We start from the raw sequence: 57,671 nt of genomic DNA on the forward strand, positions 1-57,671 counted from the left end.
GTCATTGATGATAATTATTTATGGTAACTATCTATAATGATTAAACACTTACTTCTTAGTAGGATTGTCTTTTAACCATAGCTGATTGACAATTTTTAACTCGCGCAGCTCTTCTGCCATAATCGCCTCACTAATGCCAGGGTACTTTATCCTTGCATAGCTATATAACACGATACCTAATGCAGTCCAGCCAAAGAAAATCCACCATTCGGTAGCAGTTAATGCTGAGGGCATACCTGGCATATACAATACCAATAAACCGAAACCTAGTACAATCGTTACCATACCAACAAGCTTACCTGCCGGTATCTTAAAGGGACGTACCATATCAGGCTCGCGATAGCGTAGCACTAAGAAGGAAATAGCAACACAAGTATAGGCAATCACGATACCAAAACCACCGGCATTAACAATCCAAACCAACATTTTTCGACCGAATAATGGCGCTAACGTCGCTAAACCGCCAATAAGTAAAATGGCATTAGAAGGGGTTTTATATTTTGGATGTAACTTACCTAAGAAGGCTGGCAACATATGGGCTCTGGACATTGCATAAAGCAGACGACTACCGCCAATTAAGAAAGCGTTCCAGCTAGATAAGATACCTAGTACCCCACCGATAACCAGTAAAATACCTGCCCATTTACCTTGCCAAGCATTGGTCATAGCATCAGCTGTGGCTAAGGTTGAGCTTTCCGCTTGTATCAGTGGCAACGTCGTTCCAACACTCCACGCGATACCCACATACCACACTACCGCCACGATAATCGAGATAATCAAAAACTTACCGATATTAGGGCGAGTAAGATCAATTTCCTCTGCTGCCTGCGGGATAACGTCAAAGCCGACAAACATAAACGGCACCATAACAATCACTGCCATTATACCGCCGATACCACCAATAAAGGCTGGCGCTTGCACCGCTGTAGAGGTTTCAGGGTTATAAAGCATGGCACCAATAAATAGCAAAGTCCCGACGAATAAAATACCCAAGACAGCAGTCTTTTGGAACCATGCACTGACTTCCATACCGCGAATATTGAGCCACGTGACGATGATTGAACCTAGCATCCCGACACCGACCCAAGTCGCATAAACATCCCAGCCAGCGATGGTCCACAGATAACCTTGGTTATAATTGGGAATAAAGTATTCAACCACGGTAGGCAACGCCACGGCTTCAAAAGCAACTACCGAGAAATAACCAAACAGGATACTCCATGAGCAAATAAATGAGACCGTGACCCCTAGCGCTCGATGCGTATAAGTATGCTCGCCGCCAGTCACTGGCATTGATGCCGCAAGCTCAGCATAATTCACACCAATCAGTATGACGGCCAGTCCACCTATGAGGAACGCGAGCATCGCGCCCCACGTACCAGCGGATAAAATCCAGCCCCCAGCTAAGACTACCCAGCCCCAACCTACCATCGCACCAAATGCTAGGGCGATAACATCTAGCGTCCCTAACGATTTTTTTAATTCAGACATAACTTACTCCTTGTCCGTGTTTCATCCTTGTGACCCTCTTGCTTATTACACTTAGAGTGACACTATTTCGTATTTAACAGGGCATTGCCCCTCATTTTTATCTTTCCATACTTCTCGGTAGAGAAGCTTGATTGTATTTTTATATCTTGATAGCAGAGACAACAACGGCGTCTTGATTTGCAAGGCGCCGCTGTAAAACCATCGCTCAAAGCAGGACTTAAAAACCCTAACCTCAAACATTCATTATCTTAAATCGTCATGCTTTTAAGCGGTTAAAATATCTTTGATGATATCTAAGCCTTCTTGTAGCACTTCATCTTCAACTGTTAAGGGCACCATCACACGAATGGCGTTGCCATACATACCGCAAGACGCTAGTAGCAGACCCTGCTCGAATGCTTTGGCTTTTAAATTAGTAGTCGCTTCAACATCTGGCTTGCCTGCGCTATCGATTAGCTCAAACGCTAGCATGGCGCCTTTGTGACGAATATGACCGATGCTACTTAGCTTTAATTCTCTTAAGAAGGCTTCGATTTTGTCGCCAATCTCAATACTGCGCTCAAGCAGGTTTTCTTCTTCAATGACTTCCATGACTGCTAACGCTGCCACACAAGCCAGTGGGTTACCAGCATAAGTACCACCCAAGCCGCCAACTTGCGGCGCATCCATAATATCCGCGCGACCGATAACGGCAGAGATAGGATAACCGCCTGCCAAGCTCTTGGCACAAGTCATCAGATCCGGCTCAACACCCAATTGCTCAGACGCAAACAAGGTACCAGTACGGGCAAAACCACACTGTACTTCATCAAAAATCAGAACGATGCCATGCTCATCACAGATATCACGTAGAGACTTAGCAAATGACGGGGTAACTTGATGGAAACCGCCCTCGCCTTGTACCGGCTCGATAATCATCGCTGCCACTTCACTTGGATCGATATCCGCTTGGAAAATCATCTCAAGGCTATGCAATGCTTGTTCTTCAGTTACATTTAACTCTTCAGCTGGGAACAAGGCATGGAATACAGGGCCTGGCATCGGACCAAAGTTCTTTTTGTATGGCAATACTTTACCTGTCAGACTCATGCACATCAGTGTACGACCATGCCAACCACCGACGAAAGAAATCACGCCTGGACGACGGGTTTTTGCACGAGCAATCTTGATACAGTTTTCTACCGCTTCTGCACCAGTGGTCAAGAAAAACGCTTTAGTGTCGCCACTGATAGGCGCTTTTTCACAAAGCTTTTCAGCAAGATCGACATAGCATTCATAGTTAATCATTTGCGCGGCAGTATGGGTAAATTTGTCTAGCTGCTCGTGCACACGCTGCGTAATTTTTGGATGGCTGTGACCAGTATTTAGTACTGAGATACCACCGACGAAATCGATATAACGATTGCCTTCAACATCCCATATTTCTGAGTTTTTGGCTTTTTCTGCAAAGATAGGAAACGCTACGCCTAGACCTGTTGGTAGGACGGCTTTACGGCGTGCAAGTAATGATTGATTGGTAGTCATAAGAATATCCTTTTCTTTCTTTTACATAGATGCCAGTGAATTTATGGCAGTTTATAGGGTAAGGTTTAGGGTTATTTGGGATTCGTGCTGTGTGATTCAGTACTATGAATCCCGTTTCATGCTGTGTGACTATTAAAAATGCTATTTATATAAAAATATAAATCAGAACTTAACTAACGTCAGAGCACCAGTACTTGGTCACGACATATTCTTCGATGCCGTATTTGGAACCTTCACGACCAAAGCCAGACTGCTTAACACCGCCAAATGGCGCAACTTCAGTAGAAATCAAACCGGTATTGTGACCGATGATGCCGTACTCAAGCCCTTCGGTGACGCGCCACGAACGCGCATAACTGCCGCTATAGAAGTAAGCCGCCAAGCCATAAATAGTATCATTGGCCTGATGAATAACGTCTGCCTCATCTTTAAAAGTAAAAATGGTAGCGATAGGACCAAAGATTTCTTCAGAAGCAATATCCATATCACTACTGATATCACTGATGATGGTTGGATTATAGGTCAGCTCTGATGCGTCGTTGGTGCTGCCGCCCGTGACAAGCGTTGCACCTTTATCTAAGGCATCTTTTAGCAAGGCTTGCACTTTTTCTAACGCTTTTTTATTAATCAATGGACCAATATCCACGCCTTCATCCATACCATTACCGACCGTTAGCTCAGCGACTTTTTGCACAAATATCTCTAGAAACTTGTCTTTAATACTGTCTTGCACGTAGACACGATTAGCACAAACACAGGTTTGACCAGCATTACGATATTTAGAAGCGATTAAGCCTTCAGCAGCTTTTTCTAGATCAGCATCATCAAAGACGATAAATGGCGCATTACCGCCAAGCTCTAATGACAGTTTTTTGATGGTTGGCGCACACTGCGCCATCAAGGTACGACCGACTTCAGTAGAGCCTGTAAATGACAGTTTATGAATGCGAGCATCGCCCGTTAGGATATCACCGATGGTTGAGGACTTACCCGTCACTACTTGAATCACGCCTGCTGGAATACCCGCTTGCTCAGCCAATACCACAAGTGCCAATGCAGAAAACGGTGTTTCAGTCGCAGGTTTAATAATTATGGTACAGCCTGCTGCTAGTGCGGGTGCGGCTTTACGCGTAATCATCGCTGCTGGGAAATTCCAAGGCGTAATAGCTGCACAGACACCGACAGGCTGTTTTAGGATTACATGGCGTAGCTGTGCTTGATTAGCAGAGATGACATCACCGTAAATACGCTTGCCTTCTTCGGCAAACCAGCGGATAAAGCTATTGGCATAACCAACTTCACCGCGTGATTCGTTTAAAGGCTTGCCTTGCTCAGCGGTCATGATGATCGCCAAATCTTCTTTATTGGCATCAATCAAGTCTGCCCACTTTTGTAGCAGCTCAGCACGCTCTTTTGGGGTTTTGGCGGCCCAAATGATTTGCGCTTCATGGGAAGCGGCAACCGCATCATTGACATCGTCGGTTGTTAAACTTGGCACCGTACCAATAATATCTCCGCTAAAAGGATTACTCACATCAATCGTCGCTTCATCACTAGCGGCATGCCAACCGTCTTTGATAAAGCATTGCTGTTTCAGTAGCTCTGGGTTTGCTAGCGGTAGCGTATGTGGCAGTTGTGACATGTTGACACTCCTTGTCAGTGTTATTATTAAAATAGGGGTTGCAGATTTATAGCGACAAATAAAAGATAATGACTTAAATAATTATTGATAACTTATTATTTGTTCAATATACTGAACATATATTCTATATACGAGACATCATTATAAGAATGATGAACTCGTATTTGCAACCCCTATTATCAATTTTGTGATGATTTATCGCTTAGTTTTGATTATTTTTCAATCTTACCGACTTTTATAGGTTCCTTATGAGCACCACTGCCGTTCCTGCCTTGGACAAAACCTTTCAGATTTTGGATTTGATTACCGATAGCGCGCAACCTTTAACAGCGGCTCATATTGCAAAAGAGCTCGACCTGCCGCGTAGCTCAACCCACAATATTTTGCAGAGTCTTTTAGCTAAGCATGTCATCTATAAAGATACTGACAACCGCTTTTATTTAGGCTCGTATTTGATGTACTGGGCGGGCAAATACGAACAGCAGCAAGGCGTTATCCAGTTATTTAAAGACCTTATCGTCCAGTATCCGATTCTTCTTCAACATACGGTAACTTTGTCTAAACTTGACTTAGGAGAAGTAGTATTTTTAGCCTGTCATGAAGCGCCTGCTCCGCTTGGCTTTACCTTCCGCGCTGGCGTACGTGTACCAGCGGTATTCTCTGCTACTGGCAAAGCCATGCTCTCAACTTTATCTATGGACAGCATAAAATCCATTTATGCCAGTGGTTTCCCTACGCCAATTACTCAGTACGGTGTCGATAACTTTCCCGATTTATCCACCGAGCTGACCGCTATTCAAAAAAACCGTATTTCACTGGACGATGGACAGCTGCGTGAAGGTATGTATTGCTTAGGTACTTATATACGCAATGCTTCAGGCATTGCAGTTGCAGGTATGGCAGTGAGTTTTTTGCAAGCAGAATATGAATCAAAATACGCTGAAGTTAGTGCCGTACTTATTGAACTGGCTGAACAAATTGAACAGCGTTTAGGCTTTAAGGCATAGCATTGAGTGTAATGTTGATATTATTCAATACTCGCTACTCATTACCTTTGGCTAAAAAACAGACTTAAACAATCCCATCCGCTTTAAGCTTAGCTATCATCTCGCTGTCATAGCCTAAATCAGCAAGTGTGCTATTAGTATGTTCGCTGAGTCGCGGTGGCGGTGACCGGTAAGTAACTGGTGATGCAGACAACTTAATCGGACTACCAAGTGCTCTTACTGGACTGCCTTGTTCGGTAAAATCAACCACCATCTCACGTGCTAGCGCTTGCGGCATGGCCAATGCCTCAGCGATGTTATTAATCGCCCCGCTCGGAATACCTGCTTGATCCAAAACCTCCAACCAATAAGCGCGTGGTTGCTCGGCAAATTTTTTGCTGAGTTCGCCGCATAGTAGCTCACGATGAGCAACGCGTGCTGGATTGGTCATAAATCGACTGTCAGTATGCCAATCAACATTCAACACATGACATAGCTTGGCGAACTGACTGTCATTACCACAGGCTAAAATAAAGTGCGCGTCACCCTGCCCTGCAAACACTTGATAAGGGACTATATTAGGATGCTGATTGCCCAGTCTTGGCGGCACTTCGCCTGATGCCAGATGGTTCATACCAACATTAGCGAGCATCGCCAGCGCACTATCAAGCAGTGCCACATCAACATGCTGCCCAAGCCCCGTATTTTGACGCGCTAATAATGCCGCTTGAATACCAATGGTCAGCTGCAAACCTGCAAACAAATCAACCACTGCCACGCCAACCTTATACGGTTCGCCATCGCTCGGACCCGTAATACTCATCAAGCCTGATAGACCTTGAATAATATAATCATAACCGGGGCGCTTGGCATCGGGTCCCGTCTGACCAAAACCCGTTAGAGAGGCATAAATCAGGCGCGGATTACTCTGTTTTAGACTGTCGTAATCTAAGCCGTACTTTTTAAGACCACCAACCTTGAAGTTCTCAACGACGATATCGCTATCAGCGATAAGTTGCTTGATAATGGTCTGCCCTGCTGGTGTGGTGATATCGACGGTGAGAGATTTTTTATTGCGGTTAATGGTGGCGTAATAAGCAGAGGTGTCATCACTGAATACTGGCGGAGCCCAATGGCGTGTTTCATCACCAATATGCGGACGCTCTACTTTGATGACTTCTGCGCCAAGATCGGCAAGCACTTGGGTACAAGAAGGGCCAGCCAATACTCGTGATAAATCGAGTACTTTGATACCGTGCAATGCGCCTTTGGCTATATCAGTCATAATCTTCCCTTATTATGTAACCTATTCTTTGATAAAAAATTGCTATACATCATTTATCTTTTAATGCATGTAATACCTTTAATGCCTTTAATGCTTTAAATGGTAGGTACTGATAAATAAATGATGGATAACAACCATGCATAAAAACGATGTATGAAAATCAGAAACGCACGCTACTGGCTATAACAGCTTATTAAAAAGCCAAACAGTAACGTACGTTTATGGTCTAAAACTCGCTAATACTTATCGGTTAGCACTATTAGCTAGCACTTATTACCTAACAACTAATAAAACGCTTGAATCCCTGTCTGCGCACGACCTAAGATAAGCGCATGAATATCGTGCGTGCCTTCATAAGTATTGACCGCTTCTAAATTCATCACATGACGAATGATATGGAACTCATCAGAGATACCATTACCGCCATGCATATCACGAGAAACACGCGCGATATCTAGCGCCTTACCGCAGTTATTACGCTTAATCAGAGAAATCATCTCAGGAGCCGCATTGTCCTCATCCATCAGACGACCAACACGTAGCGCTGCTTGCAGACTCAAAGCAATTTCTGTTTGCATATTGGCAAGTTTCAACTGCACGAGCTGCGTCGCGGCTAGTGGACGACCAAACTGCTTACGGTCTAGCGTGTACTGACGAGCCGCTTTCCAGCAGAATTCAGCCGCGCCCATCGCGCCCCATGCGATACCATAACGGGCTTTGTTTAAGCAGCCAAATGGTCCTTTTAGACCACGGATATCTGGAAAAGCATTGGCCTCAGGGACAAACACTTTGTCCATCACAATCTCACCCGTGACTGAAGCACGTAATGAAAATTTACCTTCAATTTTCGGCGCTGATAACCCTTTCATGCCTTTATCTAAGATAAAACCACGAATTTCACCAGCATCATCTTTTGCCCAAACCACAAATACATCAGCGATAGGGCTGTTGGTAATCCACATCTTATTACCCGTCAGCTCATAACCGCCATCAACCGCACGCGCACGTGTCGACATTGAGGCAGGATCTGACCCTGAATCTGGCTCCGTCAAACCAAAGCAGCCGACGTACTCACCTGTAGCAAGCTTAGGCAGATATCTCTCTCTTTGCTCTTCAGTACCGTATTCATGGATAGGATGCATCACCAAGCTCGATTGCACACTCATCGCTGAACGATATCCTGAATCAACAGCTTCTACTTCTTTAGCAATCAAACCATAAGCAACACTAGACAAACCAGCGCAGCCATAACCTTCAATCGTGACGCCAAGTAAACCCATCTCACCCATTTGACGCATAATATTACGGTCAAAATTCTCATGTCGATTGGCTTCAACAATGCCAGGCATCAGCTCGTTTTGAAAAAACTGACGGGCGCTGTCCGTTACCATGCGCTCTTCGTCAGTAAGCTGATCGCGCAATAAAAAAGGATCTTCCCAGTCAAAACTTGGGCGAGTAGATGTTGCCATGTGGATCTCCTTGATATCAGTCATCCTGACCGACGAGTAGTAATTAATGAGTAAATTGACTTAATAGGTTATTGACTTACTAATTCCGCTATGCGAAACTTAGTTTCATAATTTAAATCCATTAAAACAAAGTTTCAGGTCGCTGTAAACCTTTATCAAAAAAAATGAGCATAAAATGACAAAAAATATATCAGCAGCTCTACCATTACTGACTCGAATGAATACCATCCTTGAGCAAAGCAAAGAAGATAATGACAGACAATTTGTGACTGCATTGGGGCGTGGACTAAGTTTGCTGGCAGCATTTGAGCAGCATGAGCAGCTGAGTCATCAACAGTTATGTCAGATGACCACACTGCCAAAAGCGACCATCACTCGTCTGATTCATACCTTGATGACGCTTGGATTTTTGCGCATTACGGAACACGGACAGTATCAGTTGGGCAGTAGTGCGGTGCGATTAAGTGCCATTGCATGGAGTCGTCACGATATGGTCGCGGCAGCTGAGCCGTTACTGCGACAGTTTGCGAGTAATAATCAGGTATCAGTAAACTTGGCAACCGAGGTCGAAGGAGAAATGCGCTATCACGCTTGTTGTCGTAGCCCTGCTCGTCTATCGGTCAATTTGCAAGTTGGCTCAGCAGTGCCCGTCGCTCGCACCGCTATTGGACGCGCTTTTTATGCAGCCAGCTCACCAGCGAGACAGGCGGTGATTCGTAGTAATTTACAAGAGCATTTATCTACAGAGGATTATAACCACGCGCAATCTGCTCTCTCTAACGCCGCAGAGCATTATAAGGTGCATGGCTATACAGTATCGGATGGTGAGTTTTCTACTGATATATTGGCTGTGGCCGTCGGTGTCTTTGATATTGCGACTGGGCAATACGCTTATTCACTTAATGCCAGTGTACCGAGCGCTAATTGGCAAATTAACGACTATGCGGCGATGATTGTGCCAAAACTGCAAGCGTTGGCTGAACGGATTGGTAGTGGGGTTTAGAGAAGATAAAGATTATTTCGATGAAGTTATAGCAGCGCGTAAAATATAGATGATGTGATGCAAATATAAGATGATTTGGTATGAGTGGTGTATAAGCTATGCTATATGATTTGTATTGAAAGATAACAAGCGTTAAGCTTTAACGTAAATATCAATAATAATAAAAATATTGGAGCAAATAATGAAACTCGCAGAAGCCCTACTCATCCGTAGCGATATGCAAAAAAAGCTCGCCCAAATCAAAGCGCGCATTCGTAGTAACGTTAAAGTCCAAGAAGGCGATACGCCAAACGAAGACCCAAACGCCCTGATGATTGATGCGAGCCAAATCATTACTGAGCTGTCTACTCTGATTGAACGTATTCACCGTACCAATGCGATTGCAGTGACCGATAAAGGTCAGTCGATGATGACGCTATTGGTCGAGCGTGATTCGTTAGAGCTGCGCCATAAACTATTAATTGAGGCGATTGAAGCCACGGATACTGAGGCAGACCGCTATAGCCATCGTGAGATTAAATGGAATATCATGGTATCGGTCGCAAGCTTACAAAAGCAAGCCGATGACATTGCGATGAAGCTACGTAAAATTAATATTGTCATTCAAGCCAATAACTGGCAAATTGACCTTGTTGAATAATCACTTTTTAGAACATTAATTTTAGAATTTCCTATGTGCTCAATATAAGCGCATGGACTACCCCATTGGAACCGACTGGGCGAGTGTCAGACCCCAAACCGCCACAGCAGGGGGTTGAAAACATACTGTAGTGGCTGCTACGCGTTGCGGGCAAACGCTTTTTTTACCATTTATGCTCCGTACACGTCACTAGGCACAGAGTACCACTTAGACCTTACCACCAGACATTGACAGTCGGTTTCAATTTTATTATTTATCTATTACTCAACATCTAGCCAGCTTAATGTCAAAACTCAATGATCAATGCAGCGTTGTAATGTAGATAAATCGACTCCACTATATAGCAAGATACTTTTCGACATTAAAAACGTGAATAAATACAGTTATTCTGCGCTTATTGGCTCACCGTTACTTAATTAATATGGAGCCGTGATATTATAGGCGTATGATACTCACCATGAATTTGAGCCCCTAAGTGCATGTGGTATGCTGTTGTCATTTTGATTTTTAGCGCCTTGGCTATTAGTACTTTCGCTCATTTTAAGAGTCTTACTTAATCTATCTATTTTGAATCATGAATAGCGGCAAAGTTACGAAATAACTTTCTGCCGCATTTTTTAATTCCTATTTTTTGTTGTTGAGCCTTGCTATGCCAAAATCTAGAACCAATTTGAACCCTGAGCCTGACCATAACTCTCCTTATCTAACTGGTGTTTTGCTGCGTTATAGTACCTTTGGCGCTGCGATTTTGCTGTTTTTAGCAGGATTGCTGCTCCTCAACTGGTGGCTAATTATCATCGGCGGTATCGCTGTCGGATTGGGTATTTATGACGTCTTACAATCTAAGCACTCTATCCTCAGCAACTATCCTATTGCCGGGCATATCCGCTATATATTGGAGGACTTCCGTCCTGAGATTCGTCAGTATTTGCTCGAAGATGACAAGGAGCAAGTGCCGTTTTCGCGTCAGCAGCGCGCTTTGGTCTATCAACGTTCTAAAAACGTCAGTGATACTAATGCTTTTGGTACGCTGGACAATTTATACGCTCATGGCAAAGAATGGTTCTTGCAATCAGCAATCAGTGAGCCTCTGGTAAATAAAGACTTTCGTATCGTGGTTGGTGGTGAGCTTTGCAAGCAGCCACACGACATGTCAGTGTTTAATATCTCAGCGATGAGCTTTGGTAGTTTATCAGCCAATGCCATCATGGCGCTCAATCAAGGTGCCAAAATGGGCGGCTTCACCCATGATACTGGTGAAGGCGCAATCAGTCCTTATCATCGCAAATTTGGTGGCGATTTGATTTGGGAGCTGGGTACAGGTTATTTCGGTTGCCGCGATGCACAAGGTAATTTTGACCCACAGTCTTTTGCCGAAAAAGCAGTAGACCCGCAAGTGAAGATGATTGAAATCAAACTGTCACAAGGTGCTAAGCCGGGTCAAGGCGGTGTATTACCAGCAGAAAAGATCACGCCTGAAATCGCTGAAACGCGTGAAGTGCCACTCGGACAAGATTGTGTTTCTCCGTCATCGCATAGCGCTTTTAGTACACCGCTAGAGCTAGTTACTTTTTGGCAACAGTTACGTGAACTATCAGGTGGTAAGCCCGTCGGTTTTAAACTCTGTATCGGTCAACCTTGGCAGTTTATGGCAATCGTTAAAGCAATGCTAGAGACTGATAACTACCCTGATTTCATCGTCATTGACGGCGCTGAAGGCGGTACGGGTGCTGCACCGGTTGAGTTTATGGACAACGTCGGTATGCCGATGGTTGATGGCTTTTTATTAGTGCACAATACCTTAGTTGGTGCTGGTATCCGCGACAAAATCAAGCTTGGGGTTAGTGGTAAAATCGTCTCTGGCTTTGATATTGCCCGTCTGATTGCATTGGGCGCAGACTGGTGTAACTCAGCGCGCGGCTTTATGTTTGCTGTTGGTTGTATTCAATCTCGTTCATGCCATACCAATACTTGCCCCACAGGTGTCGCTACTCAAGACCCTTATCGCCAAAAAGCACTTGATGTACCAAGCAAAGCTGAACGCGTGGCAAGCTATCATAAAAACACCCTAAAATCGCTTGCTAGCATCGTCGGCGCGGTTGGCTTACAACATCCAAGTCAGTTACAGCCTTATCATATTGCTCGCCGTCTCGATGATGGACAAATAAAACTGTTATCCAAGTTTTTCTATTTTGCTGATAAAGGCGCGTTATTAAGTAGCAGCGCCCGCGCAGACGTCTTTAATCAGATGTGGGTCATGGCAAGAGCGGATAGCTTTTTAGCCAATAACGATGCTTTGATTTCTTATAACAAAGACTCGCGTGATAAGGGCAAAGAAACCAGTACCTCAAGAGATTTGGGGCTTGGTAGTTTTGCAAACCTCAATGAGGGCGGGCGTTTAATTGGCAACGTCAACAATACTTTTCGTGAAATCCCTTCTATAGAAGTAGATTAAATGGTGTGGGGTCACTAATATAGGTAAGCTCTATTCTTATGATAAAAGCTAAGTTATCGATACCAAGCGTTATTTTTACTTCGCCCTACTCTTTATTGACGCTAGCGCTGCTTGCATTCAGCATCAGCGCCTGCCAGCCAATGAATGATGCATACGATAATGTGGCTGACAACGATACAGAAAACTGGTCGTGTCAGTCGCAACAGTCGCCATTTGCTTATAGTATTTGTAGCGTTAAAGCAGAAACGCTGAATGATGGGCACTATTCATTAGAGGTGTTTTGGCAACAATCTGACAGTCGTCAACCTCTATTCACTTTTGACAATCTACTAAATACGCTGCCCTCACCGCAATCGCTAAAGTTTGCGATGAATGCCGGTATGTATAATGAAAATTACGCGCCTATTGGCTATACGGTCATCAAAGGTGAAGAGGTTCGTGCGCTAAATCTTAAAGAAGGCGGCGGCAATTTCCACTTATTACCAAACGGCGTACTGTGGTGGGATAAGTCTGGCAAGATAAAAATCAGCGAAAGCACTACGCTATCTAAGCAGCTAAAAGATGGCAGTGCTCAGCCGTGGTATGCTACCCAATCCGGTCCTATGCTAGTCATCAATGACACTATCCATCCGCAGTTTAATCCTGATAGCACCTCTCTCAAAATTCGTAATGGCGTTGGCTTTTGTGATGATGGCAGCGTCCAATTTGTCAATAGCGAAGCGCCGGTGAGCTTTTATCAGTTCGCTGTGCTATTTAAAGATGACTTAAACTGTTCAAATGCTTTATTTTTAGACGGCGGTATCGCTTCGGCATTATACGCGCCTAGTATTGATAAACATGATAAAAAAGAGATGGGTGTGATGATTGGATTGGTTGCATTAAAAAAATAACATGATCACTTAGCTCATTAAATTCCATTTAAGCAATAAAGCGCGATCTAACATTATCTCTTCTTAAGTCCATGCAATTATACCAAACGTTATTCAATAAAAAGCGGCACTATTATTATATTAATAGTGCCGCTTTTTTATGCTCAATGACAAATCAATAAAACCATCAATAATAAACGCCTGCCTATTTTGATTTGCTGAATTTACATCTCATTTACTTTTATAGACTTTGAGCAGCATTGTTTAACAAGAAACCTAAATAGAGACTATCCTTTTACTCAACTACTGTACAGATAATAGCTATCGACTACATACTAAGCACTCATCATTAGGCTATATTATTTCACCAGCAACTATCACCATTTGTTTGTAATCATGACATAAAGGTGAGAAGTAGAAAAATGCTAAGTGATAGCTTTATAAAAACTAATCAAAAATCGATTTAGAGGAAAGTTAGCATAAATTTTTTGAAAGGTTTGAAAACTATATAGCTTTTGGAAAGTAATATTTTTAGCTATTTATAACATTCTTAAACATTTAACAATAATAGTAAAAAGGATAATGAATTATGGATAATATCAATCGTACGGTAGTCGTTAATGACAATGCGGACCCAATCACAGGTGAGCCAGGCTCACACCCAATAGGTACTGCCATAGGTGGTACAGGCGGTGCAGCAGCGGGCGCAGCCATTGGCGCTATCGGTGGTCCACTTGGCATGCTGATTGGCGGTGCTATTGGCGCTATCGTCGGTGGCGTTGCGGGTAGTTCTGTTGGCGAGATGCTAGATCCGACGGTAGAGTACGAGTACTGGCAAGAAACTTATACCACGCGCCCTTATTATCAGGCAGACTTTGATTACGATACCGATTATCATCCTGCTTATGCAGTAGGCTATGCTTCACGGACTCATTATCCAAAAACCACACGTTTTGAAGAAGTTGAAGCCGAGCTTGAGCAGCGTTGGTATGAAGTCAAAGGCGATTCGCGCATGACTTGGCTACAGGCAAAGGACATGGTACGTGATGGTTGGGACAAAACCAATGCGCGTCTACATGGTGAAACTTATCAACCAAAAGAGTATGTACATTATGCTGGTCATAGAGAGCCTATTCAGCCTATCCATCATGGCGAAGATAAGCCACATCCTGTCGCGACAGGTACAGGTGCTCTAAGCGGCGCAGCAGCCGGTGCTGCAGTAGGTACGGCAGTTGGCGGTCCAGTTGGTACTGTGGTCGGTGGCGCTGTTGGGGCAATCGCTGGTAGTAAGGTTGGACATGAAGCAGGTGAGCTAGTTAATCCTACTGATAACTTAGAAGCTCATGAAAAACCGCACCCTATCGCTAGCGGTACAGGCGCACTGGGCGGCGCAGCAGCTGGTGCCACTGTAGGTACAGCAGTTGGTGGTCCAGTTGGTACAGTAATCGGTGGCTTAGCAGGTGCAGTTGCTGGTGGCGCTGGTGGTCAAGAAGTTGGCGAAGCAGTCAATCCTACCAACTATGATGAAGCACAACGAGAGGCAAATCCTGTCAGCAGCGGAACGGGTATGGTTGGCGGGGCAGCAGCAGGCGCGGCTATCGGTGCAGCTGGTGGTCCTATTGGTTCAGTAGTAGGCGGTGCCGTTGGTGCAGTGGTTGGTGCGACAGCTGGTAACGCCGTTGCAAATGCCTTTGAAGGCAATATGGAAGAAGATACTTACTGGCGTACCCAACATGTATCGACTGAATACTACAACCCACAGTACGACTATGATACTGACTACCGTAATGCCTACGGTTATGGTTATGCGCAGCGCAAACGTTATGGTAATGACCAAGTATTTGAGCTTGTAGAACAAGACCTACAGCGCGATTGGATTGCTTCGCGTGGTAATTCGCGCTTAGAATGGGCGGATGCTAGATTTGCAGTACGTGATGCGTGGAATCGTCCTTTGATTTAATGGTTGATGATAAGGTAATACTAGCCTTTCACAAATAATTAAAACGCTATAGAAAAACAGCCTTTACTTAATAGTAGAGGCTTTTTTTATTTTGATTCGAAATCTTTATAGCATTAAATCTTTAAATCTTAACGACACTATCGCGCCATATAGTTGGTCATATCTTCCACGCCATGCAAGGTCATCGGATACATCTTACTATCAAACAATTTTTTAATCTCAACGATGGTTTGGGTATATTGCCAATACGTCGGATTCTCAGGATTGAGCCAAGCGACTTTGTCAAAATGCGCAAGCACTCTCTTTAACCAGACAATACCTGCTTCATTATTCATATATTCAACGCTGCCGCCAACTGTCATCAGCTCATAAGGCGACATCGACGCATCACCCACAAAGATAACTCGGTACTCACGTCCATATTTATTGAGCAGCTCAAAGGTTGGCATTGGTGCACTATGGCGACGATTATTGTCCTTCCAAACATAATCATATAGGCAGTTATGAAAGTAAAAAAACTCTAGGGTTTTAAACTCATTCTTTGCGGCAGAAAACAGCTTCTCTAACGCTTCTACATGGATATCCATACTACCACCAACATCAAATAACATGAGCACTTTGACGCGGTTACGCCGCTCAGCCTGCATATGAATATCGAGCATACCTTTTTTGGCAGTGCGTTTGATAGTCTCATGAATGTCTAGCTCATCAGCGCTACCTGTGCGCGCAAATTGGCGTAGATTACGCAGTGCCATCTGAATCTGTCGCGTACCAAGCTGACTGTCATCATCAAGGTTGTGATATTTACGCTGCTCCCAGACTTTCGCCGCACTACGCTTACGTGATTCGCCGCCGACGCGCACGCCTTCTGGGTGATCACCATAAGCACCAAACGGCGACGTGCCACCACTGCCCACCCATTTACTACCGCCTTGATGACGCTCTTTTTGCTCCTTAAGCCTCTCCTCAAGTGCTTTCATCAGCTCCTCAAGCGAACCATATTTTTTGAGCAGACGACGCTGTTCTTCAGTCAGATTTTTCGGATCTAATTTTAAGTCGAGCCACTCTTTAGGAACATCAGTCAGCTTTGCCATCAGCTCATCCATATCGAGACTATCAACACCCTCAAAATAATCCGCCATTGCTCGATCAAATTTATCAAAGTGGCGTTCATCTTTGACCATACATAGCCGAATTAATCGGTACATATCTTCGCGACTGGCAAAGGTAGACAGTTCACTATTTTCAGGATGCGGCTGCATCATCAGACCTTGATCTAGCGCGGCATTTAGGTCAAGCAGCTCGCGGGTACTGACCGGCACGCCGTAAGTACGCAAGGTATAGAACAGTTTGATAAACATAAGAGTCGCATCACTTATTAACTGATATGGTTATGATTTAAACGTTTGCATAAGCTTCAATCTTTGCTCTGAAGCTTATGCTTAACGACGCATCATATTGGCAAAACGCTGCAGTAGATTCACATCGGCTTCGTTTTTAAGCAGCGCCCCATATAACGGCGGAATAGACTTCTCACCACGTAAGTTTTCTTCTAATTCTACTTGCGCCATATCATCCGCCAATAATAACGTTAACCAATCGACCAATTCAGAGGTTGATGGTGGCTTTTTGAGTCCTTGAACATTGCGCAGCTTATAAAAAATATCAAGCGCATCATTGACCAGCTTTTCTTGAATATTGGGAAAATGCACTTCAATAATCTGACGCATAGTTTCTTCTTCAGGGAAATCAATATAATGGAAAAAACAGCGCCGTAAAAACGCATCCGGTAGCTCTTTTTCATTGTTTGAGGTAATAATCACCACAGGGCGTTGCTCAGCGGTAATGGTCTCACCGGTCTCATAAACATAAAAAGACATCTTATCAAGCTCATGTAGCAAATCATTTGGGAACTCAATATCGGCTTTATCAATCTCGTCAATCAGTAATACACTACGCTCTTTACTGGTAAAAGCATCCCACAATTTACCAGGCTTGATATAGTTACCAATCTCATAAACCTTGTCGTCACCCATTTGCGAATCACGTAGACGCGACACCGCATCATACTCGTACAAACCTTGCTCTGCCTTGGTTGTTGACTTGATATGCCATGTAATCAATGGCATACCTAAACTCTCAGCAACTTCTTCTGCTAGTAAAGTCTTGCCAGTACCCGGCTCACCTTTAATCAGCAACGGCTTTTGCAAGGTCATCGATGCATTGACAGCAAGTTGTAAATCGTCAGTAGCAATATAGCTTTGCGTACCCGTAAATTTGGTTTTTTGATCAATCATAATAAGATCTCAGTTATTGTTATAGAGTAAAGATGGTTTATAAGAGTTTAAATGGCAAGCTAGTAAATACTGTATTTAGGTTAGCACAGCCGCGTTGATTGCCAAAATACTCATGCGTTCGCAGATATTTCTCACATAAAAAAAGACACCCATGGTGTCTTTTATATTCATAAGGAAAATGCATAAATTAACAATCAATACGATGAACTAGAAAGTAGAAAAATTGAAACTAATCATTATTCTTAGATATTGTGCTATCTTTTTTTAGATTAATTGATGAATCGACATCTTCAATAGGCATCGCTTCAACAGGCACGACTTCGTCAGATTCTGTTGCAAGATAATTACTAGATGCTAGCTGCATATTGGCTTGGGCGTCTTGCGCAGTACGACTACGCGCTTTATCCAAGCTTGACTCAAAAGCGCCACGAATAAGCTGCCAGACAAAACCGACGAATAGACCGACGAACAAAACTACCAATATTGGCAGCATATTGGCTACTGCGCCAGCAGTGTCCTTCGTCATAATCGCATAAACGACGCTAATACTAGCCGGTGCAATCACGCTAGGATCATTAAGTGCGGTGCCTGGTGCCAATAACACCGCAAATAATATCATCCAGCTCATACCGCCGAGTGGACGTGGTAGCATGCGCGCGACCAATAACCAAAGTACCAAAACAATAATGACCCCACCAAGATAGGCATACATTGGTAAGTCTGCTGCTGGCACATCTTTTACCAGTTGTCCCCACCAAATAGCCAACTCACCGAGGATATCGCTGATGGCTTCTAAGGGTAAGCTATGTAAGATATTTTTTAACCAGTCCATGCGTGTATTATTACCTACGTTTGTCAGTATTGCGAGATATTGATGATATTAATCATGTTAATGAGCGGTTAGTTTATCACGACTATTCACCAAAATGCATAACACTAAATATTTCATCCGTGTCTATCTACTCTATTTAAGAAAGCCTAATTCAAGGAAGTTAAGAGGTTATATTTGATAAATCAACTTCAAACTATCACCATGAACCTTATTAAAACGTATTATAACTATTACGTATTATAAATACTGTCTTGAGATTCGCGAGCACGCAGTTCTGCTTGGCGACGCATCACATCTTGCGGTGGCAACTGTACAAAATATCCTTGAGCCTGTAGCTTTGCTAACACCTCTTTTTTATCTACCCGAGCAAGCGTCGGCGTCGCTGCCAAATCTAGATGCATGACAAACTCACTTCGACCTAAGCCTGCACGAAAGTCTTTTGGCAATATACCCAACCAATCCTTAATTTCATCTGTATCATTCGGATAATCAGGACGCGCAATATAGATATACATATCATTGTGTTTGGGAAACTTATAAATATCGCAATGCATAACACCAACCTATCAGAAACTATCGCCATAGATTAGCATATTTCAAGCAAATATCAGTAGTAGCTTTACGTTTGGCTATGGTAAAACCTATTAAATAGGCTGTAATTTTGCTTAAATAAAAGATAAAAATACTGATGCAAACACCCCGTATGCTTTGCTTTATAAAGAACGATACACATAGATAAACTTTGAACCGTAGATTTTAATAATAAATGCTTCCGTTTTCTGTTACATGAAAGCCATGCAAGGTTATAGAAACACTAGCGCTTAAATTTGCTTTTTTATAGTATTATTCTTATAAATAATCGTTATAGCCAAGATTATTCACTTTAATACGTTGGATGACTTGTAAAAAAGCTATGAACCTTTCATAATAAAAGCGTTTTTCAGGAGAGAGTCTTTAGCATAATGTTAGTAACACTTATATCAATGAAGTTATACTAATAATTGCTATATGACCACCGAAGGCGCATCTACCCTGCCAATCGCTCAGGTAAAAGGACTGAAAAACACATGCCACAACGGTTTATCTGTATCGCGCTGATTGGCGTATTGCACTCTAAACCTTAGGCATAACAAATCTGGAGAGCGGTCAAGACGGACGACGTCTTACCCACCGAAGGGGAGAAAATGCGACATCATTGTTTTGTGAAAGACATTCAATGATGGCTCGTGTTGAAAATCTCAGGTCACAGGACAGATAGGGCTTTTACCCAAACTGACGTTCAGCGTTTGTTTGGTGAATAGTTTTATCTTTTTTCTGTACTACCCTTGGTTGCAATGCTTGCACCCTGCAACATTGCTTCTCGCTACTATGACCATGCGCATCAGCTGGCTGCTTTTATTAAGCAAGCCTGATATGCACATAAGGATTTGTTATGACCGATATTCAAGATAACACTGCTCAAAATACTGACACCCAAGCCCCGCAGCGCACTCCTCTTTATCAGTCTCATGTCGATAGTGATGGCAAGCTGGTAGATTTTTCTGGCTGGGAGCTACCTATTCATTATGGCTCACAAATCGAAGAGCACGAAGCAGTACGTAATGACGCCGGTATGTTTGATGTCTCACATATGGTCATCGTCGATGTACAAGGTCCAGACAGTAAAGCGTGGCTACAGAAACTACTAGCCAACGATGTTGATAAATTAAAAACCGTTGGTAAAGCCCTTTATTCTCCTATGCTGAATGAAGAAGGCGGCATCATCGATGATTTAATCGTCTATCTATCAAATAGCGACGAAACGCAATACCGTATCGTATCAAACGCTGGTACCCACGATAAAGATATGGCACATTTTGAAAAAATTGCGGCAGACTATGATGTGTCGCTAACTGAGCGTACAGAGCTTGCCATGATTGCAGTTCAAGGGCCAAATGCCGTTGAAAAACTGGCACAAGTTAAACCTAGCTGGGCTGATACTTTAGCAGCAATCAAGCCTTTTGTTGGTGCTGATTTAACCGATATCGAAGGCAAAGATTGGTTTGTTGCTCGTACTGGCTACACTGGTGAAGATGGCGTCGAAGTCATCATGCATGGTGATGACGCGCCAGCATTCTTTGAGCAATTAAAAGCCAATGGCGTTAAACCTGCTGGTCTGGGCGCTCGTGATACCTTGCGTATGGAAGCCGGCATGAACCTTTATGGTCATGATATGGACGAAAGTATCAGCCCTTATGAATCAAACATGGGTTGGACACTTGCTCTTAAAGACGAGCGTGACTTTATTGGTCGCGAAGCACTCGTGAGTAAACGCAAACAAGCCAAAGATGATAATACGGCGATGAAACAAGTCGGTTTATTGATGACTAGCCGTGGCGTATTACGTGAAGGTATGGAAGTCACCATTAATCAAGGCACTGACAAAGAGCAAAAAGGTATCATTACCAGTGGTACTTTCTCTCCTAGCCTCAAAAACTCTATCGCCATCGCCCGTGTTCCTGCTACCCTAACAGACGATGATCATGTGCAAATTGATTTGCGCGGCAAAGGTAAATTCGTCGATGTACGCGTGCTTAAGCTACCATTTGTCCGTAATGGCAAGCAGCAGTTTGAATAATAAATTATTTATTAGGTTTTTACCTTAGGAGTTATTCATGCTGTTCCCAAGACTATTAAAAACTAATGGTTTACTAGCAATAATCATTATGCTTTTTTTATCTACTCCATCTTTAGCAGCTAACAGTGGCGCAGATTGGACACCTTATTTCAAGTCTTGGGAAAATGCCTGTGATTTAAGTGGTCAAGAGGTTTTACTGGTTAATTTAATACCTGACTATGAAGATATTTATAACTTAGATGATAGAGCTTCAGGTAAAGTTGATTTTACACCTGGCAAAATAGTTTTACCTATTAAGTATAATTTATCTATAGCTAGTAAACTAAATACAACTTTTAGCTCCTTTGAAGAAGGTTCTCTGCCAACTAAGAGTTTAATGGCTGATTCAGGTTACTTTGATGCTAATTTCAATGTAGTCGGTAAATATTATGGTATGCCCATAACAAAAATTGGATTTGTTGGCGGTATAGCTAACGGTGTTTACTCCCCTTACTTCACACTAGATATGGATGCTGATAAGGTAAGAAAAAACTTACGAGCAAAAAATGTCTCACTGATTTATGAGCATTCAGAATTTCACGACTCAGATGAATATGGTAACTCTGATATTGGCATTGGAATATACCCTAATCCTGAATATCCAGAAAAAACGAATATCGTATGCGATTTGTCTAACTAACATTGTATTCTATAAAATAGCTGTGCACTGAAGTTAAATTCGACCTATTATTTATAGATTTTAATTACTTTCTAACAACCCTTCTCTATCACTTAGGAGAGAGACCATGAGTAACATCCCAGCAGAACTAAAATACATCGCCAGCCACGAGTGGTTACGCTTAGAAGACGACGGTACTATCACTGTTGGTATCACTGACCATGCTCAAGACCTATTGGGTGACGTGGTATTTGTTGAATTGCCAGACGTCGGTGACATCATCGCGGTTGATGACGAAATCTCTGTTGTTGAATCAGTAAAAGCCGCTTCTGACGTTTATGCACCTATCTCAGGTGAAGTGGTTGCAATCAACGAAGCGCTAGAAGATGATCCAGAAATCATCAACTCTGACCCATACGGCGAAGGTTGGTTCTTTAGAATGAAGCCTGACAACATCGCTGACTACGAAGCACTGTTAACCGCTGATGAGTACGAAAACGAGCTGTAATATCAGTCTTATGCTCCTTTAAAAGCAAACCAACAGATACTGGCAAGCGCTGGTATCTGTGCTCTTTAGTTTTAAACTAATACTTTTAATACCATTATTTCAAGACAGTAATTATAAGACCACTAGCACTGAATTTATGACGCTCAACTGCTATCTGATTTATTCATATTAATCACTTGTCAGACACTATTGAAGAAATGCTTTTAATAATGATAAGTTGATTACTCAATCCTCAGTATGGATCCTAATATGACCCCTGACACTGATAATCAAGCAAACTTTCAGGCAAAATTTGCCACGCCCGATCATACGCCACAGCTACAAGCGTTTCGCGAAGTGGTTGAATCACGTCGTTCAGTACGTCGTTTTACCGATACACCGATACCTGATGATGTGTTAGCAGATTGCCTGCGTTTAGCGATGCTTGCTCCAAACTCAAGCAACCTTCAGCCGTGGGAATTTTATGTCATTGATGATGCAGATAAGCGCAAACGTGCTATCAAAAACTGCATGAATCAAAATGCTGCTAAGACCTCTGCACGCCTTATCGCTGTCGTTGCTCGTACTGATGTTTGGCGTGACCATGCACAGCAATTATTGCGCGAATACCCTGATAAGCCAGTACCCAAAAAAGTCAAAGACTACTACACCAAGGTCGTTGCAATGGATTTTTTACGTGGTCCTGTCAACCTATTGTCAGCGGCTAAATGGGGTGCGACGCAAGTGGTCAGACGGGTAAAAGGTCCGATCAAGTCGCCTTACTATACCTTTGAAGATACCAAAAACTGGGCAACCAATAACGCCTCATTAGCCGCTGAAAACCTGATGCTAGCATTACGTGCACACGGTTTTGATAGCTGCCCGATGGGTGGTTTTGATGAGCCTGCCATGAAGCGTTTGTTAAATCTAAGCAATGATCAACATATCATTATGATGATTGGTGCAGGCGAGCGTGCTGACAATGGTGTCTACAATACCCAGTTTCGCTTTGACCAAGACCAGTTTGTGCATTACGTATAACAACGTAAGCCATTATTTTATTTAAATGAATCCCTTTATTACTCCCTTAACCAAGGACTGTCATGACTATCTCTCAAAACCCAACGTTTGATACCTTTACAGGTTTATTCAACGAAGCTGAATTTGTTTATCGTCATCTTGGCTCAAATGATGCCAAACAAGCGGATTTGCTTAGCGCTGTCGGCTATAAAGATATGGCTAGCTTTATTAACGATACCGTACCTGAGCCAGTGCGCTTGCATAAAGAGCTAGATTTGCCATTGGCGATGAGTGAGCACGCAGCGCTTGCCAAATTGCGTACCATGGCTGATGACATCACGGTTAATAAGAGCTATATCGGACAAGGGTATTCGCCTGTGCGTATGCCTGCTGTCATTCAGCGTAACGTCCTTGAAAATCCAGGTTGGTATACAGCTTATACGCCTTATCAAGCGGAAATCGCCCAAGGTCGTCTAGAAGCATTGCTTAACTTCCAACAAGTTTGTATTGATCTGACGGGTCTTGAGCTTGCTGGTGCCTCACTACTTGATGAAGCAACTGCTGCAGCTGAAGCGATGGCAATGTCAAAGCGTGTGAGCAAAAGCAAATCTATCCAGTTTTTCGTTGATGATCGCGTCTATCCACAAACGCTAGATGTCATTAATACCCGTGCTAAATACTTTGGTTGGGAAGTAATCGTTGGTGATTTTGATCTAGCAAAATCAGGTGACTATTTCGGTGCATTATTCCAATATGTCGGTGTTGAAGGTGATGTTACAGACTTAACTGATGTCATCGCTGCCGTTAAGAAAAACAAAACTTATGTGAGTGTCGTCAGCGACATCATGAGCTTGGTGTTATTAAAATCACCAGCAGATATGGGCGCAGACGTAGCTTTAGGTAGTACGCAGCGTTTTGGTATCCCAATGGGCTTTGGTGGTCCACATGCGGCCTACTTTGCGTTCTCTGATAAAGCCAAACGCTCAGCGCCTGGTCGTATCATTGGGGTCTCAAAAGACTCACAAGGCAATACTGCCCTACGTATGGCACTGCAAACTCGTGAGCAACATATCCGCCGCGAAAAAGCCAACTCAAACATCTGTACCTCACAAGTACTTTTGGCAAACCTAGCTGGTATGTATGCCGTTTATCATGGTCCAAATGGCGTTAAGCGTATTGCGACTCGTATTCACGCGTTTGCGACTGCCTTTGCTGATGTTATCAAAAATGCCAACGACAGCAATTTGAACGTGGTACATGACCAATTCTTTGATAGCGTTGTGATTGATTGTGGCTCAGAAAAATTGGCGACTCAAATCTTCGAAAACGCTGACAATGTTGGTTATAACTTATGGCGTCTCGGTGACAGTAAATTAAGCGTCGCCTTTAGTGAAACCAGTGATCAAAACGATTTCAATGTATTGACTCAATTATTCGTTAATAAAGCACATGACCTACCAGAAGACGCTCGTGTCTCTCTTGATAGCGCTCATTTACGTACCGATGCTATTTTATCGCATCCAGTATTTAACTCGCATCATACCGAGCATGAAATGCTGCGCTATTTAAAATCGCTTGAAGACAAAGATTTGGCGATGAACCGCAGTATGATTTCACTCGGTAGCTGTACCATGAAATTGAATGCCACCAGTGAGATGCTACCAATTACTTGGCCTGAATTTGCCAATGTGCATCCTTTTGCACCGCGTGATCAAGTCACAGGCTACGTTGCCATGATTGATAGCTTACAAGAGCAACTTAAAGCCATCACAGGTTTTGATGACGTCTCTATGCAGCCAAACTCCGGTGCGTCAGGTGAATATGCCGGTCTGCTTGCCATTCGCCGCTATCACGAGTCATTGGGCGAGACTGAGCGTGATATTTGCCTGATTCCAATGTCAGCGCACGGTACCAACCCTGCAACTGCGATGATGATGGGCATGCAAGTGGTCGTGGTCAAAACCGATGACAATGGTAACGTTGATATCGATGACTTAACGGCTAAATGTGAAGAGCATAGCGCCCGTCTAGGTGCATTGATGATCACCTATCCATCGACGCACGGTGTGTTTGAAGAAGGTATCCGTCATATCTGTGATTTGATCCATAATCATGGCGGTCAAGTGTATATGGACGGCGCTAATATGAATGCACAGGTCGGCATGATGCAGCCTGCTGACGTTGGTGCAGATGTGTTACACATGAACTTGCACAAAACCTTCTGTATCCCTCATGGCGGCGGTGGTCCAGGCATGGGTCCTATCGGTATGAAGTCACATTTGGCACCGTTTATGGCCAACCATACCCTAAGCCCTGTGCACAATGCACAAAAAGACTGCTCAGCGGTATCAGCAGCTCCTTATGGCTCAGCAAGCATTTTACCTATTTCATGGATGTATATTGCCATGATGGGCCGTGATGGCTTATTAAAAGCGACTGAGCTTGCGCTACTAAATGCTAACTATGTCGCCGCTGAATTAAAAGATCATTACCCTGTTCTTTATACTGGCAAAAACGGCCGTGTTGCTCATGAATGTATCATTGATATTCGTCCGTTAAAAGACGAAACCGGTATCAGTGAAAGCGATATCGCCAAGCGCTTGATGGATTATGGTTTCCATTCACCAACCATGAGCTTCCCAGTAGCGGGCACCTTGATGATTGAGCCGACAGAGTCTGAGTCTAAAGAAGAGCTTGATCGCTTTATCAGTGCGCTAAAATCTATCAAAGCGGAAGCGTTGAAAGCCAAAGCTGGCGAAGACAACTGGACATTAGAAAATAATCCATTGGTCAATGCTCCGCATACGGCTGCAATGGTGACTACTGGTGAGTGGGCATATCCATACAGCCGTGAGACAGCAGTATTCCCACTGCCTTATATCCGTGCCAATAAATTCTGGCCAAGTGTGGCACGGGTTGATGACGCTTATGGCGACAAGAATCTAATGTGTTCTTGCCCAAGTATCGAAAATTATATGTAGTCTTTAGACTTACAGTTTTATCCGCTCATAACAAAAACCTCCGAGTCAGCAGCTGATTTGGAGGTTTTATTTTGTCTATCATTCAATATCAACAAAATTTGTCGTTATAATAAGAATACAAATAGCAACGCTTGCCTTTTATTCATGATTGCAAACAGCATCTACGGATTGACTAATGGTACAGAAAAATCGCGTTATTTTACTTCATGGACTGCATCATGCGCCATTTATCATGCGTCCATTAGCCAAACGTTTACAAGCAGCAGGGTTTGAGACTTATCGATATGGCTATCGTAGCATGCGAGATGGCATTCAAACCAATAGCGAGCGGCTTAATAAGTGGCTTGAGCAGAATCATAACCCTGATCAGCCAATAGACTTGGTCGGTCATAGTTTGGGGGGTTTAATTATTCGTGATTTTGTTACTCAGTATCCCAATTGGCAGATTGGACGTTGCGTGACGCTTGGAACACCGCATATGGGCAGTATTTGTGCCGATTATATATGGCGACTGAGCCCTGCTATCGTTGGACTCTCTTATATCGATGCATTAGATGGCACAGTAGCGCCGTTACCTAAGCATATTACTCTAGGCGTGATTGCTGGCAGTCGTCCCTATGGTTTGGGACAATTATTTCTTCGATACCATAATCGCAAATTACGCCAAAAAGACAGCCCATTGCTTGATGAATATCTGGTACATGATGGCACCGTCTATTTAAAAGAAACCAAACTTGACGCTGCTACTGACCATTTAATCTTACCTGTATCGCATACTGGCATGTTGATCGATAGTAAAGTCGCAAAACAAACCTTATACTTTTTGCAGCATGGTCAATTTCAACGTCAGTAGTTTGAATATAATTAAGTAACTAGCATTAAACATTGATACCCATGCCTTGCTGTAGTTCAGTTTTATGCGCTTCAATAACAGGAATCAAGGTTTGCATCACCCAGTCGTTACGCCAGCCTTTTAATCCTTGTGGCAACTCGCTTAAATCTTTATCAAAGGCAATCACTTCATACAATTGCCCGAGCCACTTTTTACGCATCAAGACACTGGCAGGTACGCCTGTAATTTCTGCTTGGTCGTCTATCGCTTGTTGCACCGCTTTTGACAACACTTTGTTTTTTGAACGATACGGTGGTAATAGACAATCTGGGTATTCAGCAGGATGCAGGTTTTTTGCATCCCTGATTACTTTAAGTAGCTCGTCACCATATAAGCGCAGCATACTGCGATGCATGGTTGTCTTATGCGCCAGCTCACGCATGGTGTTTGGTTTTTCAGTGATAATCTCGCGTACCGCTTGTTTCTTTATCACAAAGGTACGCGGCTGATTGGTCGAACGCGCCAGCTCCTCACGCCACGTCGCTACCGCCTGCAAGATCGCCATTTGCTCAGAGGTATAACGATAATCTGCCATGGTCAGATACATCTGCTCATCTTCAACATTCTGTGCGTCATATAAGTCGCTGGCATAAAGCTGACAGTCTTCCCAGACATACTCATAAAGACCTTGCTTCTTCAACTCATATTCAAGGCTCAGATATAAAGCTGGTAAAAAGCGCACATCATCAATCGCATATTGTTCTTGCTCATCTGATAATGGACGCTGTAGCCAATCTGACTGACTATGTTCCTTATCAATATGCATATCGAGCTGGTCATCAAGTGCTTGCTGATAGCCCATTTGTAATTGACCGGTCAAATAAGATAAGGCAATTTGCGTATCAAATATATTGGTCAGCGGCGGACAACCTGATAATAAGTAAAAAATACCCAAGTCTTCACCGCAAGCATGCCAAATAGCGACATCCACTTTACGCAATGCTTCCCAAAAATCTTCTAGTTGCAACTGCGGTGCATCTAGCAAATAAATATGATCGCCAATATTTAACTGCACTAGTGCCAAGCGCGGATAATAAGTATCACGTTTGATAAATTCAGTATCTAATGCCACGCGCCCACAAGTGGCCAATGCAGTGATAACCTCACTCAATTGACTTTGTTCACGTACCCAAGTAATAGCAACCTCATCGGCGATATCTAATAGCGCATCAATATCTGGTTCTGCTGGCAATGCTGCTGACACGATGTCGGTGTTGGCTGACTCATTTGCTAAGCTATCAGTAGTATCAGAAGGGTTTTCTTGAGGGTTTGAATCAGTTAAAGTGCTGTTGGACACGGGCAGATACCTGCATTAATAAAAGAAAAAACGCTGAGTCGCGTCTTAATAAAATTAAATAAGAGAAAATAATAAAGTAATTATAACAATATCAGGAAATAAAGTGAGCAAAACTTCAATATTATAAAGATGTTATAAAAAAGAGCGATTTTGCATGGCTTGCCCAAGGGTCATACTATCAAGGTATTCAAGCTCGCCACCCATAGGTACGCCTTGCGCCAAACGCGTGACTTTATTGACATGGCGGCCAACCGCCTCACTGATAAAGTGCGCCGTAGTTTGCCCTTCAACTGTGGTGCCCGTTGCCAATATTAGCTCATCGACTGGCTCTTGCTTCACGCGCCAGACCAGTTGTTCGATATTTAAATCATCAGCGCTAATACCATCAATCGGTGATAAATGACCACCTAGTACAAAATAACGCCCACGATAACCTGCCGTCTGCTCAATCGCCATCACGTCTGCTGCGGTTTCGACCACACACAATAATCCATCGTCACGCCTAGGATCTTGGCATAATGGACAAACTGCCTCATCGCTAAAGCTATGACAACGCTGACATTCGACAATATCACGCATCGCCTCATCAAGCGCTTGGGCAAGTGCCATGCCTTGTGGGCGTTTTTTGGTGAGCAAATGTAGCGCCATCCGTTGGGCGCTTTTTTGCCCTACACCCGGCAAAATACGTAGCTGTTTGACCAGCTGATCAAATTTGGCTGTCAGCAAAGCTGCTTCCTTTATTTATAAATCCTAGCTATGAAAATGGGGTCGTATCGTATCGATAACAACCCCATTTCTGATGTTTATAAAGCTGCTTCCTTTATTTATAAATCCTAGCTATGAAAATGGGGTCGTATCGTATCGATAACAACCCCATTTCTGATGTTTATATAGTCAGATGACATATGGTCGAATGCTTAAAAAGCAGTCTGTATATCATCGCCGAAATTAAAAATTTAGAACATACCTTGCATGCCTGGTGGCAGACCCATACCTGAAGTAGCGCCAGCCATGGTTGATTCATACAGCTCATCCGCTTGACGCACAGCATCATTGATAGCCGCCGCGATTAAGTCTTCAATCATATCTGGCTCATCTTCTAGCAAGCTTGGATCAATCGTCAAACGCTTAACCACATGGCGACCTGTCATGGTTACTTTTACCAAACCACTACCCGCTTCAGCTTGTACTTCTTTATTGGCCAGCTCTTTTTTGGCATTTTCAACGTTTGCTTCAACTTTCTTTTGCATCGTTTGTGCTTGTTGCATTAATGCTTGAATATTCATAGTTGCCTCTTTTGTTTTTTAATAATAAATGATTGGTATTTTACTACTATAAAATGCTAACAGCGATTATACCGTTATCTTTACAAACTGTCTAAACCACGCGCCAAATCTTTGATGATATCTTCCACATCTTCTAAACCAACCGATAGACGAATAAGACCGTCTTTCACGCCTGCTTCTGCGCGCTCTTGGGCACTCAAGCGAAAATGGGTGGTGGTTGCAGGATGGGTAATAGTCGTTTTAGCATCACCTAAATTGTTAGTGATAGAGACCATTTGAGTTGAATCAATGACATGCCATGCAGCAGCTTTTGAATCACGCGTCTCTGATGGCTGCACTTCAAAACCCATAATCGCGCCAAAACCGTCTTTCATATGATGCTGGCGTTTGCTTAATTCATGCGATGGATGGTCACTCAATCCTGAAAAATGCACGGTACTGACATTAGGGTGATTAACCAAAAACTCTGCCACTTGATTGGCATTATTACAATGTGCCTGCATACGCAATTTAAGCGTCTCAAGTCCTTTAGTAAAGACCCAAGCATTAAACGGGCTCATGCTGATGCCGCCTGAACGTATGACGGTAAATGCTTCTTGCATGAGCTTATCGCTACCGACTAGCGCGCCACCCAATACACGACCTTGACCGTCTAAATATTTGGTCGCAGAATGAATCACGACATCAGCACCCAAATCAAGCGGACGCTGCAAAGCTGGAGTAGCAAAGCAGTTATCAACGACGAGGAGTATATCATTGGCTTTACATAGCTTACTTAAAAAGCCAATATCACAAATCTGCGCCAATGGATTACTAGGACTTTCGCAATAAATGACTTTGGTATTGGGCTGAACAGCATTTGCCCAAGCGTCATTATCGAAGCAATCAACGTAACTGACTTCCACGCCAAACTTTGCCATATAGTTGTTAAATAAGCCAATCGATGAGCCAAATAATTGATTGGCAGCAAGCAAATGGTCACCGCCTTTTAAATAAGCCAAGCACATGGTCAAAATTGCGCCCATGCCAGAGGCTGTAGCTACTGCACGCTCACCGTTCTCAAGCGCGGCTAGACGGCGCTCAAAGGTACGCACGCTTGGATTAGTATGCCGCGAGTAGACATTGCCGGTCTTAGTGCCATCGAAATGCCCAGCAGCATCAGCCGCTGAGCTGTACACATAAGAGCTGGTGGTAAAAATAGCTTCTGAGTGCTCGCCTTCATCGGTACGATGCTGACCTGCACGTACTGCTATAGTTTGCATACCATAATCAAGTTCTAAATTTAGCGCATCATCGCGCCAGTTTGCATCCAAGCCATTTATAGCGTTTTTATCTTGCGGTTGACTCATAAATTTTCCATTGTTCTGATTGTTATTTCCAATAGCGTTTATTTTTGATTATAAACATTACGCATTCGCGTTATCATATCATGCAAACTGCTGCTGCCAAACTGGTAGCGTAAAACGTTACCTGTTGATATCAACTGACACTTAACTTATTAAAATGCCATTTTTAAAAATGACAACGTCAAAATCATACTACTAACTATTAATATCAGCCGCATCTAATACCATCAACCTTTAACACAGGCAGTATTTTATAAAAGTAACGCATTTATCATAGTCATCATTAGCGACACCTGCTAAGCTTGGCGGCGATTTAATTTTGCCTTAGGTGATATTATCATACGCCTTATAATCAGTGTTATCATCTGCAAAACTGCCGAATAATACATACCTATTTGTTGGTACATTTTCTACTATATCAAGGCTCACTAAGGTAACTTATTTATGTCGATGTTCAGTATAGAACCCAGCAACTTATCGTTGAGCCTGACACTCGGCCTCACCTTAGGTCTTAGTGGGTGCCAAAGCTTGCCAAAGCAGCCACATTTGCCAGAAAGCCAAGCGCTATCAGCGCGGGTCGATGCTTTATATCAATCACCCAATAACAAGCAAAATAAGATAGAAATAGAGGTCCAAAAAGAAAGTACTGAAACAAGTGCCGATGCGGGTGTTGGTGATAATAGCACGACTACTGCTCTAGACGCTGATGCCACGAACCTTGGTATCTCAAACACTGTTACCTCAAATGCCGCCACTCCAAATACTGATAGTCTTGATTTGGTTGCCTCTATCAGCCAACAAAGCGAGACCCATCCTGATTTATCAGGCTATCATCCGATTGTGACCGGTGCCAATGCGTTTGCCTCACGCAGTATATTAACCGGCATGGCGAAACGCAATATCGATGCCCAATATTATATTTGGCATAATGATCAAGCGGGTCAGCTGATGCTCAAAGACTTGTGGGATGCAGCGGAACGCGGTGTCATTGTGCGCTTGTTACTCGATGATTTTAATAATAATGCTGAATTTGACCAGCACTTACTAAGGTTTGCCAGTCACCCTAATATCGCTGTACGTATTATTAATCCGCTTATGCACCGTAAGTTTCAGACGTTGAATTTTGTCACCGGTCTGCCGCGTATCAATAGACGCATGCACAATAAAAGCATGATTTTTGATAAGCAAATCACCATCATTGGTGGGCGTAATATCGGTGATGAATACTTAAGCAATGATAAAAACAGTCAGTTCGCTGACTTAGATGTTTTATTGATTGGTAAAGTGGTGGCAGATATTGATAATAGCTTTGCCAGCTATTGGTCAGCGCCAATATCATTTGATATTCAAACCTTAGCGACCCTTGATAAAGGAGAAACTACCGATTTCTTGCAAGGTCTCGATAAGTTAGAAGCCGACGAGAAAAGTAGTAGCAATGGCAGTCTATCCATTTATAAAGCGGCGATTGATGACTCCTCTATCGATACGGATTTGATCAACAAACAAGTGCCTTTTCGCTGGACAGATATGCAGTTCTTAAGTGATGACGTCGGTAAGTTGACCAAGACCGTGCCAGCAGACACCAATTTGGTGCATCAAATGCGTACCCTGCTTGGTAGTCCATCAAAAAAACTGACCATTATCTCATCCTACTTTGTACCGACTAAAGACGGTGTTAATACCTTGGTCGCGCTGGCAGAATCTGGTATTGAAATCAAAATATTGACCAATTCGTTTGATGCGACTGACGTCACTGCGGTGCATTCTGGCTACAGCCAGTGGCGTCCCAATTTACTACGTGCAGGCGTCAAGATTTATGAGCTAAAATCTACAGCTTCTGAAGAAAAACGTGAAAATAAACTTTGGAAAGCGCGTAGTCAATCCTCAACCAGCCTTCATGCCAAAGCATTTGCTGTTGATGACTATCAAGTCTTCATTGGTTCATATAATGTTGACCCTCGCTCAGCTAATATCAATACTGAGATGGGCGTAATTATTAATGATGATAAGCTTGCCACTCAATTACATGATGCATTGAGTGATGATTTATTGAATCAAGCATATGAAGTGAAGTTATTAGAAAATGGTAATCTACAATGGCATACCATGGAAAACAATAAAAAAGTTATCTATGATTCAGAGCCTCGTGTCGATATCAGCGACCATGTTTGGCTGACCATCATGTCATGGCTCCCTATTGATTGGTTACTATAGTATAAACATTAGGCATCTCACTATAAGAATAGAAGTTAATTCATATTTATAGTTCTTTCTTAACTTTGGTTTGTGTAACCATCGCTAAAAAAAACACCCATATTGCTACGATGAATCATTATTAATAATGGTTTGTCGTTTTTTATTATAGAGGGTTATTTAGATAATAACCCTCTTAACGAATACCTGAATATCTGGACACGCGACTTACTATGCCTTCTCGTTCTCAATATGCACTCATGACCTCTAAAGATAGAAATACGGTACTGTTTACCTGCTATAGCAGCGCAATAGCGTTTTTCGACTTTTTAATATACCTCTATGTTTCAGATATGATGGCAGCGACTTTATTTCCAGTCAGTACCGATCCCAATATCACAAAAATACAGGGGCTTGCACTATTTGCAATTGGTTATGTGGCGCGTCCACTTGGTGGCGTTATCTTTGGGCGTTATGGCGATATCAAAGGTCGTAAACCTTTATTGTTGATCAGTATTTTGGTCACGGCAGCAAGCTTATTAGCGATGGGATGCTTGCCTACTTATGCCCAGTGGGGTTTGGTAGCACCTGCATTGTTTATCTTATTAAGGTTGATACATGGTATGGCCTATGGTCTTTATGTGCCACTTTCTTGGGTATTTGTTGCAGAGCATGTACCACGCCAGTATCTGTCAGTAGGCTGTAGCTATGTGACTGCCAGTTTTTTTGTGGGTGTGTTATTCTCTAATGCCTTTTTCCTTTGGTTAAGTAATGCCCTAACCAGCGAGCAATTGGCTGATTATGGTTGGCGCTTACCTTTCTTTATCGCAGCTATATTAACGCTTCTACCACTCCTTGTATGGCGATGGATAGAAGAAACGCCGTTTTTTACCGAGATGAAAAATTCAAGACCCAGTGATTATGTTGCCAAGCCCTTTACTCTTCTTTTTAAGCATTGCAGGCATTCTATCTTTATTGGTCTGGTTCTTACTTTAATTGTTTCAAGTATTACCACAGTCGTTGTTATTTTATTGCCTGATTTGATTGAATTACGCTTTACACTCGATAGCGATTTATTTGGATTTTCCCACAGCCTTGGTATCGTTTTTATGATTTTTGGCTGTATTTTTTATGGCATTATCTCAAACCACCAAAATTTTGGCAAAATCTTGACAATAGGTTCTATTATCTTGATTGCTCAAATGCTTGCCTTCTTCTATCATTTAGAGTCAAGCGGTGACTATATCCTTATTATGTATGCGCTTTTGGGCTTTTGTGCTGGTATTGTCGGCATGATACCTGCCATCTTGATCCAGCTTTTCCCAACCAATGTGCGACTCACCGGCATGGCTTTTTGTTATAATATTACTTATGGTTTTGTGGGAGTATTAGTACCGTTCGGGCTTGGCTATGCCACTTTGTATGTGAGCTTTTCACCTGCGCTCTATATCGCCTTTATCGGTTTTATTGCCATCATAATGGGCATTTATTTTTATAACTTACCTGAATTCAAAAACATTGATCAGGTTATATAGCAAGGTTTGTCGAAATTGGCGAGTCATTGGTATTTATTTTTTAATAGCATTTTTTATCAACCTTCTGTATCAATTTCCCAGACCGTGCAAAATATATGCAAGCCTCTTTATATATCATCACAACTTATTATAAACCTCTTTAAAAATTCCCTAAAAATTAAGGCTTAACCACCATGGTTGATATAACCAACAAGCGCCTTTCGGTCGCGCCTATGATTGATTGGACAACAACAGATTATCGTTATTTTGCCCGCCTTTTTAACCCACATGTCTATTTATATACTGAGATGATTAGTACGGGTGCGCTGATACATGGCAATCGTACGCGGCATTTGCGTTTTGATACACTTGAGCATCCGCTGGTGCTACAACTTGGCGGCGCAGATATCACAGAGATGACGCAGTGTGCAGAATTCGCCCAGCAGCATGGTTATGATGAGGTCAATATCAATGTAGGTTGCCCATCTGACCGTGTACAGCACAATAAAATCGGCGCTTGCCTAATGGCAGAGCCCAATACGGTCGCAGAGTTGGTAAAGCATATGCAAGCGGCAGTCGATATTCCAGTAACGGTCAAGCACCGTATCGGTATTGATGACTTTGACAGTTATGAGTTTATGGCAGATTTTGTACAGACGGTGGCAGCAGGTGGTTGTACACGCTTTATCGTCCATGCGCGCACAGCATGGTTACAAGGCTTGAGCCCAAAGCAGAATCGTGAGATACCACCGCTGCGCTATGAAGATGTATATCGTTTAAAGCAAGATTTCCCTACACTTGATATTGAGATAAATGGTGGGATTGAGAGCGTCGCTGATATTGAGGCACATCTTCAATATATCGATGGGGTCATGATTGGGCGCGCCTTTTATCATAACCCTTATCTACTCGCCGAAGCCAATAGCTTGTGGGGTAGCCCTGTCCCCAAGCGTTCAGATATTTTGGCGCAGCTATATCCTTATCTAGAAGAACAAACTGCTAAAGGGGAAGCACTTCCAACGATGACTCGGCACTATTTAGGATTATTTCAAGGGCTGATTGGTGCCCGAAAATGGCGTCAAGCGTTAAGCGGCAAGCCTCATTTGACTATCGATGATATCAAGCATGCAGCGACTGAAGTATTAGCTCTTAACCCTAACGCTTAATAAGCTCTGCCAGTGTATAACAGTGAATACGGTTTAAGTATTCGCTGTTGTTTTTTATGCTGCTTGCGCCAGATACTGCCACATAGCCGCGCCGTTATTTATAATATGTAATAGCATGGGTAATATCAGCGAGCCTGATTTGATCCGCGCATAGCAGAATATCAAAGCCAGTACCACAATCGTACTGATCTCATAAAGACCATACTGCAAATGAATAACCGCAAATATCAAACTGGTCACTAGGCTGGCTACGATCGCCCCACGATACTCTGTATCAGCTCGCGAAGTAAACTGCTCCGCAATCGCCGACCATAATAACCCCCGAAATATCAGCTCTTCATAAATGGGCGCGACGATAACCATTGCAAAAATCAGTAACCATACTGAGCTGACAGACTGATACAAAGGGTCTACAAATGACAGTGGCGTTTCATCAAGCATATAGGTCAACGCTTGACTGCCAATCATAAATATCAGCAGTAGCCCTATCATGCCCATACCAGTTGCCAATGAAAATGGTTTTAATGCCAAATACTGCGTGAAATTGCCGCCTCTCATGCGAACAATCAACGCACTGATTGCCATTAGTAACACACAACCTATCATGATAGAAATACTGACGACCGTCCCATCATTACTACCAAAAAAGAAGATATCGCCTACCGTTGCTCTTTTAGCAGTTGGTAATACCAGCTTGCCAGCGATATAAACACCGATGAGTTGACTGATAAAGAAAATAACTACCATACCTATGGTCAGTAGCAACGTGCCTAAGCGTGTAAATAAAGGCTGAGATATTGTAGCTAGGTTATTTTCAGCAGCGCTCTTATTTAGCATTTGCATTGACATAACAGATTCACTCAAAACGGCAATAAAGCATTGCTTAAAAAGACAGTCGGCTTAGCGTAAGGCAATTGCTTGCCGATAAAAATTTTAATTATTTGGTAGATGACTGTTTTTCAATCAATGCCAATACCTGCTGCGATACAGACTCTGGATGCTCAAGTGGGAACATATGACCACCTGCGTGAGTGACATAAGAGATATTTAGTCGTGATTTGATTTGCTGCGGGAATCGTCGTTTAAAAAAGATACTGTCCTCACCGATAATCAAAGTAACTGGCACTTTAGGAGCACGATTTGGGGTCAACCAATACCAAGAAGGATTAGTACGAAATACGGCAACTTCACTGGCTTTTGGAATAGCTAAGGTAACTTTGCCATCGGCGCGCTCATGTAGCCCATACTCAATATAGCCCTGAAAACTGCGCTCGGTAAAGTTCTTAAAGAAACCTTTATGGCGCAGCTTATCATAAGCATCTGCTCGGCTATCCCAAACGTCACGGCGATGCTTAGACACGCCAGCTGGTGACAGTTTATCCATTAAGCGATTATTCATCAGTGGCAGTCGGTCTGCCGTCTTGGCAAGATGCCATAGCAAACTAACTTTACCATAAATCCATGGTGGATCCATTAATACTGCTTGCGAGAAATACTTGGGTGTGCGGTACAATGCTTGTAGCGTACACATGGCACCAAGCGAATGTCCAACAGCAACAACTTGAGTGACTCCATGCTTCTCACAGGCATCTTTGACACTATCGATAATCTGCTGCGTCAGGCTACGCCAATGGTCATCCACTGGATAATCAGGGGTACTGCCCAGCATCGAGATATATTCGATAGTGAAAAATTCAGTCAATTTTTCAAAAAAAGACTCATAAACAGGACTTGGCATCCCATTAGCATGAGCAAAGTGGATAACGGGTTTTCCTGTTATTTTTGATATTGGTAATGATTCAAAAGATTGCAAATTAACTTCACTCATGACACATTCTCATCAATTTATATAAGTAGTTTATTATTCATAATGATATTAAATATTATATAGCGACGCACAAATAAGGCTGAGCGCAATCATACGCTCAGCCTCAATAATCATACACGGTAAATCCAAAAATTAAAGCCTATTAACGCATCTGCGCATTGCCTTCTTCTTGTGGCAAGATATCAAGATTGATACTTGAACCTACGCCTGCGCCTAACTTAACCGCAAAGCGATCCATAAACAATTGGAACGGATCATTTGGTGTATAGTTGACCACATTTTTCAGTTTAAGCTCTTTCTCTAAGCTTGAGATACTGCCCTTTTTATCTGCTAAGCCAAGCTCGATAGATTGCTCACCTGTCCAAAACAGCCCTGAAAACAGCTTGTTCTGTTCAGGATTTTTCAAGCGATTGCCACGACCTTCTTTTACTGCATTGATAAAGTGCTTGTGCGTATTCGACAGTACCTTTTCAACATGCTGTTCTTCATAGTCGGTTAACGGACGTGACAAACTCAAGATATCTTTATACTCACCCGCTGTAATAGTACGATCTTTAACGCCAACTTTATCCATCAGTCCTTCGATATTGTAGCTTGGCATAATCACCCCAATCGAACCAACTAGGCTTGATGGATTGACATAAATCTCATCCGCAGCTGATGCAATATAATAGGCACCGGAAGCACCCATATCGCCAATCACTGCATAGAGCTTTTTATCAGGATATTGCTTACGTAAATCCATCATGGTTTGCCAAATTTCATCCGACTGTACTGGCGAGCCGCCCGGTGAATTGATATCTAGCGCCACCGCTTTTGAATTACTATTTTTAAAGGCTCGCGTTAGCGCATCATTAACGTCATAGGCATTGGCAGCATCGCCGCTACTAATAGTGCCCTGAATCTCAACCACCGCCAAATGCGGCTTACTAGTATCGATGCCTTCAAGAGCGGTCGGCGTTTTGCTGCTACAACCACGACCAATCGTCAAAAATATCAGTAAAATATAACCAAAGGTCAATAACTTAAAGAAAATACTCCAGCGACGGGCACGGCGTTGCTCAACAACACTCGCTAATAAGGTATTTTCAATAAGGCGCCATTCTTGCCCGCTAGGCTGGTTTGATTGCTGTAGCGGCGCTGGCTGATTATCAGAAGTATCAGGACGTTTGTTAGGGTCTGGCGGCCAGTTGGGCATATAACTTCCTAAGTCGAAAACAATGTAGAACAATAGAAGACAGATAATAAACTTAATGTAAAAGCAATCGATATACCGACTGTTTAAGTTTTCTGTATGGATAGGTTATCAAGTATGGTGGCATTTCAGCTACGGTTCAATAGTGTCTCTGTGAAATAGTTAGATTTTATCAACATGATGTTATAAGTATATCGCTTATTGAGCATTATCTTTGCTCAATATATCAGCAGATAAAGCCGCTTCCAAAGGTTTATTATCATAGGTCATTGTCTCATCAATTTTTTGCTGGCTGATAATCTCACTTGATATATTTGATGTACTGTGACCAAGCCAAGTGGTTTGATTTAAGGCTATATCCGCTGATTCATTTACGCATAGTAGCGCCCACAGTTTCCAAAGGCGCTGATGCGTATCTGCATTTACGATTAGGCGCGATTGAAGATTAGCTTGTGTCGTTAATTTTTGGTCATTTATCTTTTTAGTTTCCACAGTCGTAGATAATGATTTAGCAGGTAAAGAGTTGAGAGGATCGTTTGCCTGATAATTTATAACTTGTATAGGTTTGCTACTATCAATAGCGACGGTACAGTTCCAAACACTGGCATCCTCAATATTGCTCCAGCCAGTCATTGCTCGCAAGGTTAAATCGCCATTCGGCAGCTGCCATATCTTACCAGATTCGCAACTTTGGGCGCTGATAGTTGCAGTCTTTTGTGCTGCGTCCATCTTTATTTTATAAGCTTGCTGCAGCGCAGACCAACGCTCACTACGCCCTGCTTGCCAGTACTGACTCACTGGCAGACGCTGACTAAGCTGAGCAACTACCATAGGTAAAAGCTCTGAAGTATTAGGGTTCAATGCGCCACTTGTTTTGTCATAAATTTTTATATCAGTCACGCCACTACTACTGCTTTGTACGATGACGCCTTCTAATTTACTCACTGCCAAACTGCCCAATTGCTGCTCTAATGTGGCAGAAAACTTATCTACTGTCAGGTTGCTGGGCATGGTTTTACTATCACTCGGTCTATGATCTGCTAAAAACAACCAACTAACAGCTTTAGTATTTTTTTCATTATTAACAGGATAGTGCAATAATGCCGCACTGATATAAGAATCACCTGTCGGCAATATATACAGGCTTGGCGTCGTTGTGAGCGACTGCTGATTGGCATATACCGTCATGACTAAAAGACTGAACGGTGGTAATACTAACCAGCGGCTGATAAGACCACGTGGTAGCAGCCAAGGCAACATTACTAATAATGCCATAAGCAAAATAGCAGCATTGACGGAAGTATACAGCCAAGCATCTGATAGCGCTGGCATCGCCGTTAGCCATGTTATCAGTTCATGCAAATTATTGACAATTACAATAACAAATGCCCAAATAATATCTGCGGCAGATGGCGATATAAGATAGCAAAGCCCTGCCAGTAAATTGAGCGGTACAATAATCCAGCCAAATAAGCCGATGGCAAAGAGATTGATGATTAAGCCCCACATTGATGCTTTGCCAAATAACAATAAAGTCACAGGTAGTAGTGCGAAAAACAACCAACACTGTAATTTGAATAAGCGCTTAAAGCTGTACCATAGACGTTTGAGTAATTTATGATAGGAAGTAGATGACTGGTTTGATTCTAATGGCTGCTTTTCTGAGCCGTCCTCATATTTAAGCAATAATGCCACAGCGATAAATGACAACCAATACCCCGCTTGCCACAGAACATAAGGGTCATACCATGCCATCAGTATTGCCAAAGCAAATAATACGCGCATGGCGCTGATAGGCAATAACGTCAGCCTCGCTAGACCGATTGCCAATAACATCCATGCAGTACGAGCAGCCGGTACATCAAATCCTGTGAATAACGCATAGATAAAGGCAGCACAAACCATCACCCACCAACGTACATGCCAGCGTGGTATGTGTCGATATAATGTGGGATAAAACCGATTGAGTAACAATACAACCATGCCAGCCAGCACAATCGCTAAAAATAAAACATGCGTTCCCGATATCGCTAGTAAATGCAAGATACCTGCTAATTGATATAAATCCTTGGTCTCCCGACTAATTAAGCTGCGATCACCGGTTAGCAAACTTAACGTGACCGCTTTTGCTTGCTGCTTTGTAGCAGTATTCGCTGCCCAATCTTGATAGAAATGCTCACGCAGCTGCCAACGACCTTGATCGATAGTAGTACGCAAACGCGTTAGATAAGAATCATTAGAGCCTGCTTGTGGCACTTGGTAATTGGCTGGCAACACCGAGCTACTAGTAGCAAGTATATTGGCAACGCCATCGATATGCCGACCACGTAACCAACGATAACTGTCAAACCCTGATGGATTGTTCAGTGCTTGTTCGGACGTTACAAGTGGCGCAATTGTCAGCGTCATAAACAGTGTATCGCCCGGCTGTAGATGATTTAAATCGGTTATTTGATTTTGCTTAGCGTCTTTTTTGGGTTTTCTTTTAGTGCTCTTGTCAGACGATGATTTAGAGAGCTGTTTAGCAGACTTTTTTGGATAGGCATTGAGGAGTACGCGATACTCATTAGCTTGAATATTCTTTTTATCTTGGCTATTTTCGTTTGAGATTTTTTGGCTTAAAAACTGATATTCTATATCGTTATTGCTTAGGCTATTATTTAGCTTTATTCCATACTCTGCTACGACTTTATCTAAGTCTTGCTTGGTCATATTAGAGACCAAGGGCAATATTTGACTGATAATTGCTACTTGCCGATATCCTGTATCGGGCGCGGCAGCATAGACGCTATCACTGATACCTTCGATACGAACCAATGCTTGTACACGTATAGGTTCAGTGATTTTTGTCGCTTCTGCTTGTTGATGACTCACTAGCGCTTGTATACCACTGCCAACAATCAACGCAATCGCCAATAGAACGGTTACTATAAAATAGATAATCCGAGAAGCAAACGTAGCATGATGCGAGAAGTTTTTAGCAGGATGGATAGTATTGGCTGATGGGATGTACAACTGGCTGAGGACTATCAAGACAAGAGTAAGAAGCAAAAGCGTAAAGGTGAGAATAGATGTGCTGGCATTTTCCAACAATAGCGAATCTATTGGCAGCGGCAACTTATCAGCAACGGCCAAAACACCCATCATAGCAATGACAATAAAGCTACCTATGACCCAATACACCGGTGCTCCTTGCTTAAGATGTTAAACATATATAAAGCTCAATGAAAAAATGCGCGACGTCGTTTTTTATACTTTTCTTAACGCGTTAACCATAGCTGCTTTAACCGTAAAGCTGCCCTATCAACCAATGGCATTTATCTGGATATTACCCTATACTGATTAGAAACACTAGAATGGTGATTATCTAACGTTCTTTTTGCGTTTTTCTGCTAGTATTCTTATCGATAGCATTCTTATCTATATTTTTATCAATAACATGACTGCATACCAGCCCATCCATATGATTGAGCGGGCCGTAGACAATGAGTAAAGGCGATTCTGTGCCAAAAAAACGTCTGAAAGACCTACTACCTACCCCCGAAAAAGTGTTAGAAAGTCGCACCTTAAAACTGTTTGCGCCGCAGCTTGCTGACCCGCGTTTATGGCATTTTAATCGCCATAGCTTAAATAAAGCCGTTTATATTGGAGTGCTTAGTGCATTTTTTCCATTGCCGGGACAGATGCTCTTAGCATTGATTGGCGCGCTTATTTTTCGTGCCAACGTGCCAATGGCGCTTGGCTTGACGTGGATTACCAACCCACTCACCACCCTGCCAGTATTTTATGCAGGTTACTATATCGGTGCCAAAATCCTTGATGTACCGATGATTAGCTTGCGCACGATTGGTAGAATGATCTCAGACCTCAGTTTATGGATTATATCTGACGGTGCCAATCCGTTTATTACTTTTAAAGGTACGGTTTCTTTAGCAGCATTCTGTCTGGGTTTGACTATTTTAGCCATTATCACCAGTGTCGTCTGCGGCTTAGCATTTAAAGTCATTTGGCGCTATAAGACGGTAACCAGTTGGCAAAAACGACAGAGCGGCTCTTCAAATAAGTCGCCCAAACTTTAAATCCTAATAAGCTTTTTAGTCGTCATCTTTATGATTGTCGATAGCTTCCAAAACATTGTCAGTCAGCTTATCATCCATCACAAAAACTTCCACGACCTCTTCGTTTTTAAGCAATACATAACGCTTACCTGTCGCACTATCCTGAGCTTTTAAATCAAAATCAACACCCGCTAAAGTGATTTGGTCAAACACAGGCGTAAGCAAATCTATCTGCGCTTGTTTATCAAGCGTATCAAATAACGCGATATCCATATACGGTTTTAATGGCTCATCGCCCTCTTCAATACTGCCAAAAGCAGCTATCGGATCGTCATCTTCACTCATCGTATTTGTCCTTATTCAATTTTAATCATCAGGAAACTATTCTGCCGTCTTTATCTTTTGATATTTTAATAATTTTCCCAATGACCATTACGTAATAATAGCTGACGATCAGCAAGCGCCGCCAAACTGCGATCATGAGTGACCATCAACAATGCCGTTTTCATGGTACTTTGCAGCTCTGATAATAGTCCGAATACGCTTTGGGCATTGTCATAGTCTAAGTTGCCCGTTGGCTCATCTGCCAAGATAAGTGAAGGCTTAGTGACCAAAGCACGCGCAATCGCCACGCGCTGACGTTCACCACCTGACAGCTCACCCGGTCTATGCGCCAAACGATGCTCAAGACCAACACTGTTTAAAATATCAATGGCTTGTTGACGCGCTTCGGTCGTTGATACTTTTGGGCGCATCAATAGCGGCATCGCGACGTTTTCAACGGCAGTAAATTCAGCGAGTAAATGATGGAATTGATAAATAAATCCCAAGTGTTTATTACGCATCGCACCGCGTTCAGTCTCGTTCATACTATTTAGCAGCTGACCATGTAGCCAAACCTCACCGCTGGTTGGGGTATCAAGTCCACCTAGCAGATGTAGCAAGGTACTTTTTCCTGAGCCACTGGTACCAACGATAGCAATACGTTCACCAGCATGAACAGTCAAATCTAAACCCGTCAATACTTGGGTACTGACCGCCCCTTCATCGTATATTTTATTAATATTCGTCGCTTTTAAAATCGCAGACATCATACTTCCTTTATTTTATTTATAGTGATATTTAATTCACGCACGCCTACAGGTTACTCATAACGCAGCGTTTGTGCTGGCTGGATTTTAGCCGCTCGGCGCGCAGGATAAATGGTCGCCAAAAAGCTCAATATAAATGACGCACTGGTAATCAATACCACATCAGTCAAACGCAGCTGCGATGGCAGATAATTGACAAAATAAGCGTCAAATAAATTTAGCCCAAAGCTTTGATTGATAAAGCCCAAAATATCACTGACCGTTAATGCGAATATCACACCCAGAATCGTACCAGCAATAGTACCGATAAAACCGATCACTATACCTTGTACCATAAAGACTTGGGTAATCAGGCGCGGGGATGCACCAAAGGTTTTTAAGATAGCGATGTCTGCTTTTTTATCCGTCACGAGCATCACCAAACTTGAAACAATATTAAAAGCGGCGACAAGGATAATTAAGAACAGCAGCAAGCCGACCATCGCTTTTTCCATTTGAATCGCCCCAAATAGATTGCCATGCGTTTGGGTCCAATCGCTAGGATATAACTGCTCTGGCGCTATCGCTGCCGCTTTTTGCGCGGCAATCGGCGCAGTAAAGATATCGTTAAGTTTCATACGAATACCTTGCGCGCCATCTGGCAAGCGTAGTAATTTTCCCGCATCGCCCATCGGAATAAATGCCATGAGGCTATCAACTTCTGGACTAATGGTAAAAATACCGGTCAAGGTAAAACGCTTAAAGCGCGGTATCACGCCTGCAGGCGATGGCGACGCTTCTGGCAGCACTAGAGTAACTTTGTCACCCAGTTGCAGCCCTAACGATTGCGCCATGCCTTCACCAAGCACAATACTAAATTCGCCATTTTTTAACGTATCAATATCACCTTCAACCATATGATCATTGATGATAGAGACATTTTTCTCATATTCAGGGTCAACGCCTGTAACCATGATGCCGGCTACCTGACCATTTGAGGTCAACATACCTTGCAGCTGAATAAATGGCGCAACCGCAGCAACTTCTGGGTCTTGCTTAATTTTCTCAGCGATTTGTTTCCAATCACCGATAATTTCGGTTGAGGTGACGGTCGCTTGCGGCACCATACCCAAAATCCGCGTTTTTAGCTCACGATCGAAGCCATTCATGACCGATAGCACAGTAATCAATACCGCCACGCCAAGCGTCAGACCAATCATCGATATCAATGATATAAAGGAGATAAAACCATTACTACGCTCTGCTCGGGTGTAGCGTAAGCCGATAAATAACGCTAAAGGACGAAACATATTCAAACTCTTTATCTTATCTACGTGCGACTGTATGTAGGTTATAAAAAATAGCGGCAACTGCATCACACTTTTACAGCTACTACGTAAATATATTTATTAAATACAAATAAATAAAAAATAGGGTATTAGACCAGCCAAATACAGCTGTCAAAAAGGAGCTAGTTTGACACAATTTGGCGGATATGTGCCAGCCATTCGCGCGAACTGCCCAGATTTTATAATAAAAATTGGGGTTTTATGATTATTTTTGATAACAGCCTTGCTATTGTCTGTATCTATACCTATATATTGTAGGCTAAGGACAATTGTCATTAACCCCTCATTGTTGTTTGTTGCCTCTTTACTGACGACATTGCTGACTATCATAAATCACTGTTTCAACAGGATAAATGATACTCATCAATCACAGTTTCAGACCCAAACCTCATGGCTGACTTAAGTTTGAGTATCTTCATGACTATTAATTATCAATATAAAAATATCCAATCTCCCACTAAAATCACCTTAACGGATGACCAATCAGCGGGGCATGCTGACCACTGGCGTATTCTGACCGATGACATGAGTCATGATGTACCTGAATGGTTACAGAAGATGATTGAGCAAGCAGCCATGCCAAAAGGTCTCAATAGTAATGTCAACTCTGCAAAAGACAGCTGCTTACTCTTATCTGAAGACCAACCATGCCATATCAATCAGGTACTAGCGATGAAAGATGGCAAGCCTGAATGCTTCATCAACGCTTACCCTTGTGTCGATAGCCCATACGGGTTGAGCTGCAAAATCGAACGTATGATTGTCAATGAAAAATCACATGATGCGGTATTACGCTTACGCACTACTGATGGCAGTATCATCTACGCTTTTGACCAGCTATATACGGCCAATCGTCATTTATATCAGCGCGACAATGCTTATTTCGTCAATTTTAGCGGCTGGGCACATGAGATTAAGCTCAGTGAGCAAAATGAAGTTATCAAGGTAGAAGACCAAGAAGCCATACGCTATCACCGTGCTTTTAATGATATCGTTGCCGCCAATGATGGGAAAATGCCAGACGACTTACAAGAACAAATCAAAGCATGGCAGCCAGAAACTAAAGAGCAAATGGCGCCGGTAGAGATTAATCTGGGTCATATGTGTGCGTACTTGTTCGGCGATACCTTAGGGCAAGAAGATGAAGCGTGGTGCCAAGGTCAGGTACTTGGCAAGCAAGAAACGTCATTTAACGGTAAGACAATTATCTTATTTGATGTGGTGGTACTGCGTGAGCAAGATGCTGCTCCCTTTGTCATACGCATTGGGGCGCTTAAAACGGCTGAAACAGCAGCGATTAAGGTACATGATTATATACAAGCGAATATTTGGCTACAAGCTGCCATTTATAAAGAGAATCAGCAAGCAGCACAATCAAAAGCCAGTTAAATAGCATTTTTTTATTATCTGCTAATAGAAAGCCCCTAATTTATATTAGGGGCTTTCTATTGCTATAAATACGATTAGAGCGATAAAAACCTTATGCCATCGTCGTCATAGATTTAATACTTTTATACAGCTCTTTTTGCTCAGTACTTGGACGAGCTGTTTGTACTGCCATCAATTGCGACATATCCCCTTCGACACGAATCTTGCCACCCATAAAGGCACCCATGATTTCATTGGTATCAAAATCTGTAATGATAGATTGCAAGATGCCGCGATCTAATAATAGAGTTGTTGTCGCATCGCTGCTCAGACCACGATGTAACAAACCATCAGCAAAGTTGGCTTCGATATCTTTGTCACTATCAGAAACCTTTAAATTTACAATCATATTAGCCAATGCAGGCGGTAGGTTTAGCTCACCGGCTTCTTGACCCATTTGCTCTACTTGCTCAAACCACTCATCTGTTAAAAAAACGGCCATATTATTATCCTTAATAGCTATTGTTGTTGATTAACTGTTGTTAATAAATAGAAGGCTAGCGTCTTTGACACCCTAACCCAATGCCTATTTAAACGATAAAAGCGCTTTTATTGTTGATAGCACATGAACTATCAAGTTATCACTATCTCGCATAACACACACTTTATTGATTGTGTTGCTCAGGTGCATTATAAGATGCGACTTTGCAATAAGTAAAACCTATTTGTAGGGCGAGTAATACAATTGTTACAAAACCTTGGTCATCCGTTGTTTTTGCAAACTACTGAACACTATCTTTTTTCACCCCTAGAATAGTCTTGAGATTGGGTATAAAATAGATGAATAATGCAGTAAGAATAAGTTACTTGCTAAGATTTTTACCAAAGAGTTTGTATTTTGGCGCATAGTTCTGATGATATTTCATTAGCTTTGCGTTACAATACCCTTAAACAGAGTCGGGAGTTTTAACTAAACATTACGTAAATATGTTTTTTTGTCAGCCATCGCTAGCATACATTGATAGTCGATACATTTTATCGGCGATTGAATATCAGTATTTATCTTAGTTTGTAGTGCTTTTAGCAGTGACAATTAAGATAAATACTCAGCCTCAATAGATGTTTGATGCTCAAGGACGACACATTTTCTTATTAAACCTGACAATGTATTAACAATCCTACTATCAACCAACTGTGCGCGCAGTGTGTTTTAGTACTGCCTTCTACCCATCAGTCATCACTGATATCTAGACCACATTAAACCTGATAGTTAATAACGTCAGCCTGATAAGCGAAGTGAAAAACAGCATTTACCAACGCTATTGTCCGACCGTGATAGTTATCATGATTCAGATAGTAAAGCATCTTAGTTAATTCTGTTGATAAATCGGGCTGTAAAGGAATCATCCAATGAGTTTACAAAACACAGCACTCGCCCCCATTGACCGTGAGTACGAAATTACTGTCGTAAGATTCTTTACGATTATGGCCGTGGTATGGGGCATCGTCGGCATGAGTATTGGTGTGTTCATTGCTTCTCAATTAGCATGGCCAGCACTCAACTTTGACATTCCATGGCTGACGTTTAGTCGTTTAAGACCACTGCATACCAATGCGGTTATCTTTGCGTTCGGTGGCTCAGCCCTGTTCGCAACGTCTTACTACATCGTTCAGCGTACCTGTAAGACAAGATTATTTGCGCCTTACTTAGCTTGGTTTACCTTTTGGGGTTGGCAAGCAGTTATCGTATCAGCCGTTATCACTCTACCTTTAGGTCTGACATCGACTAAAGAGTATGCTGAGCTTGAGTGGCCAATCGATATCTTGATTGCTTTGGTATGGATTTCTTATGCCATCGTTTTCTTTGGTACACTTATTAAGCGTAAAACCTCGCATATTTATGTGGCTAACTGGTTTTTTGCAGCCTTCATCATTACGATTGCCCTACTACACATCGTAAATAGCATGGCGATCCCTGTTAGTGCGTTTAAATCTTATTCATTATTTGGCGGTGCAACCGATGCGATGGTGCAGTGGTGGTACGGACATAATGCGGTAGGTTTTTACTTAACGGCTGCTTTCTTAGGAATGATGTATTACTTCGTTCCAGTACAGATTGGTCGTCCTATTTACTCTTATCGCTTGTCTATCGTTCATTTTTGGGCATTGATTGCTTCATATATGTGGGCTGGTGGTCACCATTTGCATTATTCAGCGCTTCCAGATTGGACGCAGTCATTGGCAATGGTATTCTCAATCATCCTGTTTGCACCCTCTTGGGGTGGTATGATTAATGGTGTTTTAACACTATCAGGCAGTTGGGATAAATTACGTACCGATCCGATCATTCGCTTTATGATTGTGGCATTGTCGTTCTACGCTATGTCAACATTCGAAGGCCCAATGATGTCTATTAAGACTGTGAACGCCTTATCGCATAACACAGACTGGACAGTCGGTCACGTACACTCAGGTGCGCTTGGTTGGGTGGGTATGATTACCATCGGTTCGTTATATGTACTGTTACCTCGTATCTATAACAAGCCAAAAATGTACTCTATAAGCCTTATCACGACGCATTTCTGGTTAGCAACGGCGGGTACTATTTTCTATATCGTATCAATGTGGATCTCAGGTATTGGTCAGGGCATGATGTGGTTAGCCACTAACCCTGATGGTACTTTGGTATACAGCTTCGTTGATACCGTTGAGTTCTCCCATTTCCCATATATTGGTCGTGCGTTTGGTGGTTTACTCTACGTATCAGGTATGTTTGTGATGGCATATAACGTTTATAAAACGCTTAAAATGCCAGAAGGCAAGCCTGTAAGTATTGCAGATCCGACTGATCATGAACCTAGTGTCGATCAAATCTCGACAGCTAAAGTATAAGGAACGATCATGGCTGGTACACCGCATGAAATCATTGAAAAAAATACAGGCTTGTTGGTCATCGGTATCGTTATTGCTATTAGCTTTGCCACGCTAGTTGAAATCGTACCACTGATATATGACAACAAGGGTCCTGAAGAAGGTGGGGTTAACGCTCCCCTTCCCGCTATGGAGCCGTGGACTGCGCTTGAGTTTGAAGGTCGTGATATTTACATCCGTGAAGGTTGTCACGTCTGCCATACGCAAATGGTTCGTCCACTACGTGCTGAAGTTGAACGTTATGGACCCTATTCACGTGCTGCTGAATCAACGTGGGATCATCCATTCTTATGGGGATCTAAGCGTACAGGTCCAGATTTAGCACGTGTTGGCGGTCGTTATTCTGAAGACTGGCAAAAACAGCATCTGATTGCGCCGCGTTCATTGGTGCCTGAGTCAGTGATGCCTGGTTTCCCTTGGCTTGCGACTAACGAAGTCAATGGTGAAAATGTACAAACCAAAATGCGTCTATTCCGTGATCGCTTCGGTGTGCCTTACACTGAAGAAGATATCGAAGGCGCTCCAGATGCTGTGCTTGGTGCCACTGAGCTTGATGCCTTAGTTGCCTACCTACAGCAGTTAGGTACCGCAATGGAAGGACAGCGCTAATGGGTATTGGTGAATTACAAACAATTGCGACCGTTTCTGCCTTTATTGCCTTCGTAGGCGTTGCATGGTGGGCGTATTCGCCAAAAAACAAAAAACGCTTCGAAGAAGATGCACAACTTGCGCTTGATGACGAGGATATAAAATCTCTGTCTGACGAGCAGCGCGATAAGGATAAACGATGACATTTTTTTGGAGTTCTTGGATTACCATCTTGAGTTTTGGGTGTTGGCTTTTCATCCTTGGTGTTTTACTGATGGTATTAAAATTTAAGCCAGAAGTAGAAGAAGACGGTACGACAGGTCATGAATATGACGGTATCCGAGAGTACGATAAGCCTTTACCAAAATGGTGGCTGGTGATATTTTTTGGTTCAATCGTTTGGGGCGTAGCCTATTGGGTATTTTTCCCTGCAATGTTTCCAAAATCATGGGAAGGTATTACGACTGTAGAAGTCGATGGCGAAACGGTGCCATGGACGTCTCACAACGAGCTGAATAGTGAACTTGAGAGTAACAACAAAGTATTTACGGATAACTTTGAGCAAAATATCTTAGCAAAAGCAGATGCTAGTGGTGCCACTAAAACCTTGGCTAGTCTATCTGAGATGCAAGCAACACTGCGTCGTAGCGAGACGCCACCAGCAGATTTGCAAACTAAGATTGATGAAGCAACAGCAGAACTTGCTCCTTATGTTGAGAAGCTTGCTGAAAACCCAAATGCTTTAAAGGTTGGCAGCCGTTTATTCTTACAGAACTGCTCGGTGTGCCATGGCTCTAACGCTAAAGGCGCAACCGGCTATCCTAACCTGACTGATAACGATTGGATATACGGTGGTGAAGCCACTAATATCTTAACCACGCTACATAAAGGCCGCGTTGGCGGTATGCCAGCTTGGCGCGATCAAATCGGTGAAGATGGTGTACGTGCAGCATCAGAATACGTATTATCGTTATCTGAGAATAACGGTAGTAAGAGCAATGGTGAGCTAGATAAGACATTAGTGACCCAAGGCGCAGCTATCTTTAGTCAGCAATGTGCGTTATGTCATGGTAAAGATGCTAAAGGTATGATTTCTGCTGGTGCACCGAACTTAACGGATAATATCTGGTTATATGGCGGCGACCGCGAAACTGTCCGTAACACTTTACGTTATGGCCGTGCTGGCGTAATGCCTCAGTGGGAAACTAAGCTAGGTAACGAGCGTATTATGTTACTTGCAGCTTATGTATACTCATTGTCAGACAGAGCAGCTAAACCTGTTCAAGCTTCTACTGCCACTACTCCTAAAGCAAAAGTTGTAGAGACAGTTAGTAATTAACAGTGCTTTGTTAGGTTGCTAAGTTATAAGACTGCGATATTAAAAAAAAGGAGAACTGTCATTGCAGTTCTCCTTTTTTATTTAAATAACTCTATTCAAGAATACCGAGTCAATCTTTTTAAATAAGAGCTTCGCTATTTTTTATTAATAGATAATTTTGACCATTATTTTTTTCTGATAAATAAGACGGCACAGTAGATAAAATATAGTCTATCTATCGCTATTTATATTCGTATAATGATTGTTTTTTCAGATTATCTCCCCATTTATACTATGGGGAATGCTAAAATAGTCACTATTGTAATTCGTTATATATAATCGCTCATTTGGTAGTTGGAATCGTATTTATATTTGCAGTACAAACCCACTACTTACTGACATTGATAACACCGCACGTCTACCCACCTTATTTTTACAACAGGTGATTGTTACTCATGCCAGCAGACTGATTCTTTTCTTAAAGAGGCAAGTTTATGTCAGCACCACAACCCAATCGAATTCCTGTTATTGAAGTCGATCTCAACGCTACTAAAAAACGTATTCATCCTAGATTTGTCACCGGATTTTATCAAAATATCCGTGTTATCAGTATGTATGCATTTTTGGCATTATTTCTGATTTTACCGTGGATACGCTATCACGGTAGGCAAGCAATATGGTTTGATGTGCCGTCACAGCATTATTATATTTTTGGTATCACCTTTTTAACGCAAGATTTTTATTTTATTGCAGCGTTTGCACTTATTGCTGCCTTTACCTTATTTATGGTGACGGTATATGCTGGGCGTGTGTGGTGCGGTTATGCCTGCCCGCAAACCATTTGGACACATATGTTCCAATATGTTGAAAAACTGGTGATTGGCGACCGTAATAAACGCATTAAATTTGATAAAGAACCAATGAGTGCTACTAAAGCGTTTAAACGCTTTTTGATTTATTTCATTTGGTTTGTATTTTCAATGATTACTGCCACAACCTTTGTCAGTTATGTATCGGGGACAGAGGCGCTGTACGGTAGTTGGCAAATGATTGGATTTATTCCTTTCCCTGATTGGCCAACGTGGATATGGGTTTCAATATTTATTTTTGCCTTTTCTACTTATGTGAATGCCGGCTATATGCGTGAGCAGATGTGTATTCAAATCTGTCCTTATGGTCGCTTTCAAAGTGTTATGTTTGATAAAGATACTCTTGTTGTCTCTTACGATTATGAGCGTGGCGAGCCGCGTGGCGCGCGTAAAAAAGGCACCAATCCTGAAGACTTAGGTGATTGTATTGAATGCCTAATGTGTGTGCAGGTCTGCCCTACTGGGATTGATATTCGTGACGGTTTGCAAGTCGCTTGTATCCAGTGTGCCGCTTGTGTTGACGCTTGTAATGAGATTATGGACAAAGTCGGTTATCCACGTGGGCTTATTCGTTATACCACAGAGCGTCAATTGGTAGAAAAAGAGAATACTCGAGTATTCAGTCCGCGCCTATTTGCTTACTTAGCATTGCTTGCTATATTGTGCGGCGGTGTTATATATGCCTTGACAGATCGTGTGCCATTAGAGATTGATATTCGCCGTGATCGTAACCAATTATCTTCAACCAATGCTGAGGGTATGATTGAAAACAGTTATGTGGTTAAGCTGACTAATAAAACTCAAGATCCACACACTTATACCATAACGTTAGCGCCGCAAGAAGGCATGAGCTTAGAGTTACGCTTTAACGATGTACCACTAGAGCCAGGTGAAAGCTTTGATATGTCAGTGAGCATCTATGGTGACCCTGATATTATTGAACAAGGTCAAACGCCAGTGACTTTGAATGTAGAAAGTGAAGATGGTAAATACAAAGTGAGTAAGCAAAATGTTTTTACCACTCAAGGTCAATAATGGCTTAGCCCATTAAATAAACGGTTTTATCTGCCAGTTAACTGTCACTTGATAGCGCTAATGTATAGTTAACTGGTCTTTTATTTATATTATTTTGACAGCATAAGTTGTCAGCTTTATCCGTCGATACGGTTACTAGATATCTGATTAATTAATAGGTATGTTATGTCCAGTTCAGCCCCAAATTTTAAGCACCAAGACAGCCAGCCATGGTACAAAAACTACATGGTGGTTATCTTTGTTATAGGTATGCCAGCCTTTGTGGTCATCGCTTGCCTCTGGTTCGTTTATTACTCTTACCAGATTCGTGATAGCGTGGTACGTGACGACTGGTATATGGATGGTAAGACGCTATACCACGATGTTGGACGTGATAAGCTGACCTATGATTTAGACTTGCACGGTAAAATGCAGTTTTCAGATGATGGTGATGTTACTTTTTATCTGAATTATCCAGAGCAGAGTGTGCAAACGGGAAAGCTGCTTAATGGCGAGACGTTAACTTATCCTGATACATTGGACTTATCTATCTCGCATGCGACCGACATAAAGAAAGATCGTGATGTGGTACTAAAACATCAAGAGGGTAATAAATACAGCGCGCATGTAGATATTGACCCACTAAAAGCGAAGTATTATTTACAAGTTAGTAATGATGGCAAAGATGATTGGCGTATGCAAGATGTTGCTAAACTGCCGCGCTCAGAAGTTAGTTTTAATCCACTACCGGTATTTGATGAAAGTTAGTTTTGCAAAGTAGTATTAAATAAAAAACCAGCCATGAAACTATCATGTGCTGGTTTTTTACTTATAGAGAATAACTAGATTAAAGAACGGGATTAATCGTTGGAATTTTTTGCGAGGTACGGCTACCTTTTTCTACCTCAGCAAAGTTTGGATTAAATATCTGGGTTGCAGGCATGACTGGCAAACCAATCTCAGCCAAACTCTCAACTTGCCCTGCTTGGATATTATCTCCTTCAAACAAACGCTCGTTATCATCGCGATCAAGAGTTAATGCTTCAAAGTCAAATAGCTCTCTGTCTGCCAATTGCGACGGCGCCACGTTTTGTATTGCTTTAAAAATAGATGCCAAGCGCTGAGGATGAGTATCGTCCCATTCACGTAGCATGTCATTAATGATGGCACGTTGCAGATTGGTTTGGCTGCCACATAGATTACATGGAATAATCGGGAATTCTTTTAGTTGCGCATATTCAATAATGTCTTTTTCTTCCACATAAGCCAGCGGACGGATGAGCATATTTTGCTTGTCGTCACTGAGTAATTTAGGCGGCATAGACTTTAGCGCACCACCATGGAATAAGTTCAAAAAGAAAGTTGCTAACATATCGTCGCGATGATGACCTAGCGCAATCTTGGTCGCGCCGATTTGTTTGGCGAAACCATACAGTGAGCCGCGACGCAGACGTGAACACGCTGAACAATAGGTCTTGCCTTCTGGCACCACGCTTTTTACAATACTGTAAGTATCTTTTTCTAGAATGTAGTGCGCAATGCCCTGCTCGTTTAGATAAGCTGGCAACACCTCTTCAGGGTAACCGGGCTGTTTTTGGTCAAGATTAACGGCAACAATATCAAAATGAATCGGCGCAATGCGTTTCAATAGCAGCAATATATCGAGTAACGTATAGCTGTCTTTTCCGCCCGATACGCAGACCATCACCACATCGCCATCTTCGATCATATTAAAATCACGAATTGCCCATGATACTTGGCGGCGCAGCTTTTTTTGTAATTTGCGAAATTCGGCAGTCTCAGTCATTGCTTGAGTATCCGCTAAGCTATTATCCGTTTGTTCATCCATAAAATCAGCACTGCTGTCTTTAAAATCATCGCTGTCGTCATATAACATAGCATCGATAGCCGCTTGTTCTGCTTGATGATTGACGTCAACATCCCTAGAGTTAACACCAAGCTCAGGCGTAATTTGTGGGGTAAGCAAGGTTGCTACGGTCATAAGTTACTCAATATCTTGATAAGAATGGCTTTACTTTACAATTAGGAATCAATCGATCTGTTAAAAGGGCCGACATAAACGCTATCCGTATATTATTTACCATGATAGTTCGTGGGGCAATACTTAAAACAGTGATTTAGAACAGCGGCGATTATAACAAAATTTGCTAACAGATTGAAAAGATGACATTAAATTATTACCTTAAATGCAATCACTTATCTAAAGGCTTATTTGGTATGCACGAATGCTGATGGTTTATTAGCTATTTTCTTAACTTACCCTTATTAATTGCACAGTTATTAATCGCCTAGTTTTTAATGCTATCTTCAAGGTTTTGTAATGCTGCTATTTTTGCTAAAATGGACGTTTTTCGTTAACTAATAATAGATACCATTATGACAAATACTGCTCTGCCAACCACTTATGCTGATCAAGAAAACAATACCCAGTTAAACGAGCTACATAAAAGCCAAAATGCAGTCGTATTACTGTCAGGTGGGCTTGATTCAGTGACTTGTTTATATTGGGCAAAAGCGCGTTATGCGTCAGTGACCGCTGTTAGTTTTGATTATGGTCAACGTCATAATAGTGAGCTTGTCGCTGCCAAAGCCATTGCCGAAACTGCGGGCGTCAAGCACAGAATTATTGATATCGATATCGCCCAGCTTGGCGGCTCATCATTGACCGATCATAGTATGATTGTACCCGATGGCGACACTGACAAATTCCCTGATAAAAAACATGATGAGATTGATAACGACGCTATTCCAAATACCTATGTACCAGCGCGCAACACTATTTTCTTATCTTATGCCTTGGCAGTCGCTGAAGTGACTGATTCCAACCATATCATCATTGGTGTTAGCTCAGTTGATTATTCAGGTTATCCTGATTGCCGCCCTGAATATATCGCTGCTTTTCAGCATATGGCAAACCTTGCCACTAAAGCGGGCGTTACCGGTCATCATTTATCGATTCAAACCCCGCTACAGCAGCTATCAAAAGCCAAAACCATCGAGCTTGGTCTGTCTCTTGGCGTCGATTATGGGCAAACGATTTCTTGTTATCAAGCGGATGCTAATGGGCTTGCTTGCGGCGTTTGCGACAGTTGCGCATTGCGTCGTCAAGGCTTTGCTCAGGCAGGCGTTGCTGATCCTACTCATTATCAGTCGTAATGATAGAGATTACTACCTTAGAGTATGGATAGATTGTCTTAAAATAAAAGTGATTAAACATTGGCGCAACATTTGCTTGCATTAACACAGCACGCTGGCGTTGTATTTTAAATGCAATAATTGCTATGGTATGGACAATTCTATCTACAACAAGATATGAATGCTCACCAAAGCAGCAACGTTTTATTAGAAGTAATATTTTATTATTTGTACAACATTTAAATCGTTTATAAAACAGTAAAGTTATCGCTGCTACCTGTAAGAGGATATTTATGAAGTTTTTGCCAGTATTACCCCTAGCCCTCGCTGCACTATTTGCTATGCCACAAGCAAATGCCGTTGATATCAAACAAGATAATATCAATACTTGCGTCAGTGGCGCGGTTAAATACAAAGTCGCTGACAAGAGCACCGCAACCAAGCTTTGTAATTGCACCATTGGTGTCCGTAGCAATATGACTATTGGTCAGACGTGGGAAATTGAGAGCTATGCGCAAAGTAAAAAAGACCCATCAAGCCTCCCATATGTGAAAAAACTGCAAAAAGACTTGCAGCAATGCACCGTTGGTTTGGACTTAAAGCAGCCACAGAAACCTGCTTAATTTTTAAATCCTTAGATATATAAAAGACTGGCAATAGCCAGTCTTTTTTGTTGCTCATCCATAAGTGATATGTAAAACCAAGGATTTATTTCTACGAATCTGCTTATAATAGGGCGACTAATAATATAACGGTAATTATAATAAATAAGGATTTTATAATGGCAAAACTAACTACAGAAACGATTACTCTACCTGATTTTCCAGTGACTATCGTGCGCGAGCTAGACGGTCATTTTATTCATGATGACATTAGCCTAAAAGAGATCATCGCTAATACTAGCAAAGGTCTTATCCTTTATTTCTATCCAAAAGACAATACCCCTGGCTGCACCACTCAAGCGACAGAATTTACTGCCCATCTGAATGAATTTGATGATTTAGGCTATGACATCAT

47 protein-coding genes, 1 pseudogene and 2 riboswitches (1 of these 50 running past the window's edge) are annotated in these 57,671 nt (G+C 42.4%); of the genes and pseudogenes, 26 read left to right on the top strand and 22 right to left on the bottom strand.

The window, feature by feature from the left end:
- Positions 1 to 48: 48 nt before the first annotated feature.
- From ACMHKH_RS06930 to ACMHKH_RS06940, 3 genes are all read right to left on the bottom strand, one after another.
- Positions 49 to 1,491 carry an APC family permease gene (locus ACMHKH_RS06930; protein WP_413519911.1) on the bottom strand — a complete coding sequence of 481 codons (1,443 nt, stop codon included), beginning with the start codon at positions 1,489 to 1,491 and terminating at the stop codon, positions 49 to 51.
- A 264-nt stretch (positions 1,492 to 1,755) separates the two neighbouring features.
- Positions 1,756 to 3,015, bottom strand: coding sequence for a 4-aminobutyrate--2-oxoglutarate transaminase (gabT, locus tag ACMHKH_RS06935; protein ID WP_413519912.1), 1,260 nt, complete (start codon positions 3,013 to 3,015; stop codon positions 1,756 to 1,758).
- Positions 3,016 to 3,184: 169 nt separating this feature from the next.
- Entirely contained in the window at positions 3,185 to 4,657 is a 1,473-nt protein-coding gene (locus ACMHKH_RS06940; protein ID WP_413519913.1) for an NAD-dependent succinate-semialdehyde dehydrogenase, read from the bottom strand.
- 248 nt (positions 4,658 to 4,905) lie between these two features.
- Between ACMHKH_RS06940 and ACMHKH_RS06945 the strand changes: the two genes are divergently transcribed.
- Entirely contained in the window at positions 4,906 to 5,664 is a 759-nt protein-coding gene (locus ACMHKH_RS06945; RefSeq protein WP_413519914.1) for an IclR family transcriptional regulator, read from the top strand.
- A gap of 64 nt (positions 5,665 to 5,728) precedes the next feature.
- Here ACMHKH_RS06945 and ACMHKH_RS06950 read toward each other — a convergent pair whose 3' ends face one another.
- The gene (locus ACMHKH_RS06950; protein ID WP_413519915.1) at positions 5,729 to 6,928 is read right to left on the bottom strand and encodes a CaiB/BaiF CoA transferase family protein; all 1,200 of its coding nucleotides are present in this window, start codon (positions 6,926 to 6,928) and stop codon (positions 5,729 to 5,731) included.
- A 284-nt stretch (positions 6,929 to 7,212) separates the two neighbouring features.
- Positions 7,213 to 8,397 carry an acyl-CoA dehydrogenase gene (locus ACMHKH_RS06955; protein ID WP_413519916.1) on the bottom strand — a complete coding sequence of 395 codons (1,185 nt, stop codon included), beginning with the start codon at positions 8,395 to 8,397 and terminating at the stop codon, positions 7,213 to 7,215.
- Positions 8,398 to 8,572: 175 nt separating this feature from the next.
- Between ACMHKH_RS06955 and ACMHKH_RS06960 the strand changes: the two genes are divergently transcribed.
- From ACMHKH_RS06960 to ACMHKH_RS06980, 5 genes and pseudogenes are all read left to right on the top strand, one after another.
- Positions 8,573 to 9,400: an IclR family transcriptional regulator gene (locus ACMHKH_RS06960; protein WP_413519917.1), complete on the top strand. Its 828-nt coding sequence runs from the start codon at positions 8,573 to 8,575 to the stop codon at positions 9,398 to 9,400.
- A gap of 181 nt (positions 9,401 to 9,581) precedes the next feature.
- On the top strand, positions 9,582 to 10,040 hold the full coding sequence (locus tag ACMHKH_RS06965; RefSeq protein ID WP_413519918.1) for a DIP1984 family protein: 459 nt from the start codon (positions 9,582 to 9,584) through the stop codon (positions 10,038 to 10,040).
- A gap of 649 nt (positions 10,041 to 10,689) precedes the next feature.
- On the top strand, positions 10,690 to 12,495 hold the full coding sequence (locus ACMHKH_RS06970) for an FMN-binding glutamate synthase family protein (protein WP_413519919.1): 1,806 nt from the start codon (positions 10,690 to 10,692) through the stop codon (positions 12,493 to 12,495).
- A 38-nt stretch (positions 12,496 to 12,533) separates the two neighbouring features.
- Positions 12,534 to 13,385: a phosphodiester glycosidase family protein gene (locus ACMHKH_RS06975; protein ID WP_413519920.1), complete on the top strand. Its 852-nt coding sequence runs from the start codon at positions 12,534 to 12,536 to the stop codon at positions 13,383 to 13,385.
- A gap of 1,129 nt (positions 13,386 to 14,514) precedes the next feature.
- A pseudogene (locus tag ACMHKH_RS06980) lies at positions 14,515 to 14,694 on the top strand (glycine zipper domain-containing protein); the annotation flags it as partial.
- A gap of 767 nt (positions 14,695 to 15,461) precedes the next feature.
- On the opposite strand, the gene ACMHKH_RS06985 reads toward ACMHKH_RS06980, so the two are convergent.
- The 4 genes from ACMHKH_RS06985 to ACMHKH_RS07000 form a co-directional block, all read right to left on the bottom strand.
- On the bottom strand, positions 15,462 to 16,685 hold the full coding sequence (locus ACMHKH_RS06985) for a vWA domain-containing protein (RefSeq protein ID WP_413519921.1): 1,224 nt from the start codon (positions 16,683 to 16,685) through the stop codon (positions 15,462 to 15,464).
- Positions 16,686 to 16,766: 81 nt separating this feature from the next.
- Positions 16,767 to 17,621 (bottom strand): AAA family ATPase, encoded by an 855-nt coding sequence (locus tag ACMHKH_RS06990; protein ID WP_413519922.1) that lies wholly within the window; start codon positions 17,619 to 17,621, stop codon positions 16,767 to 16,769.
- Positions 17,622 to 17,850: 229 nt separating this feature from the next.
- Entirely contained in the window at positions 17,851 to 18,453 is a 603-nt protein-coding gene (locus ACMHKH_RS06995) for a hypothetical protein (RefSeq protein WP_413519923.1), read from the bottom strand.
- A 230-nt stretch (positions 18,454 to 18,683) separates the two neighbouring features.
- Positions 18,684 to 19,007, bottom strand: coding sequence for a YcgL domain-containing protein (locus ACMHKH_RS07000; protein WP_413519924.1), 324 nt, complete (start codon positions 19,005 to 19,007; stop codon positions 18,684 to 18,686).
- A 377-nt stretch (positions 19,008 to 19,384) separates the two neighbouring features.
- Positions 19,385 to 19,522, top strand: a riboswitch (glycine riboswitch).
- Between the two features lie 56 nt (positions 19,523 to 19,578).
- Positions 19,579 to 19,717, top strand: a riboswitch (glycine riboswitch).
- Positions 19,718 to 19,885: 168 nt separating this feature from the next.
- Between ACMHKH_RS07000 and gcvT the strand changes: the two genes are divergently transcribed.
- The 6 genes from gcvT to ACMHKH_RS07030 all read left to right on the top strand — a co-directional run bounded on the left by gcvT (position 19,886) and on the right by ACMHKH_RS07030 (position 27,069).
- Positions 19,886 to 21,070, top strand: coding sequence for a glycine cleavage system aminomethyltransferase GcvT (gene gcvT / locus ACMHKH_RS07005; RefSeq protein ID WP_413519925.1), 1,185 nt, complete (start codon positions 19,886 to 19,888; stop codon positions 21,068 to 21,070).
- A 37-nt stretch (positions 21,071 to 21,107) separates the two neighbouring features.
- The gene (locus ACMHKH_RS07010) at positions 21,108 to 21,749 is read left to right on the top strand and encodes a hypothetical protein (protein ID WP_413519926.1); all 642 of its coding nucleotides are present in this window, start codon (positions 21,108 to 21,110) and stop codon (positions 21,747 to 21,749) included.
- A gap of 106 nt (positions 21,750 to 21,855) precedes the next feature.
- Complete coding sequence (gene gcvH, locus ACMHKH_RS07015) at positions 21,856 to 22,236, top strand: glycine cleavage system protein GcvH (RefSeq protein WP_011280078.1); 381 nt, start codon at positions 21,856 to 21,858, stop codon at positions 22,234 to 22,236.
- Between the two features lie 249 nt (positions 22,237 to 22,485).
- Complete coding sequence (locus tag ACMHKH_RS07020; protein ID WP_413519927.1) at positions 22,486 to 23,256, top strand: nitroreductase family protein; 771 nt, start codon at positions 22,486 to 22,488, stop codon at positions 23,254 to 23,256.
- Between the two features lie 62 nt (positions 23,257 to 23,318).
- Positions 23,319 to 26,216, top strand: a complete 2,898-nt coding sequence (gene gcvP, locus ACMHKH_RS07025) for an aminomethyl-transferring glycine dehydrogenase (RefSeq protein ID WP_413519928.1) — start codon at positions 23,319 to 23,321, stop codon at positions 26,214 to 26,216.
- Between the two features lie 175 nt (positions 26,217 to 26,391).
- The gene (locus ACMHKH_RS07030) at positions 26,392 to 27,069 is read left to right on the top strand and encodes an esterase/lipase family protein (protein ID WP_413519929.1); all 678 of its coding nucleotides are present in this window, start codon (positions 26,392 to 26,394) and stop codon (positions 27,067 to 27,069) included.
- Positions 27,070 to 27,094: 25 nt separating this feature from the next.
- Here ACMHKH_RS07030 and ACMHKH_RS07035 read toward each other — a convergent pair whose 3' ends face one another.
- The 4 genes from ACMHKH_RS07035 to ACMHKH_RS07050 all read right to left on the bottom strand — a co-directional run bounded on the left by ACMHKH_RS07035 (position 27,095) and on the right by ACMHKH_RS07050 (position 31,040).
- Positions 27,095 to 28,405 carry a ribonuclease D gene (locus ACMHKH_RS07035; RefSeq protein ID WP_413519930.1) on the bottom strand — a complete coding sequence of 437 codons (1,311 nt, stop codon included), beginning with the start codon at positions 28,403 to 28,405 and terminating at the stop codon, positions 27,095 to 27,097.
- A 132-nt stretch (positions 28,406 to 28,537) separates the two neighbouring features.
- A complete protein-coding gene (recR, locus tag ACMHKH_RS07040) occupies positions 28,538 to 29,131 on the bottom strand; it encodes a recombination mediator RecR (RefSeq protein ID WP_413519931.1) in 594 nt (197 codons plus the stop codon).
- A 230-nt stretch (positions 29,132 to 29,361) separates the two neighbouring features.
- Entirely contained in the window at positions 29,362 to 29,691 is a 330-nt protein-coding gene (locus ACMHKH_RS07045) for a YbaB/EbfC family nucleoid-associated protein (protein WP_413519932.1), read from the bottom strand.
- An 80-nt stretch (positions 29,692 to 29,771) separates the two neighbouring features.
- Positions 29,772 to 31,040, bottom strand: coding sequence for an O-succinylhomoserine sulfhydrylase (locus ACMHKH_RS07050; RefSeq protein WP_413519933.1), 1,269 nt, complete (start codon positions 31,038 to 31,040; stop codon positions 29,772 to 29,774).
- Between the two features lie 441 nt (positions 31,041 to 31,481).
- Between ACMHKH_RS07050 and ACMHKH_RS07055 the strand changes: the two genes are divergently transcribed.
- The 3 genes from ACMHKH_RS07055 (at position 31,482) to dusA (ending at position 35,910) form a co-directional block, all read left to right on the top strand.
- Positions 31,482 to 33,251: a phospholipase D family protein gene (locus ACMHKH_RS07055; protein WP_413519934.1), complete on the top strand. Its 1,770-nt coding sequence runs from the start codon at positions 31,482 to 31,484 to the stop codon at positions 33,249 to 33,251.
- A 212-nt stretch (positions 33,252 to 33,463) separates the two neighbouring features.
- A complete protein-coding gene (locus ACMHKH_RS07060) occupies positions 33,464 to 34,765 on the top strand; it encodes an MFS transporter (protein ID WP_413519935.1) in 1,302 nt (433 codons plus the stop codon).
- A gap of 173 nt (positions 34,766 to 34,938) precedes the next feature.
- Positions 34,939 to 35,910 (top strand): tRNA dihydrouridine(20/20a) synthase DusA, encoded by a 972-nt coding sequence (gene dusA / locus ACMHKH_RS07065; protein WP_413519936.1) that lies wholly within the window; start codon positions 34,939 to 34,941, stop codon positions 35,908 to 35,910.
- Positions 35,911 to 35,964: 54 nt separating this feature from the next.
- On the opposite strand, the gene ACMHKH_RS07070 is transcribed toward dusA, so the two are convergent.
- The 4 genes from ACMHKH_RS07070 to ACMHKH_RS07085 all read right to left on the bottom strand — a co-directional run bounded on the left by ACMHKH_RS07070 (position 35,965) and on the right by ACMHKH_RS07085 (position 42,116).
- Entirely contained in the window at positions 35,965 to 36,747 is a 783-nt protein-coding gene (locus ACMHKH_RS07070) for a CPBP family intramembrane glutamic endopeptidase (protein ID WP_413519973.1), read from the bottom strand.
- Between the two features lie 100 nt (positions 36,748 to 36,847).
- Complete coding sequence (locus tag ACMHKH_RS07075; RefSeq protein ID WP_413519937.1) at positions 36,848 to 37,738, bottom strand: alpha/beta fold hydrolase; 891 nt, start codon at positions 37,736 to 37,738, stop codon at positions 36,848 to 36,850.
- 142 nt (positions 37,739 to 37,880) lie between these two features.
- The gene (gene sppA / locus ACMHKH_RS07080) at positions 37,881 to 38,936 is read right to left on the bottom strand and encodes a signal peptide peptidase SppA (protein ID WP_413519938.1); all 1,056 of its coding nucleotides are present in this window, start codon (positions 38,934 to 38,936) and stop codon (positions 37,881 to 37,883) included.
- Positions 38,937 to 39,131: 195 nt separating this feature from the next.
- Positions 39,132 to 42,116 (bottom strand): ComEC/Rec2 family competence protein, encoded by a 2,985-nt coding sequence (locus tag ACMHKH_RS07085; RefSeq protein ID WP_413519939.1) that lies wholly within the window; start codon positions 42,114 to 42,116, stop codon positions 39,132 to 39,134.
- A gap of 302 nt (positions 42,117 to 42,418) precedes the next feature.
- On the opposite strand from ACMHKH_RS07085, the gene ACMHKH_RS07090 reads away from it, so the two are divergent.
- Positions 42,419 to 43,012 (top strand): DUF2062 domain-containing protein, encoded by a 594-nt coding sequence (locus ACMHKH_RS07090; RefSeq protein WP_413519940.1) that lies wholly within the window; start codon positions 42,419 to 42,421, stop codon positions 43,010 to 43,012.
- A gap of 15 nt (positions 43,013 to 43,027) precedes the next feature.
- On the opposite strand, the gene ACMHKH_RS07095 is transcribed toward ACMHKH_RS07090, so the two are convergent.
- The 3 genes from ACMHKH_RS07095 to ACMHKH_RS07105 form a co-directional block, all read right to left on the bottom strand.
- Entirely contained in the window at positions 43,028 to 43,336 is a 309-nt protein-coding gene (locus ACMHKH_RS07095; RefSeq protein ID WP_413519941.1) for a hypothetical protein, read from the bottom strand.
- A gap of 65 nt (positions 43,337 to 43,401) precedes the next feature.
- On the bottom strand, positions 43,402 to 44,082 hold the full coding sequence (gene lolD / locus ACMHKH_RS07100) for a lipoprotein-releasing ABC transporter ATP-binding protein LolD (RefSeq protein ID WP_413519942.1): 681 nt from the start codon (positions 44,080 to 44,082) through the stop codon (positions 43,402 to 43,404).
- A 53-nt stretch (positions 44,083 to 44,135) separates the two neighbouring features.
- Entirely contained in the window at positions 44,136 to 45,371 is a 1,236-nt protein-coding gene (locus ACMHKH_RS07105; protein WP_413519943.1) for a lipoprotein-releasing ABC transporter permease subunit, read from the bottom strand.
- Positions 45,372 to 45,827: 456 nt separating this feature from the next.
- Here ACMHKH_RS07105 and ACMHKH_RS07110 point away from each other — a divergent pair, with 456 nt between their 5' ends.
- Positions 45,828 to 46,799 carry a hypothetical protein gene (locus ACMHKH_RS07110; protein WP_413519944.1) on the top strand — a complete coding sequence of 324 codons (972 nt, stop codon included), beginning with the start codon at positions 45,828 to 45,830 and terminating at the stop codon, positions 46,797 to 46,799.
- 91 nt (positions 46,800 to 46,890) lie between these two features.
- Here ACMHKH_RS07110 and ACMHKH_RS07115 read toward each other — a convergent pair whose 3' ends face one another.
- The gene (locus ACMHKH_RS07115) at positions 46,891 to 47,280 is read right to left on the bottom strand and encodes an SCP-2 sterol transfer family protein (protein ID WP_413519945.1); all 390 of its coding nucleotides are present in this window, start codon (positions 47,278 to 47,280) and stop codon (positions 46,891 to 46,893) included.
- A gap of 908 nt (positions 47,281 to 48,188) precedes the next feature.
- On the opposite strand from ACMHKH_RS07115, the gene ccoN reads away from it, so the two are divergent.
- The 6 genes from ccoN (at position 48,189) to ACMHKH_RS07145 (ending at position 54,266) form a co-directional block, all read left to right on the top strand.
- Positions 48,189 to 49,670: a cytochrome-c oxidase, cbb3-type subunit I gene (gene ccoN / locus ACMHKH_RS07120; RefSeq protein WP_413519946.1), complete on the top strand. Its 1,482-nt coding sequence runs from the start codon at positions 48,189 to 48,191 to the stop codon at positions 49,668 to 49,670.
- 9 nt (positions 49,671 to 49,679) lie between these two features.
- Entirely contained in the window at positions 49,680 to 50,318 is a 639-nt protein-coding gene (ccoO, locus tag ACMHKH_RS07125; protein ID WP_413519947.1) for a cytochrome-c oxidase, cbb3-type subunit II, read from the top strand.
- Complete coding sequence (locus ACMHKH_RS07130; RefSeq protein ID WP_201563678.1) at positions 50,318 to 50,500, top strand: cbb3-type cytochrome oxidase subunit 3; 183 nt, start codon at positions 50,318 to 50,320, stop codon at positions 50,498 to 50,500. The genes ccoO and ACMHKH_RS07130 overlap by 1 nt, the downstream gene beginning before the upstream one ends.
- The gene (gene ccoP, locus ACMHKH_RS07135; protein WP_413519948.1) at positions 50,497 to 51,636 is read left to right on the top strand and encodes a cytochrome-c oxidase, cbb3-type subunit III; all 1,140 of its coding nucleotides are present in this window, start codon (positions 50,497 to 50,499) and stop codon (positions 51,634 to 51,636) included. The genes ACMHKH_RS07130 and ccoP overlap by 4 nt, the downstream gene beginning before the upstream one ends.
- 473 nt (positions 51,637 to 52,109) lie before the next feature.
- On the top strand, positions 52,110 to 53,519 hold the full coding sequence (gene ccoG, locus ACMHKH_RS07140) for a cytochrome c oxidase accessory protein CcoG (protein ID WP_413519949.1): 1,410 nt from the start codon (positions 52,110 to 52,112) through the stop codon (positions 53,517 to 53,519).
- Between the two features lie 165 nt (positions 53,520 to 53,684).
- Complete coding sequence (locus tag ACMHKH_RS07145; protein WP_413519950.1) at positions 53,685 to 54,266, top strand: FixH family protein; 582 nt, start codon at positions 53,685 to 53,687, stop codon at positions 54,264 to 54,266.
- A 79-nt stretch (positions 54,267 to 54,345) separates the two neighbouring features.
- Here the strand turns inward: ACMHKH_RS07145 and ttcA are convergent, their stop codons facing one another.
- A complete protein-coding gene (ttcA, locus tag ACMHKH_RS07150) occupies positions 54,346 to 55,500 on the bottom strand; it encodes a tRNA 2-thiocytidine(32) synthetase TtcA (protein ID WP_413519951.1) in 1,155 nt (384 codons plus the stop codon).
- A 395-nt stretch (positions 55,501 to 55,895) separates the two neighbouring features.
- Here ttcA and queC point away from each other — a divergent pair, with 395 nt between their 5' ends.
- The 3 genes from queC to ACMHKH_RS07165 all read left to right on the top strand — a co-directional run.
- The gene (gene queC, locus ACMHKH_RS07155) at positions 55,896 to 56,675 is read left to right on the top strand and encodes a 7-cyano-7-deazaguanine synthase QueC (protein WP_413519952.1); all 780 of its coding nucleotides are present in this window, start codon (positions 55,896 to 55,898) and stop codon (positions 56,673 to 56,675) included.
- A 272-nt stretch (positions 56,676 to 56,947) separates the two neighbouring features.
- The gene (locus ACMHKH_RS07160) at positions 56,948 to 57,277 is read left to right on the top strand and encodes a hypothetical protein (RefSeq protein WP_413519953.1); all 330 of its coding nucleotides are present in this window, start codon (positions 56,948 to 56,950) and stop codon (positions 57,275 to 57,277) included.
- A gap of 158 nt (positions 57,278 to 57,435) precedes the next feature.
- Positions 57,436 to 57,671: the 5' portion of a peroxiredoxin gene (locus ACMHKH_RS07165; protein ID WP_413519954.1), read on the top strand. 262 nt of this gene lie beyond the right edge of the window; the window shows 236 of its 498 coding nt (coding positions 1-236); it begins with the start codon at positions 57,436 to 57,438; its stop codon lies beyond the right edge, outside the window.

This window comes from Psychrobacter glacincola, assembly GCF_965118485.1.
Lineage (GTDB): Bacteria > Pseudomonadota > Gammaproteobacteria > Pseudomonadales > Moraxellaceae > Psychrobacter > Psychrobacter glacincola_D.

What these genes read in the sequence shown, in the direction of transcription:
- queC (WP_413519952.1), top strand. Translation starts at nt 55,896, where the DNA reads ATGACAAATACTGCTCTGCCAACCACTTATGCTGATCAAGAAAACAAT.
- ccoO (WP_413519947.1), top strand. Translation starts at nt 49,680, where the DNA reads ATGGCTGGTACACCGCATGAAATCATTGAAAAAAATACAGGCTTGTTG.
- ACMHKH_RS07075 (WP_413519937.1), bottom strand. Translation starts at nt 37,738, where the DNA reads ATGAGTGAAGTTAATTTGCAATCTTTTGAATCATTACCAATATCAAAA.
- ACMHKH_RS06945 (WP_413519914.1), top strand. Translation starts at nt 4,906, where the DNA reads ATGAGCACCACTGCCGTTCCTGCCTTGGACAAAACCTTTCAGATTTTG.
- ACMHKH_RS07115 (WP_413519945.1), bottom strand. Translation starts at nt 47,280, where the DNA reads ATGGCCGTTTTTTTAACAGATGAGTGGTTTGAGCAAGTAGAGCAAATG.
- ACMHKH_RS06970 (WP_413519919.1), top strand. Translation starts at nt 10,690, where the DNA reads ATGCCAAAATCTAGAACCAATTTGAACCCTGAGCCTGACCATAACTCT.
- ACMHKH_RS07030 (WP_413519929.1), top strand. Translation starts at nt 26,392, where the DNA reads ATGGTACAGAAAAATCGCGTTATTTTACTTCATGGACTGCATCATGCG.
- ACMHKH_RS07055 (WP_413519934.1), top strand. Translation starts at nt 31,482, where the DNA reads ATGTCGATGTTCAGTATAGAACCCAGCAACTTATCGTTGAGCCTGACA.
- gcvT (WP_413519925.1), top strand. Translation starts at nt 19,886, where the DNA reads ATGACCGATATTCAAGATAACACTGCTCAAAATACTGACACCCAAGCC.
- ACMHKH_RS06975 (WP_413519920.1), top strand. Translation starts at nt 12,534, where the DNA reads ATGATAAAAGCTAAGTTATCGATACCAAGCGTTATTTTTACTTCGCCC.
- ACMHKH_RS07095 (WP_413519941.1), bottom strand. Translation starts at nt 43,336, where the DNA reads ATGAGTGAAGATGACGATCCGATAGCTGCTTTTGGCAGTATTGAAGAG.
- ACMHKH_RS06930 (WP_413519911.1), bottom strand. Translation starts at nt 1,491, where the DNA reads ATGTCTGAATTAAAAAAATCGTTAGGGACGCTAGATGTTATCGCCCTA.
- ACMHKH_RS06940 (WP_413519913.1), bottom strand. Translation starts at nt 4,657, where the DNA reads ATGTCACAACTGCCACATACGCTACCGCTAGCAAACCCAGAGCTACTG.
- ACMHKH_RS07070 (WP_413519973.1), bottom strand. Translation starts at nt 36,747, where the DNA reads ATGCTAAATAAGAGCGCTGCTGAAAATAACCTAGCTACAATATCTCAG.
- gcvP (WP_413519928.1), top strand. Translation starts at nt 23,319, where the DNA reads ATGACTATCTCTCAAAACCCAACGTTTGATACCTTTACAGGTTTATTC.
- ACMHKH_RS07130 (WP_201563678.1), top strand. Translation starts at nt 50,318, where the DNA reads ATGGGTATTGGTGAATTACAAACAATTGCGACCGTTTCTGCCTTTATT.
- ACMHKH_RS07145 (WP_413519950.1), top strand. Translation starts at nt 53,685, where the DNA reads ATGTCCAGTTCAGCCCCAAATTTTAAGCACCAAGACAGCCAGCCATGG.
- gcvH (WP_011280078.1), top strand. Translation starts at nt 21,856, where the DNA reads ATGAGTAACATCCCAGCAGAACTAAAATACATCGCCAGCCACGAGTGG.
- ACMHKH_RS06990 (WP_413519922.1), bottom strand. Translation starts at nt 17,621, where the DNA reads ATGATTGATCAAAAAACCAAATTTACGGGTACGCAAAGCTATATTGCT.
- ACMHKH_RS06955 (WP_413519916.1), bottom strand. Translation starts at nt 8,397, where the DNA reads ATGGCAACATCTACTCGCCCAAGTTTTGACTGGGAAGATCCTTTTTTA.
- gabT (WP_413519912.1), bottom strand. Translation starts at nt 3,015, where the DNA reads ATGACTACCAATCAATCATTACTTGCACGCCGTAAAGCCGTCCTACCA.
- ACMHKH_RS07045 (WP_413519932.1), bottom strand. Translation starts at nt 29,691, where the DNA reads ATGAATATTCAAGCATTAATGCAACAAGCACAAACGATGCAAAAGAAA.
- ACMHKH_RS06995 (WP_413519923.1), bottom strand. Translation starts at nt 18,453, where the DNA reads ATGGACTGGTTAAAAAATATCTTACATAGCTTACCCTTAGAAGCCATC.
- ACMHKH_RS07010 (WP_413519926.1), top strand. Translation starts at nt 21,108, where the DNA reads ATGCTGTTCCCAAGACTATTAAAAACTAATGGTTTACTAGCAATAATC.
- ccoP (WP_413519948.1), top strand. Translation starts at nt 50,497, where the DNA reads ATGACATTTTTTTGGAGTTCTTGGATTACCATCTTGAGTTTTGGGTGT.
- ACMHKH_RS07060 (WP_413519935.1), top strand. Translation starts at nt 33,464, where the DNA reads ATGCCTTCTCGTTCTCAATATGCACTCATGACCTCTAAAGATAGAAAT.
- ACMHKH_RS06985 (WP_413519921.1), bottom strand. Translation starts at nt 16,685, where the DNA reads ATGTTTATCAAACTGTTCTATACCTTGCGTACTTACGGCGTGCCGGTC.
- ACMHKH_RS07105 (WP_413519943.1), bottom strand. Translation starts at nt 45,371, where the DNA reads ATGTTTCGTCCTTTAGCGTTATTTATCGGCTTACGCTACACCCGAGCA.
- ACMHKH_RS07050 (WP_413519933.1), bottom strand. Translation starts at nt 31,040, where the DNA reads ATGAGTCAACCGCAAGATAAAAACGCTATAAATGGCTTGGATGCAAAC.
- ACMHKH_RS07110 (WP_413519944.1), top strand. Translation starts at nt 45,828, where the DNA reads ATGACTATTAATTATCAATATAAAAATATCCAATCTCCCACTAAAATC.
- ACMHKH_RS06950 (WP_413519915.1), bottom strand. Translation starts at nt 6,928, where the DNA reads ATGACTGATATAGCCAAAGGCGCATTGCACGGTATCAAAGTACTCGAT.
- ACMHKH_RS06965 (WP_413519918.1), top strand. Translation starts at nt 9,582, where the DNA reads ATGAAACTCGCAGAAGCCCTACTCATCCGTAGCGATATGCAAAAAAAG.
- lolD (WP_413519942.1), bottom strand. Translation starts at nt 44,082, where the DNA reads ATGTCTGCGATTTTAAAAGCGACGAATATTAATAAAATATACGATGAA.
- dusA (WP_413519936.1), top strand. Translation starts at nt 34,939, where the DNA reads ATGGTTGATATAACCAACAAGCGCCTTTCGGTCGCGCCTATGATTGAT.
- sppA (WP_413519938.1), bottom strand. Translation starts at nt 38,936, where the DNA reads ATGCCCAACTGGCCGCCAGACCCTAACAAACGTCCTGATACTTCTGAT.
- ACMHKH_RS06960 (WP_413519917.1), top strand. Translation starts at nt 8,573, where the DNA reads ATGACAAAAAATATATCAGCAGCTCTACCATTACTGACTCGAATGAAT.
- ccoN (WP_413519946.1), top strand. Translation starts at nt 48,189, where the DNA reads ATGAGTTTACAAAACACAGCACTCGCCCCCATTGACCGTGAGTACGAA.
- ACMHKH_RS07090 (WP_413519940.1), top strand. Translation starts at nt 42,419, where the DNA reads ATGAGTAAAGGCGATTCTGTGCCAAAAAAACGTCTGAAAGACCTACTA.
- ttcA (WP_413519951.1), bottom strand. Translation starts at nt 55,500, where the DNA reads ATGACCGTAGCAACCTTGCTTACCCCACAAATTACGCCTGAGCTTGGT.
- ACMHKH_RS07160 (WP_413519953.1), top strand. Translation starts at nt 56,948, where the DNA reads ATGAAGTTTTTGCCAGTATTACCCCTAGCCCTCGCTGCACTATTTGCT.
- ACMHKH_RS07000 (WP_413519924.1), bottom strand. Translation starts at nt 19,007, where the DNA reads ATGCATTGCGATATTTATAAGTTTCCCAAACACAATGATATGTATATC.
- ACMHKH_RS07020 (WP_413519927.1), top strand. Translation starts at nt 22,486, where the DNA reads ATGACCCCTGACACTGATAATCAAGCAAACTTTCAGGCAAAATTTGCC.
- ccoG (WP_413519949.1), top strand. Translation starts at nt 52,110, where the DNA reads ATGTCAGCACCACAACCCAATCGAATTCCTGTTATTGAAGTCGATCTC.